A 57,671-nucleotide genomic window follows, 5' to 3' on the forward strand; every position below is an offset into this window, starting at 1 on the left:
CGTTCGCGGCCGCCTGCAGGCGGTGATCGACCGCGTCCAGGAATCCACCGCCGCGCTGAAAGACGCGGTGATCATGCTCGACAGCGACGGCAACCTCGAATGGTGGAACCGCGCCGCAGAAACCCTGCTGGGCCTCAAGACGCCACAGGACAGCGGCCAGCCAGTGACCAACCTGGTGCGCCATCCGCGCTTCAAGGAATATTTCGAGCAAGACAATTACGCCGAACCGCTGGAAATCCCGTCGCCCACCAATGATCGGCTGCGCATCCAGCTGTACATCACCCGCTATGGCAACAACGAACACCTGATGCTGGTGCGCGACGTGACGCGTATTCATCAACTGGAACAGATGCGCAAGGATTTCATTGCCAACGTATCCCATGAACTGCGTACGCCATTGACGGTGATCTGCGGTTACCTGGAGACCCTGCTCGACAATGTCGAAGAGGTGAACCCGCGCTGGACCCGTGCCTTGCAGCAGATGCAGCAGCAGGGCGGACGCATGCAGACCTTGCTCAACGACCTCCTGTTGCTGGCGAAGCTGGAAGCCACCGACTATCCCTCGGACAACCAGCCGGTGCCCATCGAGGACCTGCTGCAAGTCATTGCCGAAGATGCGCAGGAGTTGTCCGGCCCCAAGCAGCAGTCCATCACGCTTGAAGCAGACCCGACCGTGCAACTCAAGGGCAGCGAGGCGGAACTGCGCAGCGCGTTTTCCAACCTGGTGTTCAACGCGGTCAAATACACGCCTGAACAAGGGCGGATCCATGTGCGCTGGTGGGGCGATGAACAAGGCGCACACCTGAGCGTGCGCGATTCCGGCATCGGCATCGACAGCAAGCACCTGCCGCGCCTGACCGAGCGTTTCTACCGGGTCGACTCCAGCCGCAACTCCAACACTGGCGGAACCGGGCTCGGTCTGGCAATCGTCAAGCATGTGCTGCTGCGCCATCGTGGACGCATGGAAATCAGCAGCGTGCCCGGCCATGGCAGTACGTTTACCTGCCATTTCACCCCGGCGCAGGTGGTCCGCGGACGGCACTCCAGCCACGACGAATGACGCCGGCCGGCGCTCCCCACTAGGCAATCGCCCGGTCAGCCGCTACATTGGCTGACTTGTGCCTGCCTTTTCAGGCACCGAATTTCCCATCATACGAACATACGGAACCTGCAAAACTCCATCATGGACCCTTCCCCTGGCTTGTCCCTCGCTACACTCTTCGCCGAATTCGGCATGATTCTTTTTGCTCTGATCCTGGTCTTGCTCAACGGTTTTTTCGTTGCGGCCGAGTTTGCCATGGTCAAGCTGCGCTCGACCCGGGTCGAGGCCATTGCCGAGCAGAACGGCTGGCGCGGGCACATCCTGCGCACCGTCCATAGCCAGCTCGACGCTTATCTGTCGGCCTGCCAGTTGGGTATCACCCTCGCCTCACTGGGGCTGGGATGGGTCGGCGAGCCGGCCTTCGCGCACATTCTCGAGCCGCTGCTGGGCGCGGTTGGCGTCCAGTCGCCGGAAGTGATCAAGGGTGTGTCGTTCTTCACCGCGTTCTTCATCATTTCCTACCTGCACATCGTGGTCGGCGAGCTGGCGCCCAAATCCTGGGCGATCCGCAAACCGGAACTGCTGTCGCTGTGGACGGCCGTACCGCTGTACCTGTTCTACTGGGCCATGTACCCGGCGATCTACCTGCTCAATGCCAGCGCCAACGCGATCCTGCGTATCGCCGGCCAGGGTGAGCCCGGCCCGCATCATGAACACCATTACAGCCGCGAGGAGTTGAAGCTGATCCTGCACTCCAGCCGTGGCCAGGACCCGAGCGACCAAGGCATGCGCGTGCTGGCCTCCGCCGTGGAAATGGGCGAGCTGGAGGTGGTGGACTGGGCCAACTCCCGGGAAGACCTGGTAACGCTGGAATTCAATGCCCCGCTCAAGGAAATCCTGGCGATGTTCCGTCGCCACAAGTTCAGCCGGTATCCGGTGTACGACAGCGAGCGCCAGGAATTCGTCGGCCTGCTGCACATCAAGGACCTGCTGCTGGAACTGGCGGCCCTGGACCACATCCCCGAATCGTTCAACCTGGCGGAACTGACCCGCCCGCTGGAGCGAGTATCGAGGCACATGCCGTTGTCGCAGCTGCTGGAGCAGTTCCGCAAGGGCGGGTCGCACTTCGCCGTGGTCGAAGAAGCCGACGGCAATATCATCGGCTACCTGACCATGGAAGACGTTCTGGAAGTGCTGGTGGGCGATATCCAGGACGAACACCGCAAGGCCGAGCGCGGCATCCTCGCCTATCAGCCGGGCAAGCTACTGGTGCGCGGCGACACCCCGCTGTTCAAGGTGGAGCGCCTGCTGGGCATCGACCTGGACCACATCGAAGCGGAAACCCTGGCAGGGTTGGTCTACGAAACCCTGAAACGGGTGCCGGAAGAGGAAGAAGTGCTGGAAGTCGAAGGCCTGCGGATCATCATCAAGAAGATGAAAGGGCCGAAGATCATTCTGGCGAAGGTGTTGATGCTCGGTTGACCGGCCCGGTGGGCCTCTGTGGCGAGGGGATTTATCCCCGCTGGGTCGCGAAGCGGCCCCAACACTGCCAACTCAATTCAACGGACACACCGATGTAAGGTTTTTAGGGCCGCTGCGCAGCCCAGCGGGGATAAATCCCCTCACCACAAAAGCCCCCTCCACCGCCGCTGCGGCGCTACTGCTTGCCCAACGCAAAGTTGGGCAAGTCACCCACCGGCTGGTTGAACTGATAGGGAATCGACACCAGCCCCAGCCCGGTGTTGCGCTGCACCACGAAGTGCAGGTGCGGGCCGGAGCTGTTGCCGGTATTGCCTGACAGCGCCAGCGGCGTGCCCACCACGACCCGCTGCCCCTCCTGGACGCTCACCGAGCCCTTCTGCAGGTGCAGGTAGACCCCCATGGTCCCGTCATCGTGCAGCACCCGCACAAAGTTGCCGGCAGGGTCGGTGCCGCGCCCGGTCTGCTCGTTCTCGGTCTTGACCACCACGCCGCCACGCGCCGCGATGATAGGCGTGCCTTCGGGCATCGCGATGTCCATGGCGTAGCGGTTCTTCGGGCCGTAATGGCTGTATTGGCCGTTGGCGCCCTGGCTCAACCGGAAAGGCCCGCCACGCCAGGGCAACGGATAGCGATAAGCTTGCGCCGTGCCTGCGGGGTCGCCCAGGGAGTATTCGAACCTTGGGGTATAAGCCAGTGGCCTGCCGGGCCGGGTGGCCGTCAGCAGCGCCAGGCGCAGATTGCTGCGCGCCGGCAGCACGCGGCGGATCGGCCGGCTTGGCGCTCCGCTGACATTGCGCAACCCGGCGAAGCTCAGCTCGATTTCCACCGGGGCATAAAGGTCGTTGCGCACGTACACCGCGTCCGCGCCCTTCTGCTTCCTGATGTCGAGAAACACCTGGCGCTCCAGGCGCTCGACCATGCGATCACGAAATACGAACACCTGGGAGCCTTTGCTGGGGCGGTCACTGTAGGAGACCACGCCATTGGCGTCGGTGGATTTGTAGATGGTCATGGCCAAGGCCGGGGTGGCGGCCAGGACAAGACCACAGGCGAACAGCAACGGCACGAGCATGGGCAAGAATTCTGTCGAAATGAAGGCCTGCAAAGCAGCCTAGCAGCTGGGATGGACCAGCGTAGTCGACGGATGTTTCAAAATTGGATCGGCGGTCGGGTTGAAGCTGATGGCCTTTTCGTCGGATCGCCGCCCGGAGCAGGCTCGCTCCCACACTGATCTGTGTTTGCCACAAAATTCGTGTCAGCAGCAGATCTCCTGTGGGAGCGAGCCTGCTCGCGAAAGCGGACTGAGGGGCGCCGCCAGATCAGGCGCCCGGTACGAAGTGCTTCTGCGCCGTGCCGCGGGCGATCAGGCGGGAGATGTAGTCGAGTTTCTGCGGGTCTTTGTCGACGAAGCGGAAGGTCAGTTGCAGCCATTCGCTGTCAGGGGTTTGCTCATGGGCGACGATGGCGTGCAGGTAGCCGTTCAGACGAGCGGTTTCGGCGTTGTCGCCCTGCTCCATGTCCAGCACCGAGCTCTCCAGCACTTGCGGCAGGATGTCGGTGCGCTTGACCACCAGCAGCGCTTCCTTGAGGCTCAGGGCCTTGATCACGCATTGCTGGGTGCCGCTGGACAGGCGCAACTGGCCTTGGCCGCGATTGGCAGTGGGTGCGGACGCGGCAGGTGCCTTGACGGGCGGGCTGTTGAGCAAGCCGCGTGCCGCCGGAGCGGCAGCCGCAGCGGGTGCAGGCGCGGCAGCGGGCTTGGCAAACGGGTTCGCCGCTGGCGCAGCCGCGGCAACCGGAGCGGCCTTGCCGCCGGTCAGGGCACTGAGCGAATCATTGCCGAACGCCGAATTCATCTTGGTCGGGGCGCTGTTCATCAACGTGTCGAGCTTGCCGACCTTGTTCAAGGCCTGCTTGACCTTGGTCAGCAACTGTTCGTTGGTGAAGGGTTTGCTGACGTAGCCGGAAACGCCGGCCTGGATCGCCTGGACCACGTTCTCCTTGTCGCCACGGCTGGTCACCATCACAAAAGGCATGCCCTTGAGATTGTCCTGCTGGCGGCACCAGGTCAGCAATTCCAGGCCGGACATTTCTGGCATTTCCCAGTCGCACAGCACCAGGTCGAACGCTTCACGGGCCAGCAGGGCCTGGGCTTTCTTGCCGTTCACCGCGTCTTCGATGCGGATGCCTGGGAAGTAGTTGCGCAGGCACTTCTTCACCAAGTCACGAATGAACGAAGCATCGTCCACGACCAACACACTGACCTTACTCATCCAGATACACCTCTAAAAAATCCCGGCAAGCATACCGCCTTACTGATGGCACATCGCCAAAAACCTTCAGTCACGCCGGGACTTTTCGTTCGCGGGTGCTGCTTTCGATTAAAAAAACCGCAAAAAAAAGCCCGACCAGAAGGCCGGGCGCTTTTCTTGGCAATCTTACTTATCGTCAGTTTGACCGGGAACATTAGCGGTTTCGGACGGGGTGCCCTCAACTTCTTCCTTCATCCGCTTGAGCCCCATGTGCCGGACATCGGTGCCACGCACGAGGTAGATCACCAGTTCCGAGATGTTGCGTGCATGATCGCCGATACGCTCCAACGAACGCAGCACCCAGATGATGCTCAACACCCGGGAAATCGAACGCGGGTCCTCCATCATGTAGGTCGCCAGCTCGCGCAGGGCGGTCTTGTACTCGCGGTCGATGATCTTGTCGTACTGGGCCACCGACAGCGCCAGGTCGGCGTCGAAACGGGCGAAGGCGTCCAGCGCATCGCGTACCATGTTGCGCACCTGGTCACCAATGTGGCGAACCTCGACGTAGCCGCGCGGCGCTTCACCTTCTTCGCACAACTGGATGGCGCGACGAGCGATCTTGGTGGCTTCGTCGCCGATCCGCTCAAGGTCGATCACCGACTTGGAGATGCTGATGATCAGGCGCAGGTCGGAAGCCGCAGGCTGACGACGGGCCAGGATGCGCAGGCATTCTTCGTCGATGTTGCGTTCCATCTGGTTGATCTGGTCATCAATCTCGCGCACTTGCTGGGCCAGGCCGGAGTCGGCCTCGATCAGCGCGGTCACCGCGTCGTTGACCTGCTTTTCCACCAGCCCGCCCATGGCCAGCAGGTGGCTGCGCACCTCTTCCAGCTCGGCGTTGAACTGCGCGGAAATGTGGTGGGTGAGGCCTTCCTTCGAAATCATGGTTTTGCTCCGCAAAAGCTGTGAGCTGCAAGCTTCAAGCTGCAAGCTGATATGTGTCGTTACTCAAACCGCCTTTACTTGCCGCTTGTAGCTTGAAGCTTGCGGCTCTACGGCTAGCCGTAGCGACCCGTGATGTAGTCCTCGGTCTGCTTCATGGCCGGATTGGTAAACAGGGTATCGGTGTCGCCGAATTCCACCAGCTTGCCCATGTACATGAACGCGGTGTAGTCGGACACCCGCGCCGCCTGCTGCATGTTGTGGGTCACGATGACGATGGTGAACTTGGACTTGAGTTCGTAGATCAGTTCCTCGACTTTCAGCGTCGAGATCGGGTCGAGTGCCGAGCAAGGTTCGTCGAGCAGCAGCACTTCCGGCTCCACGGCGATGGTGCGGGCGATCACCAGACGCTGCTGCTGCCCACCGGACAGGCCCAGCGCCGATTCGTGCAGGCGGTCCTTGACCTCATCCCACAGCGCCGCGCCCTTGAGTGCCCACTCCACGGCTTCGTCGAGTACGCGCTTCTTGTTGATGCCCTGGATCCGCAGGCCGTAGACGACGTTCTCGTAGATGGTCTTGGGGAACGGGTTGGGCTTCTGGAACACCATGCCCACGCGACGACGCAGTTCGGCAACGTCTTCGCCCTTGCGGTAGATGTTGTTGCCGTAGAGGTTGATTTCGCCTTCGACGCGGCAGCCGTCCACCAGATCGTTCATGCGGTTGAAGGTGCGCAGCAAGGTCGACTTGCCGCAGCCAGACGGACCGATGAACGCGGTGACGCGCTGTTTCGGGATGTTCAGGCTGACATCGTACAGCGCCTGTTTCTGACCGTAGAACAGGTTCAGGCCGGGCACTTCGATGGCGACGGTTTCCTGAGCCAGGTTCAGGCTCTGCTTGTCGCGGCCCAGGGCCGACATGTTGATGCCGTGTGTAGGTGCTTCGTGTTGCATGGGAGGCTCCCTGTGCTAACAAATTCGGTTCGGAACGCCTGTGTGGCGGCCCCATGAAATTCCAATGTGGGAGCGAGCCTGCTCGCGAAGGGGGCCTTGAGGCCGCCAAAAGCTTCGCGAGCAGGCTCGCTCCCACAGACCCTCAACTATCCAGTGCCTTGTATTTTTCACGCAGGTGGTTACGGATCCACACCGCCGACAGGTTCAGGGTCGCGATCACCAGCACCAGCAGCAACGCCGTGGCGTAGACCAATGGCCGGGCTGCTTCGACGTTCGGGCTCTGGAAGCCGACGTCATAGATATGGAAGCCCAAGTGCATGATTTTCTGGTCCAGGTGCAGGTACGGGTAGTTGCCATCCAGCGGCAGCGACGGCGCCAGTTTCACCACGCCCACCAGCATCAGCGGCGCTACCTCGCCGGCGGCACGGGCCACGGCGAGGATCATGCCGGTCATCATCGCCGGGCTCGCCATCGGCAGGACGATTTTCCACAGTGTTTCGGCCTTGGTTGCACCGAGTGCCAGGGAACCTTCACGCACGGTCCGCGGAATCCGCGCCAGGCCTTCCTCGGTGGCCACGATCACCACCGGTACGGCCAGCAGCGCCAGCGTCAAGGAAGCCCAGAGCAGGCCCGGCGTGCCGAAGGTCGGTGCCGGCAAAGCCTCGGGGAAGAATAGCCGGTCAACCGAGCCGCCCAGCACATAGACGAAAAAACCCAGCCCGAACACGCCGTAGACGATGGCCGGAACGCCTGCGAGGTTGTTCACCGCGATGCGGATCAGGCGGGTCATCGGCCCCTGGCGCGCGTATTCACGCAGGTAGACCGCTGCCAGCACGCCGAACGGCGTGACGATCATCGCCATGATCAGGGTCATCATCACGGTGCCGAAAATAGCCGGGAAGATCCCACCTTCAGTGTTGGCTTCACGCGGATCGTCGCTGAGGAACTCCCAGACCTTGCTGAAGTAGAAACCCATCTTGGTGAACGTGCCCATGCCGTTTGGCTGGTAGGCGTGCACCACTTTGCCGATCTCGATTTCCACTTCCTTGCCGTTGGCATCGCGGGCCGTCAGGCTGTCGCGGTTGAACTGCGCATGCAGGTCGGTCAGGCGGGCTTCGATGTCCTTGTAGCGGGCGTTCAGTTCGGCGCGTTCGCTTTCCAGGTCAGCCTGGGCGGCGGCGTCGAGCTTGCCGTCCAGCTCCAGCTTGCGACCGTGCAGGCGGATGCGCTCGAGGCCGGCGTTGATCGCGCCGATGTCGACTTTTTCCAGGGTCTTGAGTTCGTCGGCCAACTGGTTGACCCGCTCGATACGCGCTTGCAGCTGCGGCCAGGCGGCTTCGCCCTCGGCGATGACCTTGCCTTGTTCCTTGACGTTGACCAGGTAACCGTAGAAGTTGCCCCACTCACGTCGCTCCAGAGCCATCAGCTCCGGCGGGGTCGTCTGGTTGCTCAGCCAGTCGCCGACGATCCAGGTGAAATCGGTGCCGTTGAGATCCCGGTTACCGACCTTGACCAGTTCGCGGGTCATGAACTCCGGGCCTTCGTCCGGCACCGGCAGGCCAGCGCTTTTCAGGCGCTCGCGAGGCACTTCTTCTTTCTGTACGACTTCGCCGACCACCAGGTGCGCCGGCATGCCCGGTACGTTATAGGTGGCGTGGATCAGGTCGGCCGGCCAGAAGTGGCCCAGGCCGCGCACGGCAATCACCGCCAACAGGCCAATGGTCATGATGACCGCGATGGACACCGCGCCACCGCTGATCCAGACGCCCGGGGCGCCGCTCTTGAACCATCCTTTCAGGGAGTTCTGTTTCACAGACTTCTACCTTTCTTAAAGCGACGAATATTTCTTGCGCAGACGCTGACGGATCAGCTCGGCGAGGGTGTTCATGACGAAGGTGAACAACAGCAGCACCAAGGCCGACAGGAACAGCACGCGGTAATGGCTGCCGCCGACTTCCGACTCGGGCATCTCCACCGCGACGTTGGCCGCCAGGGTGCGCAGGCCTTCGAACAGGTTCATTTCCATTACCGGGGTGTTGCCGGTTGCCATCAGCACGATCATCGTCTCGCCCACCGCCCGGCCCATACCGATCATCAGCGCCGAGAAGATGCCCGGGCTGGCGGTGAGGATGACCACGCGGGTCATGGTCTGCCATGGGGTAGCGCCCAGGGCCAGCGAGCCGAGGGTCAGGCCGCGAGGCACACTGAACACGGCGTCTTCGGCAATGGAGTAAATGTTCGGGATGACCGCGAAGCCCATCGCCAGGCCGACCACCAGGGCGTTGCGCTGGTCGTAGGTGATGCCCAGGTCATGGGAGATCCACATGCGCATGTCGCCGCCGAAGAACCAGGCTTCCATGTACGGGCTCATGTATAGCGAGAGCCAGCCGACGAATAGGATCACCGGGATCAGCAAGGCGCTTTCCCAGCCGTCCGGCACTCGCAGGCGAATGGATTCCGGCAGGCGGCTGAAAGCGAAACCGGCGACCAGGATACCGATCGGCAGCAACATCAGCAGGCTGAAGATGCCCGGCAGATGCCCTTCGACGTACGGCGCCAGGAACAGACCGGCGAAGAAACCGAGGATCACCGTCGGCATCGCTTCCATCAGCTCGATCACCGGCTTGACCTTGCGGCGCATGCCCGGCGCCATGAAGTAGGCGGTGTAGATCGCTGCGGCAACCGCCAGCGGCGCGGCCAGAAGCATCGCGTAGAACGCCGCTTTCAGGGTGCCGAAGGTCAGCGGCGACAGGCTCAGCTTGGGTTCGAAGTCGGTGTTGGCGGCAGTCGATTGCCAGACGTACTTGGGCTCATCGTAGTTTTCGTACCAGACCTTGCTCCACAAGGCGCTCCACGAGACTTCCGGGTGTGGGTTTTCCAGGACCAGCGGTTGCAGCTTGCCGCCCTGCTCCACGATCAGGCGGTTGGCCCGTGGCGACATGCCGAACAGGCCTTGGCCATCGACTACCTGATCAACCAGCAAGGTGCGGTGGGCAGTACTGTGGAACACGCCGAGCTTGCCGGCGGCGTCGAGCGCAACGAAGCCCTTGCGACGCTCTTCGGCGCTGATCTCGACGATGGGTGCGCTGCCCATCTGGAAGGTACGAATCTGTTTGAAACGCAGCTCGCCGTCCGGATCGCGAGCCATGAACCACTGGGCCAGGCCGCCCTTGGAATCACCGATGATCAGCGATATGCCACCGACCAACTGGGCAACGGCGGTGACCTGGGCGTCAGCGTTCTCGAGCAGCTTGTAGCGACCGTTGAGGCTCTTGTCCCGCAGGCTGAACACATCGGCCTGGGCGCGCCCGTTGACCACATACAGCCACTGCTGGCGCGGGTCGACGAAAATGTTTTTTACCGGCTCGGTCATCTGCGGCAGATCGATACGCGTCTGCTCGCTGGTGATTTCACCGGTCATCATGTTTTCTTCGCTGGTGAGCGACAACACATAGAGCTGCGCGCCGCTGGAGCCAGCCAGCAGCAACGTCGAATCGGTCGCGTTGAGGCTGACATGCTCCAGGGCCGCGCCCTGCTCGTTCAACGCGATCGGCGCTTCACCGTAAGGGTATTCGATGGCCGGAGAGATGGTTTTCTTGCCGTCGGGGTAGCTGACTTTATAAGTGTGGCGGAACACCAGGGCCTGGCCATTGGACAAGCCGATCGCCACCAGCGGGCTGCCGGGCTGATCTTCACCGATGGACGTCACAGTGGCGCCGGCCGGGATCGGCAGGTCGACACGCCGCAGTTCGGCACCGCTGTCGAGGTTGTAGAACAGCGCCACGCCCTTGTCGGAAACCCGCATCGCCACCTGGTTCTGTTCTTCGATGGCGATCATCAGCGGCTTGCCGGCGTCTTGCATCCAGGCAGGGGTAATCGAGTCCTTGGCGGTCAGGTCCGCGCCCTGGAACAGCGGCAGTACCACGTAGGCCAGGAAGAAAAAAATCAAAGTAATGGCGGCGAGGACGGCGAGGCCGCCAACCAGCACGTACCAACGGGTGAGGCGATCCTTGAGCGCGCGGATGCGGCGCTTGCGTTGCAGCTCAGGCGTATTGAAGTCAATGCGCTTGGGAGGGGAAGTCGTAGTCATTGTGGAGTTGGCCAGATCATTCATGCGCACACCCTAGCGATCCTGTATGACAGAAAGATGACAGTGAAGTGACGCAACAAATCCGCCGCCGGTGGGAACCGGCAGCGGATGGAAATTTGGTCTGTGGCAGCGAGCAAGCTCGCTCCCACAGGGGCCTGGGCTCAGGCGTTACTGCTTGGCGACGTTGCCGCCTTCCTGCAGACCCAGGTCAGCCAGTGCCTTGGCGGCGACTTTGGCTGGAACCGGGATGTAGCCGTCCTTGACCACGACTTCCTGGCCTTGCTTGGACAGGATCAGCTTGACGAACTCGGCTTCCAGCGGGGCCAGAGGCTTGTTCGGTGCCTTGTTGACGTAGACGTAGAGGAAACGCGACAGCGGATACTTGCCGTTCAGGGCGTTTTCTTCGGTGTCCTCGACGAACTCGCCGCCTTCCTTCTTGGCCAGGGCAACGGTTTTCACGCTGGCGGTCTTGTAGCCGATACCCGAGTAGCCGATGCCGTTAAGCGAGCTGCTGATCGACTGCACAACCGAAGCCGAACCTGGTTGTTCGTTGACGTTTGGCTTGTAGTCGCCTTTGCACAGGGCTTCTTCCTTGAAGTAGCCGTAGGTGCCGGACACCGAGTTGCGGCCAAACAGCTGGACTGGCTTGTTGGCCAGGTCGCCGGTCACGCCCAGGTCGCCCCAGGTCTTGACGTCAGCCTTGGCGCCGCACAGGCGAGTCGAGGAGAAGATCGCATCGACCTGAGCCATGGTCAGGTGCTTGATCGGGTTGTCCTTGTGCACGAATACCGCCAGGGCATCCACGGCAACCGGAATAGCGGTCGGCTTGTAGCCGTACTTGGTTTCGAAGGCTTGCAGCTCGTTGTCCTTCATCTTGCGGCTCATCGGGCCCAGGTTGGCGGTGCCTTCGGTGAGTGCGGGCGGCGCGGTGGAAGAACCGGCGGCCTGGATCTGGATGTTGACGTTCGGGTATTCCTTCTTGTAGTTCTCGGCCCACAAGGTCATCAGGTTAGCCAGGGTATCGGAGCCGACGCTGGACAGGTTGCCCGACACACCAGTGGTCTTGGTGTAGCTCGGGATCGCAGGGTCAACAGCGGCAACCGCGTTGGCAGTCGCGACGCCAGCAGCGACAAACGTCATTGCCGCCATCAAACGCTTCAGTTTCATGCCTTACTCCTAGCAGATAGGGTGTGTTAAGTCGGCCAAGTATCGATAAGCCGTATGAACACTCTATGGCTGAAATATGACAATTGGATGAAAGGCCAGCATTGGGTTTCGCAGGATGATTCATGGTGCCCTTTTCGCGAGCAGGCTCGCTCCCACCAGGGAATGCGAACCCATGTGGGAGCGAGCCTGCTCGCGAAAGGGCCAATACAGGCGGGAAAAAAAGCGCCGGTTATCGGCCCTTCTTCCAGAGATACCCACCAATCAACATCCCGATCCCGCAGATGATCGCCACGTAGTACGCCGGCCCCATCGGGCTCTCTTTCAACAGCAGGGTCACGATCATCGGGGTCAGCCCGCCGAAGATCGCGTAGGCCAGGTTGTAAGAGAACGACAGTCCGCTGAAGCGCACCACGGCCGGGAAGGCATTGACCATGACGTAGGGCACCGCGCCGATGGTACCCACCAGCAAGCCGCTCAAGGCGTAGAGCGGGAACAACCACTCGGGGTGCTCGAACAGGCTGTGGTAGAAGGTCCAGAAGGTGATCAGCAGCAAGCCACTACCAAAGACGAACACCCGGCCGGCGCCGAAGCGGTCAGCCAGTACACCCGCGCCGATACAGCCGAAACTGAGGAATACGATCGCCAGGCTATTGGCCTGCAACGCGGTGGTCGGGCTGAAGTGGTACACGGTCTGTAGCACGGTTGGGGTCATCAGGATCACCACGATAACGCCCGCCGACAACAGCCAGGTCAGCAGCATCGAAATGGCGATGGCGCCGCGATGATCACGCAGCACCGCGCGCAACGGCACTTCTTCGGCCAGGGCCTTGCGCAATTGCAGCTCGGCGAATACCGGGGTTTCGTGGAGCCAGCGGCGCAGGTACACCGAAAACAGGCCGAACACGCCGCCCAGCAGGAACGGGATCCGCCAGGCGTAATCCGCTACTTCCACCGGCGTATAAATGCTGTTGATGGCCGTGGCGACCAGCGAACCCAGCAAAATCCCCGCCGTCAGGCCGCAGGTCAGCGTGCCGCAGGCATAGCCGATGTGGCGCGCCGGCACGTGTTCGGAAACGAATACCCAGGCGCCTGGCACTTCGCCGCCAATCGCGGCGCCTTGAATTACCCGCATCAGCAGCAACAGAATCGGCGCCCACATGCCGATCTGCGCGTAAGTAGGCAGCAGACCCATGATCAGGGTCGGCACGGCCATCATGAAGATGCTCAGGGTGAACATCTTCTTGCGTCCCAGCAGGTCGCCGAAGTGGGCCATGATGATCCCGCCCAGCGGCCGGGCCAGGTAACCGGCAGCAAAGATGCCGAACGTCTGCATCAGGCGCAGCCACTCGGGCATCTCGGCGGGGAAGAACAATTTGCCGACCACGGTGGCAAAGAACACGAAAATGATGAAATCGTAGAATTCCAGCGCACCGCCCAAGGCAGAAAGCGACAGGGTCTTGTAGTCGTTACGGGTCAGCGGACGGGCGGGTTGTGCGGGTGTCGCCGTGCTCGAAGGCGCAGTGGTCATGGCAAGGGCTTCTCTTATAGTCGATTCTGCGGCCCCGACAACGCTGAATGGGCGCCCGGGCAGGTTCGGCACGATAGCAAATTGTTCGAAAAAGCACATAGAGGCGCGTAATTGACAGTCGAAATCAGAACCGAGTGGTCGTCTCGACGACTATCGCCCGATATACTCGCAACCTTGCAACACTCTGTAAGGGGTTGCTGTGCGAAAACGTCGTTGGTGGCGCAATACGAGATCAGCCGGTTTCGCAGAGTTTCCCTTTGGCACGCCTTGACGAAAAACGTGACGAACGCGGCATGTTCGGGCTGAATCGTTTTTTTAAGGACGGCTACTCACCTGAAGTACAAGACAGCGTTACGGGTCAGAGGCACCCCCGGCATGATAGAGCTCGAACAAGAAGATCCAATCCCGCAGGGCGATCTGGCCCTGCAAATCACCGCGCTTCCCCGAGAGACCAACGGCTTCGGGGATATTTTCGGCGGTTGGCTGGTGTCCCAGATGGACCTGGCCGGCACCGCGATGGCCAGCAAGGTTGCCGGCGGCCGCGTGGCTACCGTGGCGATCGATCGCATGGCGTTCCTGGTGCCGGTGGCAGTGGGTGCGCAATTGTCGTTCTACACCCAGGCCCTGGAAATCGGCCGGAGCTCGATCCAGATGATGGTCGAGGTCTGGAGTGACGACCCATTGTCCAGCGAATGGCGCAAGGTCACCGAAGCGGTGTTCGTGTTCGTCGCCATCGATGGCAGTGGTCGTACCCGCTCGGTTCCACCTCGGGCGCGTTAAACACGGCGGCCGTTTTGCGGTCCATTGCAGTCCATGTTCCTGAACGAGATTTGCAGCATGCCAACGCCTAACGTCGAAGCCGTCAAATTGGATGAACTGAACGGTTGGCGCATCCGCCACGGTCAGGCCGAGTTGCTCGTGGCCCAGCAAGGCGCGCACGTTCTCAGCTATCAGGTGGACGGCCAGCCGCCGCTGATCTGGCTCAACGACCAGGCGACGTTCAAGACCGGCAAGAGCATCCGTGCCGGCGTACCGGTGTGCTGGCCGTGGTTCGGCAACCTGACGCGCAACCCCGACAGCGTCCAGGCCATGCGCGTCAGCAACGAACCGGCCACCGCTCACGGCCTGGTACGGGCAATGGATTGGGAACTCAAGGGCATCGAAGCCGAGGGTGAAAGCCTGAAGATCGAATTCGTGCTGCCCTATCCCGAAAACGGTTTGTCCGGCTGGCCCCATCAGGTCGACCTGACCTTGACCATGGTCATGGACGAGCAACTGCATATCCATCTGACCAGCCATAACCGTGGCAGCGAAACCGTCAGCCTGAGCCAGGCGCTGCACAGCTATTTCGCGGTCAGCGACGTGCGCAACGTGCATGTCGACGGAGTGGATGGCTTGCGCTACGTCGAGACCCTGGATGACTGGAACGTCCATACCCAGGCCGGCGAGCTGCATTTTGCCGGCGAAACCGACCGGATCTATCTCGATACGCCGCCGACGCTGAGCATCGTCGACGCGCATTGGCAGCGACGCATCGAATTGACCGCTACCGGTTCACGTTCGGCGGTGATCTGGAACCCCTGGACCGAACGCGCCAAGGCCTTCAGCGACATGGCCGATGATGGCTGGCAACGCATGCTCTGCATCGAGACGGCCAATGTGATGGATGATGTGGTGACGTTGTTGCCAGATGCCAGCCATACGCTGGGCGTGAGCATTCGCAGCAAACCGCTCTAAACACACTGAACAAATCCCCTGTGGGAGCGAGCCTGCTCGCGAAGGCGGCGTGTCAGTGAATACATATCTTGACTGACACACTGCCTTCGCGAGCAGGCTCGCTCCCACAATGGGTTGATGCCAAACCTACAAATCCGCCTCCTGCACCACCCGCACCTTCTGCGCCTCCATCGCATACGCCGCGCTCGCCAGGTCGTTGTCGACCTTTTCGATCTTCAGCGTGCCGGTGACCCACAGCGGCGTGTAGATATCATCCAGCTTCAGGCCTTTGGGATAACGCACCAGCACCAATTGATTGGGCGGCGGTGGCGGGACATGGATGCAGGCCCCCGGGTAAGGCACCAGGAAAAACAGCGTGCTGCGGCCCTTGGCGTCGGTTTCCAGCGGCACCGGGTATCCGCCGATGCGGATGTGCTTGTCGTTCATTGATGCCACGGTCTTGGTCGAATACATCACCGCCGGCAAGCCTTTGCTCTGCTTCAGGCCACCCTTTTCGGTGAAGGTGCCGTTGGCTTCGGGGGAGTTGTGATCGATCTCGGGCATGGCCTCGAGGGCCTTCTGGTCCGACTTGGGCATCAGTTCGAGCCAGTCGGTTTCGGGCAGCTCGGCGGCGTGGGCCAGGCCAGTGCCCAGCAGAAGGAAGGTCAGCAGTAGACGGCGCATGAAAGGGCTCGGCATAAGGGAAAATACGACGCCGGGCATTCTAGCCCTCCGCGCGCGCCACGCGCAGAGGACTTTCGCGCTTTGATCAGTTCCTTTTGATCAGGCCGTAGATCACCAGCAGCACCACCGCGCCCACCAGGGCACCGAGGAAACCAGCGCCTTCGCCTGCCTGATAGATGCCCAGGGCCTGGCCGCCGTAAGTGGCTGCCAGCGAACCGCCGATACCCAGCAGGATGGTCATGATCCAGCCCATGCTGTCATCGCCAGGCTTCAGGAAACGCGCGAGCAGGCCAACGATCAGGCCGATAAAAATGGTTCCGATGATTCCCATGGTATTCCCCTCTGATTAAGTAGCTATGCCAAAGCCTAGTCAGACTTTGGCACCTTGCCATGAGAGAAGACGGCCGACGAATGGTTCCACCGATGTTTCAGATTATTGCTCGGCGATCAGCGTCTCGACCTTGATGATCTGCTGGGCCAGCGTGGCCCGGTCGGCGCAACGCAGGTTGGCGTGACCAACCTTGCGCCCGACCTTGAACGCCTTGCCGTAGTGATGCAGGTGGCAGTCGGCGATCGCCAGGACCTTCTCGGTGTCCGGCACCTTGCCGATGAAGTTCAGCATCGCGCTTTCGCCGACCTTGGCCGTCGACCCCAGCGGCAGCCCGGCGACCGCCCGCAGGTGGTTTTCGAACTGGCTGCACTCGGCGCCTTCGGTGGTCCAGTGCCCGGAGTTGTGCACGCGCGGGGCGATTTCATTGGCCTTGAGGCCGCCATCCACTTCAAAGAACTCGAACGCCATGACGCCGACATAATCGAGCTGCTTGAGTACCCGGCTGGAGTAGTCTTCAGCCAGGGCTTGCAGCGGGTGGTCGGTGCTGGCGACGGACAGCTTGAGGATGCCGTCCTTATGGGTGTTGTGCACCAGCGGGTAGAAACGGATTTCACCGTCACGGGCACGCACGGCGATCAGCGAGACTTCGCCAGTGAAAGGCACGAAACCTTCCAGCAGGCAGCCGACACTGCCCAGCTCGGCGAATGTGCCGGGGACGTCTTCCGGGTTGCGCAGGACCTTCTGGCCCTTGCCGTCGTAACCCAGGGTGCGGGTCTTGAGCACGGCCGGCAGGCCGATGGACGCAACGGCGGCTTCCAGGTCGGCCTGGGACTGAATGTCGGCGAAGGCCGGGGTCGGAATGCCCAGGTCCTTGAACATGTTCTTTTCGAACCATCGATCGCGGGCGATGCGCAAGGCTTCGGCGCTCGGGAAAACCGGGACGAACTGGGACAGGAAGGCAACGGTCTCGGCCGGGACGCTTTCGAATTCGAAGGTCACCAGGTCGACTTCATCGGCCAGCTGGCGCAGGTGATCCTGATCGCCGTAATCGGCACGCAGGTGTTCACCCAGTGCCGCGGCACAGGCGTCCGGCGCCGGATCCAGGAAAGCGAAGTTCATCCCCAGCGGCGTACCCGCCAGGGCCAACATGCGACCCAACTGGCCGCCACCGATTACACCGATCTTCATTCGTCAACAACCTCAGGCAATGCGTGGGTCTGGATTGTCCAGGACGCTGTCTGTCTGCTCAGCGCGGAATTTTTTCAGCACGGTATGAAACTGCGGATGCTTGGCGCCCAGGATACTCGCCGACAACAGGGCTGCGTTGATCGCGCCGGCCTTGCCGATGGCCAGGGTGGCAACCGGGATGCCGGCGGGCATCTGCACGATCGACAGCAACGAATCGACGCCCGAGAGCATCGATGACTGTACCGGCACGCCCAGTACCGGCAAGTGCGTCTTGGCCGCGCACATGCCTGGCAGGTGAGCCGCGCCGCCAGCGCCGGCGATGATCACTTCGATGCCACGCGCCTCGGCTTCTTCGGCGTACTGGAACAGCAGGTCCGGGGTGCGGTGGGCGGACACCACTTTCACCTCGTAGGGGATGCCGAGCTTTTCCAGCATATCGGCGGTGTGGCTAAGGGTGGACCAATCGGACTTGGAGCCCATGATCACGCCAACCAGTGCACTCATCGTCGTGCCTCTTCTCTCTGGGCGCCCTGGGGCGCGTCAAAAAACAACAAGCCACGCAGGAAACCGGCGTGGCTTGTTGTACGAATTATGGCCGGGTGGACCGACCGAAGGCCGGGCAGTATACCGTAATGAAGCAGATAAACAGCCCCTGTCGCGACCATCTGTCATGCGTTGCGCAAACCGCGGCTTTCCTGACTATCGAGTCAGTGCGCCGGGCTCATTTACGGGGAAATATCTTGAGGTGCAGCAGCGGTTTATCCAGTTCAAAAAGCAGCCTATAAGAATCCGGCACGGTGCGCTCTTGTAACCAAGGGGCACTTTCTGGAGCACTCATTGAACAGGACGTTCAAACATGCCAAAACCTATCGTGATCCTAGTTATCCAACACGACGATCTAAAAGACTACAGTGTGAGCCAATTCTATCCCGATTATTTTTCCTGGTTTAACACCGAGCTGGAAAGAGTTGCACATCGTAAAGTCCAGATCACAATCTGTTCCGTGGGTACTTACCCCTCGCTCTCGGGATTCAATTACAAGCATGCAGACGAAGTAAAAACCATCCGGGAATGGCGGCGACTGGTGGAGGAACTGCACATCAAGACGGTGCAGAACCGCGGCCTTGAGCCGTCCCTCACCAAGATCCTGTTGCTGACTCGGGACAATCTCAACAGCAAAGTTGCCGGTATCGCGGACGTCAAGGGCTACGCGGCCATTGCTTCAATTACTAAATTCCGGACACCGGCCCATGAAATAGGCCATATGCTGGGCGCGACCCATGATGACGGTGCAATCGAATATGATGGCTGGTGGCATAATTCGATCATGTTCGGCGACGACTTCCAGGATTTTCGTGGCAATACTTACCGCTTTACCGAAAAGAACCGGGCAAACATCCGTAGCTACGTAGACTCCTTCGACTGACCCGCCCATCCGGCGTGAAAGCCCAGACGACGGTTTTCACGCTTTTCAAGCCGCAGGGCTGGCCGCCCCACCCTCAAGCTTGCGCCACAACAACCGCACATTGGCCTTGCGCACCAGGGCGCAGCGGTACAGGCGGATTTCCAGCGGCACGTGCCATTGCGCCCCGCCGCAGATCACCAGCTCGCCCCGGGCCAGTTCGTTGCGCACACTCAGGTGCGGCACCCAGGCGATGCCCAGGCCTTCCAAGGCCATGCTTTTCAGGCTGTCGGCCATGGCCGTCTCGTAGACCGTGGTGAAACGCAGGGCGCGCTGACGCAACAACTGGTTCACCGAACGGCCCAGAAAAGCGCCGGCGCTATAGGCCAGCAGGGGCACGCTGGTCTCGCCCTCCAGGTCGAACAACGGCTTGCGGTCGGCATCGGCCGCGCAGACGGGGAGCATTTCGGTCTGGCCCAGGTGCAACGATGGGAAGATCTCCGGGTCCATCTGCATCGCCGAATCCGGGTCGTAGAAGGCCAGCATCAAGTCGCAGCCCCCTTCACGCAGGGCATGCACGGCATCGCCGACATTGGTCGCCACCAGCCGTGTGGCGATGTTCATGCCTTCGTTGCGCAGCTGGGCGATCCAGCGCGGAAAGAAACCCAACGCCAGGGAGTGCGCCGCCGCTACCTGGATAACTTCGCCCTGCCCGCCCTCCAGGTGGTGCAAGTGCCGCAGCACTTCGCCCAACTGCTCGACCACCGTGCGCGCCGTTACCAGGAACAACTGTCCCGCCGCAGTCAGTTCGATCGGCGTGCGGGAGCGGTTGACCAGGGTCAGCCCCAGCGCCGCCTCCAGGCTGCGGATCCGCCGGCTGAACGCTGGTTGCGTCACAAAGCGGCGCTCGGCCGCCTGGGAAAAACTGCGCGTCGCGGCCAAGGCACTGAAGTCCTCTAGCCATTTGCTTTCAAGATTCATCTCCGTCCTCCCGTAGGACGCACCAAAACAGGTCACACGTTCGCCGCATCATCGGCGTCACACGCGCATTATGCCGAATGTGCATAGGCCAGTGCTTAACAGCATTGGCCCTAAATTTTCTGAAAGCCTAGGATTCACAGCGTTCCGGCTCAGACCGGGTCCTTATTGAGATGATTGACATCATGTCCTCCGCTGCATCATTCCGCACAGAAAAAGACCTGCTTGGCGTACTCGAAGTACCGGCGCAAGCGTATTACGGCATCCAGACCCTGCGAGCGATCAACAACTTTCGTCTCTCCGGCGTCCCGATCTCGCATTACCCGAAACTGGTGGTCGGTCTGGCAATGGTCAAGCAAGCCGCCGCTGACGCCAACCGTGAGTTGGGCCAGCTCAGCGAAGCCAAGCACGCCGCCATCAGCGAAGCCTGTGCACGATTGATCCGCGGCGATTTCCACGACGAATTCGTGGTGGACATGATCCAGGGCGGCGCCGGCACGTCGACCAACATGAATGCCAACGAAGTCATCGCCAACATCGCGCTGGAGGCCATGGGTCACCAGAAGGGCGAATACCAGTATCTGCATCCGAACAACGACGTGAACATGGCGCAGTCGACCAACGACGCCTACCCGACTGCGATCCGCCTGGGTCTGCTGCTGGGCCACGACGCGTTGCTGGCCAGCCTCGACAGCCTGATCCAGGCGTTCGCCGCCAAGGGCGAGGAATTCAGCCACGTACTGAAAATGGGCCGTACCCAACTGCAAGACGCCGTGCCGATGACGCTGGGCCAGGAATTCCGCGCTTTCGCCACCACCTTGAGCGAAGACCTGGCGCGCCTGAAAACCCTGGCACCTGAATTGCTCACCGAAGTGAACCTGGGCGGCACCGCCATCGGTACCGGCATCAACGCCGACCCGCGTTACCAGGCCCTGGCCGTACAACGCCTGGCGACCATCAGCGGCCAACCGCTGGTTCCGGCCGCCGACCTGATCGAAGCGACCTCCGACATGGGCGCCTTCGTGCTGTTCTCCGGCATGCTCAAGCGCACCGCGGTCAAGCTGTCGAAGATCTGCAACGACTTGCGCCTGCTGTCCAGCGGCCCACGCACCGGCATCAACGAAATCAACCTGCCGGCCCGCCAGCCAGGCAGTTCGATCATGCCTGGCAAGGTCAACCCGGTGATACCTGAAGCGGTGAACCAGGTCGCGTTCCAGATCATCGGCAACGACCTGGCGCTGACCATGGCGGCCGAAGGCGGCCAACTGCAACTGAACGTGATGGAGCCGCTGATCGCCTTCAAGATCTTCGACTCGATCCGCCTGCTGCAACGGGCCATGGACATGCTGCGCGAGCACTGCATCGTCGGCATCACCGCCAACGAAGCGCGCTGCCGCGAACTGGTCGAGCACTCGATCGGCCTGGTTACCGCCCTGAACCCGTACATCGGCTATGAAAACGCCACCCGCATCGCCCGCATTGCCCTGGAAAGCGGCCGCGGCGTGCTGGAACTGGTGCGCGAGGAAGGCTTGCTCGACGACGCCATGCTCGACGACATCCTGCGCCCGGAAAACATGATTGCCCCGCGTCTGGTCCCACTGAAGGCTTGATCGACGCGACCACTGCTCACCAGGTCGAGGGACTAGACACCTCTCACCTTTTGAGGGCTTGGGGACTCGTTCCCCAGGCCCTTTTTTTTAACCGACAACTGAAAGCGGGAGCAAATTTGTAGGAGCAAGCCTACTCGCGATAAACAGCGACGCGCTGCCGTTGTACCCCGCGTCGCCAGCTATCCAGAGCCGGCTCACTTCCACAAGAACCTGACCGATAGGCCAGGAGATACAAGGGTCCGTTTCGTCGCACGCACCACAACTGTGCAGACGGGCGCCGCACTGATAGGTATAGTGCCGCCCCTCTTCGCATGAGTGGTCGTCGGTAGCGAGACCTCACAACATGCGAAAACCGAACTAATAACAAACCCGCGAAGTGGACCGGGACGAACATCGCCTCAACTGTCGTGCCGCGCGCCGGCCGATGTAACACGATGTTTCCAAATGGCCAGCATTTGCTTAAACAAAAAACAGCGAGGAATACTCATGCTCGAAGTCATCAACGACTTCCTCTCAGGGAAAGTGCTGATCGTGCTCATTGTCGGGCTCGGTGGCTACTTCACGATCCGCTCGCGTTTCGTCCAGTTCCGTCATTTCTTTCATATGTTCTCGGTGTTCCGGGACAGCCTGAAAAGCAGCACTGACCAGCTCAGCTCCTTCCAGGCCCTGATGCTCAGCCTTGCAGGCCGTGTCGGCGCGGGCAACATCGCCGGTGTCGGCATCGCCGTGACCCTCGGCGGGCCTGGTGCAGTGTTCTGGATGTGGGTGACCGCGCTGGTCGGCATGTCCAGCAGCTTCTTCGAGTGCTCCCTCGGCCAGCTCTACAAGCGCTGCGATTCCGAAGGCCAGTTCCGTGGTGGTCCGTCCTACTACATCCAGCACGGCCTGCAGAAACGCTGGCTGGGCATGATCATGGCGTTCCTGCTGCTGATCACCTTCGGCTTCGCCTTCAACGGCCTGCAAGCCCACGCCGTCACTCACTCCCTGAATAACGCCTTCGGCCTCGATACCACCTACACCGGCCTCGGCCTGGCGGTGCTGCTGGGCCTGGTATTCATCGGCGGGATCAAGCGAATCGCCAAGGTTGCTGACCTGCTGGTACCGGTCAAGACCCTGGCCTACATCGCCGTGACGCTCTACGTGATCGTGCTGCAATTCGAACATGTACCAGGCATGCTGGCGACGATCGTCAGGAGCGCCTTCGGTCTGGACCAGGCCTTTGGCGGCCTGATCGGCAGCGCCATCGTCATGGGCGTCAAGCGTGGCGTGTTCGCCAACGAAGCCGGCCTGGGCAGTGCGCCTAACGTGGCCGCCGTGGCGTCGGTGGAGCACCCGGTCGCCCAAGGCGTGGTCCAGGCGTTCAGCGTTTTCCTCGACACGTTCGTGATCTGCACCTGCACCGCGCTGCTGATCCTGCTGTCGGGTTTCTACACCCCAGGCTTCGAAGGCGACGGCATTGCCCTGACCCAGAACTCCCTGGCGGCCGTGGTCGGCGACTGGGGCCGGATATTCATCTCAGTGGCCCTGTCGTTGTTCGTGTTCACCTCGATCCTCTACAACTATTACCTGGGCGAAAACAACCTGCGCTTCATGCTAGGTGAAAACCGCAAGGCGCTGATGGCCTATCGCGCCTTGGTCCTGGGACTGATTTTCTGGGGCGCCATCGAGAACCTCGGCACCGTGTTCGCGTTCGCCGATATCACCATGACGCTGCTGGCGTTCGTGAACCTGATCGCGCTGTTCCTGCTGTTCAAGGTCGGCATGCGCATCCTGCGCGACTATGACGACCAGCGTTCGGCTGGTATCAAGGTTCCGGTCTTCGATTCCAGCAAATTTCCCGACCTGGACCTGGACCGCAAGGCCTGGCCAGCGAACCCGTCGACCCCCGCCGCTGAATCCGGCAACGCCCCCGCGAGCCTGGCCGCAGCGCAACGCTGATCGGCAGGTTGTTTGAAATAAACCGGGCGCATCCCCTGCGCCCGGCGTGACACAACACAAGGTCGGCGTCATGCTCGGCCTTATGTTGCAGCAGCGAGTGAAGCTGCTGTTTTCGTCCTCGGAGAACACCCCATGAATGCCTCGACCTATCCCGCCGCCCAGCACGTCATGGTGCTCTACACCGGCGGCACCATCGGTATGCAGGCCAGCGCCAACGGCCTGGCGCCGGCATCCGGTTTCGAAGCGCGGATGCGCGACTACCTGCACAGCCAGCCCGAACTGGTTATCCCGCAATGGCGTTTCCGGGAGATGTCGCCGCTGATCGACAGCGCCAACATGACCCCGGCCTACTGGCAGCAACTGCGCGAAGCGGTGGTCGACGCCGTCGACGTACAGGGCTGTGACAGTGTGCTGATCCTGCACGGTACCGACACACTGGCCTACAGCGCCGCCGCCATGAGTTTCCAGTTGCTCGGCTTGCACGCGCGGGTTTGCTTCACCGGTTCGATGCTGCCGGCCGGCGTGACCGACAGCGACGCCTGGGAAAACCTCAGCGGCGCCCTGGTCGCCCTCGGCCAGGGCCTGGCGCCGGGCGTCCACCTGTATTTCCACGGTGAACTGCTGGCGCCGACCCGCTGCGCCAAGGTGCGCAGCTTTGGTCGCCATCCGTTCAAGCGCCTGGAGCGCCAGGGCGGCGGCATCAAGGCCACTTCGCTGCCGGCGCAGTTGAATTACAACCAGCCGAAACAGTTGGCAAATGTCGTGGTGCTGCCATTGTTCCCTGGCATTGGCGCCGAGGTTATCGATGGCTTGCTGGGCAGCGGCATCCAGGGCCTGGTGCTGGAGTGCTACGGCAGCGGCACCGGTCCGAGCGACAACCCGGCCTTCCTCGCCAGCCTGGAACGGGCGCGGGACAACGGCGTGGTGGTCGTGGCGGTCACACAATGCCATGAAGGCGGCGTCGAGCTGGACATCTACGAAGCGGGCAGTCGCTTGCGCGGCGTCGGCGTGCTGTCCGGCGGCGGCATGACCCGCGAGGCCGCGTTCGGCAAGTTGCAGGCGTTGATCGGTGCGGGCTTGCCGGTGGATGAGGTTCGGCGGCTGGTTGAGCTGGATCTATGTGGCGAGCTGATCTGACACCCTGAAAAAAAACCCTTTGGGAGCGAGCTCGCTCCCACAGGTTCGCGTCGAACTCCCGATTTCAACCGGCATATAACTTGCTCCCCTTCCAGCCTCCCCCGGCTGGAAACGGACCATGCTGCATTCCCACCTCACCACGCTCAACGCGGTCTCCCTGGTGCTCAACGCGTTCAGGAACGAAGGCTTGCCCAGTGAAGCGCTATTGGCCGGCAGCGGCATCAGCATGGCGCACCTGAGCCGGGCCGACACACGCATCACCACCAACCAGGAGATGCAGGTCTGCGCCAACGCCGTGGCGCTCAAACGTGACATAGGCCTGGAATTGGGCCGCAACATGCACGTTTCGTCCTACGGCATGCTCGGCTATGCCCTGCTCACCAGCGCCACCTTAGGTGACGCTTTACGCCTGGCGCTGCGTTACCCGGCGCTATTGGGAACACTCTTTGAGCTGACACTGGAAGACGACGGCGAGCACATCTGGCTCAGCGCCAGCGACTATCGGGAAAACCCGGCCCTGGCGGTGTTCAATGCCGAGTTCTGCATGGTCTCGCTGAGGGTCATCTGCAACGACCTGCTCGGTCATGCGCTCCCCTTGCGCGCGACGCGTTTCGAACACTCGGCACCGGATTATCAGGCACGTTATGAGGCCCTGTTCGAGTGCCCTGTGCGTTTTGACAGTATCGACAACGCGTTCGCCTTCGATCGTCACTGGCTCGCGCAGCCCTTGCCACTGGCTGACCCCATCACTCATCACGCCATGGCCGAACGCTGCCGCCGCCAGAACACCGAGTTCACTGGCAGGCAGGCCTGGCTGGGACGCATCCGCCACTCGCTCGCCGCACAACTGGATGCCCCGCCAGGCCTGGAAGGCTTGGCCGAACAGATGAACTGCTCGGCGCGCACCCTGCGCCGGCATCTCAAGGACCTGGGCTGCAGCTACCAGGAATTGCTCGATGAACTGCGCTTCGAACGGGCCAAGCAGATGCTCGGTGAAGATCAATTGCCGATCTACCGGATCGCCGAAATGCTCGGTTTCAGCGAAACAGCCAGCTTCCGCCACGCATTCGTACGCTGGAGCGGCGTGGCACCGAGTCAGTTCAGACCATGAACGCTGCCCTGTGGCGAGGGAGCTTGCTCCCGCTCGGCGGCGCAGCCGTCGTAAATCGGATAACGCGGTTTATCTGTAGAAGATGCGTCAAGCGTTTTGGGCCGGCTTCGCCACCCAGCGGGAGCAAGCTCCCTCGCCACGGGACATTAGGGGAGGCCTGAATCTCGGTGTTGCCCCGAACCGGCGCATGCCCGCGCCAACAAGGGGCGATTTACGGTCAACTATTTTGGCCATTTCGATCCCCTTTTGGCCTCTCCTGCCGTTCTCCCAAACGCGGCGCGCCGCAAGACTGTGGATACCGGATCAGCCCCTGCGGAGAACAAGAATGCTGACGATTTATTCCGACGATCACCACCTGCACCATGGACGTTGCGAGTTGATGGACGGGCAGCTGATGCCCTGCTTCGAAATGCCCTCCCGCGCCGATCATGTGCTGGAGCGGGTCAAGGCTAGGGCGTTGGGGCCGGTGGAGGCGCCACGGGATTTCGGTCTGGGGCCGATCCAGCGCATCCACAGTCCGCAATACCTTGAATTCTTCGAGAGTGCCTGGGACCGCTGGAGCGAATTCAACCGCGACGGCGACCTGCTGCCCTATACCTGGCCGGCGCGCACCCTGCGTACCGTTATCCCGACGAGCCTGCACGGTCAACTCGGCTATTACAGTTTCGACGGCGGCGCCCCGATTACCGCCGGCACCTGGCAGGCCGCCTACAGCGCAGCCCAGGTCGCCCTCACCGCCCAGGCCGAAATCCAGCGCGGTGCCCGCAGTGCCTTCGCGTTGTGTCGGCCACCGGGGCACCACGCCGCCAGCGACTTGATGGGCGGTTATTGCTACCTCAACAACGCGGCGATCGCCGCCCAGGCTTTCCTTGACCAGGGCCACCGGAAGGTCGCGATCCTCGATGTCGACTACCACCATGGCAACGGCACCCAATCGATTTTCTACCAACGCAGCGATGTCCTGTTCGCCTCGATTCATGGCCATCCTGAAGCCGAATTTCCGTTCTTCCTGGGCTACGCCGACGAGCGCGGCGAAGGTGCCGGCACGGGATTCAATTTCAACTACCCGCTGCCCGCCGGTTCCGGCTGGGACAGCTGGAGCGCCGCCCTCGAACAGGCCTGCGGCGAGGTCCTGGACTATGACGCCGATGTCATCGTCGTCTCCCTGGGCGTGGACACCTTCAAGGACGACCCGATCTCTCAATTCAAGCTCGACAGCCCGGATTACCTGGCGATGGGCAAACGCATCGGGGCGCTCGGCAAACCGGCGCTGTTCGTGATGGAGGGTGGTTATGCGGTGACCGAAATCGGCATCAACGCGGTGAACGTTCTCGAAGGTTTTCAAAGCGCCCAATGAGGAATATCAGCATGAAAAGACTCAAGCGTCTGATGGCTCCAGCCCTCTGCGCCACGCTGCTGTGCGGCGCGGTCCAGGCCGAGGAGCGCACCCTGCGTGTCTACAACTGGTTCGACTACATCACGCCCAAGGCCCTGGAAGACTTCAAGGCGCAGCACAGCCAGGTCAAACTGGTCTACGACATCTTCGACACCAACGAAGCCCTGGAGGCCAAGCTGCTCACCGGTAACGCCGGCTACGACGTGGTGGTGCCGTCCAATGTGTTCCTGGCCAAGCAGATCGAGGCCGGCGTATTTCAGCCTCTGGACCGCAGCAAATTGCCGAACTGGAACCACCTCGATCCCAAACTGATGAAGCTGATCGAAGCCAACGATCCGGGCAACAAATTTGCGGTGCCCTATATGTACGGCACCATCCTGATCGGTTTCAACCCGGCCAAGATCAAGGCCGCGCTGGGCGACAATGCGCCGGTGGACAGTTGGGACCTGATCTTCAAGGAAGAAAACATCAGCAAGCTCAAGCAGTGCGGCGTGGCCCTGCTCGATTCGCCTTCGGAAATCCTGCCCTTGGCCTTGCAGCACCTGGGCCTGGATCCCAACAGCAAGAAACCGGCGGACTATGCCAAGGCCGAAGCGCTGCTGATGAAGATCCGCCCGCATATCACGTATTTTCACTCATCCAAATACATGGCCGACATCGCCAACGGCGACATCTGCGTAGCGGTCGGCTACTCCGGCAGCTTCTCCCAGGCCGCCAACCGCGCCAAGGAGGCCAAGAACGGCGTGACCGTCGACATGCGCCTGCCCAAGGAAGGCGCGCCGATCTGGTTCGACATGCTGGCCATTCCGAAGGGCGCGAAGAACCCGGACGACGCCTACGCCTTCATCGACTATCTGTTGCAGCCGAAGGTGATCGCGCCCGTCAGTGACTTTGTCGGCTACCCGAACCCGAACAAGGACGCCACCGACATGGTCGATCCGGCAATCCGCAACAATCCCAACCTGTATCCGACCGAGGCGGCAATGGCAACGCTGTACACGTTGCAACCCTTGCCGAGGGATGCCGAGCGGGCGCGGACGAGGGCCTGGACGAGGATAAAGTCAGGCCAGTAACGCGGCTGCAAAAACTCGAGACGTCGTCTCGGATCTGTTGAAAGACCTATACATAGTTACCACCTTTCCTGCCTTGCGCCCTCCTAGGATGAAAATCCCGAAGCATCCGGCTTCGGGGGCTTTATCGGGCACAAGACAGGAATATTCAGATGACACAACCTCCATCCAGCAATCCCGCTTCTGAGATCGATCTCCAAAGAGCCGTATTCAGTCAACTACTCATGGGCCCCTCCTATATAGAGGTAGCCGCCGTCCTTCTACGCGATGCTCTAAAAAAGCAATATCCGACGCTGGACCTTGATCCGAACACAACGGTAATCGGCGAACCGGCGTGGGACATCATTGATGGCGAAATCGTGGAGCTTCCCACACGCTATGAAACACTCAGCGATAGGTTGGCGGAGCAGGTCATCAATAGCGATCCGGTGTTGCTGATCGACGGCTTGCATTTCCTCAGTCGACTACCGCTGAGCAGGCCCGATGTGCATTTACCGGTCCGCATCGAGCAGATCGGGTGTCTTATCAATGAATTGACACCGGCCATCTTTGCGGCGGGCCAGGAACAGCAGTTGAAATTCTGGAACGCGTTATCCGACAGTTCCGGCCCGCGCTGGCACTATTTGTCCGAAACCCTGCAAAACATCTGGAACGTCACAGAAGTCAACGGCTGGACTGAGACTGAATGCGACATGGCCAGAGAACTGTTCCTTCACCCCACCTCGCAGGATCGCGAAAATAACAGCCGTTATGGGGCCCAGGCATACCTGATCGATATCAACGCGATTACCGATTATGGAACCGGACGCCACAGGGCAAACGCACTGGTGGTACTGACCGGCACGATTGACGGCGCAGAAGTCATTCTTGCGCATTCAATGCTCAATGGTTATGAAAAGTTTGACTCCCGCTCCGCACTCGAACAATCGCTTGCGGACCATGCCTACCCCAGGCCCGACTATAAGATGCAGTGGCGCTTCTTTGAGCCCTCCGAGAACATTTTTGCTTATGCAGCCTGCGCAATAATTTCGTCGCAGATCGAAATTATCGGCGACCCGGGTATAGCGAAAATGTCGCCCCCTGACGAAACTGAATCGCCGGGCGGGAGTCGTTCCGTTGATCTGGAGTGGTTCAAAAACAAGTTACCCGACTGGCTGACGACCGCTTCCGCATCCGACCAGAATATGTTTGCCGAACACCTGAAAAAACTCTCGGAACTGAATGGCTCGCAGGCTGGCAAGACCTACCTGGATGATATCCCCCCCATCAAGAGCTTCGTATTGAGTGCTCTGAAAACACAGATGCAATCACAACACGCCGACGCCTCGACACTGGATCTGGAAACCATTGAAATCCAGATAAGCAACGTTGTCGTCTGGGGTAGTTTTGTCGTCCCCGGAAAGATCGAAACCACTCGATTCAGCCTCGTCGAATTGGCACTGCAAAATCTGATCGCCGTTCCCTTGGGCGATAAAATCGTCCGGTCGCTCGATGGCAAAGAATTGCCTGACTGGATGACGGTTGCTTTCATCGAGAATGTGATCACCACAATCGACATCGGTCGCACTTACCCCCAGTGGGTCAAAAGCAAGTTACTTGACGATCCGCTAGAATCCAAACGCCGCGAACATTTGTACACTTCCCAACTCCGGGTACAGCTCCCCATGCTTGCATTGGAAAGCCAACTCCGTGGACAAGGCGGCATTGATGAACGCGGTTATAGTTATGTCGCGGCACTGATGAACCCCGACGAGGCCGATCGCAAAGTGGACGGACAGCCCATCGTCCTGCGACAACTGGCTTTCGTACCCGAGCTGCAGCTGGGCAATACCCAGGACATCGTGGCCAACATGTTTGTAATCGGTCCGCAAGATTCAAATGCCGGGCCTTGCCTGCTCTACCGTCCCCTGCTTGAGCCACAGCTGTGCCAGTACCCGTCATTCAGCAACTTGCTATATGACATCAGGCAAACCGCCTCCCTGCGTCAATCCGTACTCGCCTGGCTGCCCAAGGAAGTGCATAACAGCTACAGCCGGTACATTTTCCCAGGGCCGCTGCCTTCACCCTGGAGCATCGTGGAGTTCGTGACGAACCCTTTGGCGGCGATCTCCAACAGCGGCCCCATCAGCTTGAGCAACGAGACCTTGGGGTCGGATTTCCTGCCCTTGTTATACAAAGCCAACGCCACGGCCCTGGTGGAGCTTGCCGATCGCCAATCGGTCTCCAACAGCGAAAGCCGCTGGGAAAGCTTCAGGCAGGCAGGCTGGGTGATTTTCAACTTGGCACTGCCCTACTTGGGCACTACCGTAGGCAATGCGTTCTGGCTGTGGCAAATCCTTGATGACCTGGAGACATTGTCGCAGAGCGACGAAACGGTTGGCGCCCAAGCCAGATGGCAAGTCATTACCGACTTGCTGTGCAATATCGCACTGGCGACTACTACTTTCAGCCTCGACCGCGCCAGGACAGCCGGGCGCGAACATCCGACAGAAGCTTCTGAACTGGTTCGTGAACTCGAGAGCCTGGCCAAACCAAAACCCGAACTCATTATTCAAAAGCTCGCACCGGTGAAGCAAAAACTCGCGGCCATCGAGCACTATGACACTTTGCGAACCAGCGGCGCCCTGATCAGCCAATCGCGAGAAAGCGCCAGGCTTCTGGAACCCCTGAGTGTCGGAAAACCGCAAAACCCAGGGCAACCCAAGAGCGGGGGCCCGCTCAAAGGGCTTTACGAGCAAGGCGGGAAGCTTTATGTGGAATTGGCAGGTAAATGGTTCCAGGTACTCGCGGATGAAGAACAAGTCGCCATCGTCGATGGGAATGACCACACCCGAGCGGGACCTCTCCTGATGAGTGACACGCAAGGCCAGTGGAACGTTGATACCCGCTTGCGTCTACGCGGAGCAGGATCGGCAAGCATCGTACGAAAGATAAACGCCGAGGCGAGCCGTCGCAACGTTAAAGCGTACGAAGAGCTGAACCGGCTCGAAGTCCGCAGGCTGGAAAACCAGAAATTGCTGGCAATGCATTCGAAGCGGTTGAAGGAAGCCTCGGGCCCGTCCAGGGATGCCAGCCGCGAGGTGTATTTGAGCGCATTGAAGACGCAGCGTGAGAGTTATGACGAAGCGTTGCAGTTGCTGCTTGACTGGCCCATTTCTCAGTCCAGGCCGGACTCTACCCGAACCAGGCTCGGTTACCTCAACGCGCAAATCAATTTCACGTTCGCAGAGATAGACACGCTGGGAGAACGATTTACCCCAGTGATGCAAGCCGCCACGGAAATGATTACCTCCGGAGTCAAGATCCTGGAGCAACAACATGCGAATACAGCCTATAGCTTGCTCCAGCTCGGCAACGAGATGATCGAACGCCTGGACTACATGGAAACTCGCTTTTCCAGGCTCAAGGAGCTGGGCAGAGAGGGATTCGAGTTTGTCCGACAACACCGAAAAATGATGCCTGTCTATAAGAGCGACGATCTTCGGCTGTACCAGTTGGACATGTATCGCCACCTCTGCCTGTCGCTCGACAGTGTCAACACCGTACCTGAAGCCTGGGCGGATATTAACCAGATGGTTGATAACTCCACGGTTGCGTTCCAAAGCCTGCGCGACGCAATTGACGAGCGCAGCGTGATCCGCCTGGATGAGCAAATCAATGCACTCGGCAGCCTGACCGAACAATTCACGGCCATTGAAGACCACGTCAAGTATGTGGCTGATGAATACCGGGAACATGCCCGGTTGGCCCAACTCAACCGACTCAAAAACCAGGTCAGCGCCATGAAGAAAAGGGCCTTGCGCCATTTGGCGCTTGCCCTCGACGAAAGAAGCACCCGGCGCAGTACACCTGCTCCCTATCAGGAACGTCCGCGGCCCAGGAGGAAGTTCATCAGGGCACGCTTCTGGGGTCTTGTGAGCGTCGAACCCCGCCTATCGGAGCTGTATGAAGAAACCGATTGGGCCGACGTGAAAAAACCGTTCTCGGATGAAATCATTGTCACGTTCCACCATAAAAAAACCGGAGAATGGGTACAACACATCAATCCCGACGCGCCGCCACAACCCACCCCAACGCTGACCAGCTGCATTACCAAGGGCCAAGCCCTTATTGATGGATTGCCTGCGTTCAAGGCGCAAGTGGAAGAAAGCAAAAAACAGTCAGATCGTACTCCGGCGGGTGTCGGGATGGTGATCAATGCACACGCTCGCAGGATGGATACAATCAGCGTCGCAATCAAAACGGTGCTCGACCAAGTGCAAAGCGCCGGTACAAACGAAACGACTGAAATTTCTCCAGCGGAAAAAACCCAACGGCGAACAGCTGAGTCCCTGCGGGTAGAACTTGAAAAAGAAACCCTGGCCCTTTATGCGCTGGGATTTGATACCGAGCAGCAAGCCATCAAGCAAAGCCCACCGACCATGAGTAATGTCCTCTGGCTCAAAGAGCGAAACCAGATTGTCATTACAGGAAAGAAGAAACGTCAGAGAATCAAGAGTGCCCACTATCTGGACAGGTACGAAATCAGGGACCGAACCGACAGGAAAACCCTATGGTTCGCAGATTTCCATTACTCCAGAAACTGGACACCTGAACATGCGTTTCTCAGCGGCCATTTGAAGACCCCTGAACAAGTTGCGTCGGGAAAACCCGTCGTCCCTCCTCAACGGCTTAGCCAAAGCCAATTGATCGATCTTTACCGCAGTGAGATCGACGTGGAACAGGCCAAGGCGGTGTTCTTTCCAGCGGTACGGTCTTAAAAGCCAGAACCGGGAAGCCCTCCATTCCGGCTCCGTATCAGCGGATTCCCCAGGCTTTTGCCAGACTTGCCAGCGCAGTGTCTATCGCCGCAGACGGCACGGCGGCGAACCCCAGCACCATGCCTGCACGGATTTGCGACGGCGCCGTGGCGGGCAACCAATAACTGCTCAATCCGTTGATTTCGATGCCCACGCCAGCGGCCTGGGCAATCAGTTCAAGCTCGCGCTCGATGCCCTGCACTGGAACCGTGACATGCAGCCCGGCGACCACGGTGGGCATCGCGCCAACGCCTGCAGCAGCCTCCGGCCAGCCCGCCAGAAGCGCATCGCGGCGGGCCAGAGCGGCCCGACGCATGCGCCTGATGTGCCGCTGGAAATGTCCAGCGGCCATGAACTCGGCCATCACCGCTTGAGTGCTGACTTCAGAATGGCGCACATCCACTGCCCGACGGCGGGCGAAGGCATCGACCAGGCCGGGCGGAAGCACCAGGTAACCCAGGCGCAACGCCGGGAACGCAACCTTGCCAAACGTCCCGACATACAGGACGCGGCCTCCGCAATCCAGCGCAGCCAAGGGCGCCAGCGGCGCGCCGCTGTAGCGGTACTCGCCGTCATAGTCGTCTTCGACGATCCAGCCATCGTTGCGCCCGGCCCAGGCCAGCAGTTCCAGCCGCCGCGCCAGGCTCATGACTACTCCGGTCGGATATTGATGGGATGGCGTCACGTAAGCCAGCCGACAGTGGTCCAGTGCAGCCAGCGCTGCACAATCGAGCCCGTCGCTGTCCACCGGCACGCCCCGCACATCGCCACCGGCCACGGCAAACGCATGCCCCGCGGCGCGATAGCCGGGATTTTCCACCGCGACGATGTCGCCAGGGTCCACCAGCAACTGTGCACAAAGGCTGATCGCCTGTTGCGCGCCACTGGTGATCACAATTTGCTCAGCCGAGCAGTGCAACCCCCGTGAACTACGCAGGTAGGCCGCGACCAGGCCGCGCAGGCGCGCATCGCCTTGGGCATCGCCGTAGCACAACTGCTGCAGGTCCGGTTTTCGCCAGAACGCCGCGTTCAGCTTGGCCCACACGTCGAAAGGAAACAGATCGAACGCCGGAACGCCGACCCGAAATGCTCTTGGCGGTCCGCTCGGGGGCTGGGCCAAATGGTGCTTTTCGACCCGTTCGAGCGCGTTGCTGTGGATAACTTTGCTGGATGAAAACACAGGGGAATCAAGCTGAACTGTGGATAAGTCTGTGGGTAAGCCTGTTGAAAACCCTGTGGATGGTTTTGTGGATAATTTTCCCGACGGCATTGCCAGCGGTGAAAGTTTCGCCACGTAGGTGCCGTCACCCACTCGCCCTTCTATGAAGCCTTCGGCATACAGCTGGTCGTAGGCGCGTACCACGCTGTTGCGGGAAATCGACAACGCCGCCGCCAGGTCGCGGCTAGCCGGCAACCGTGTGCCGCTGGCCAGGCGTCCGTCCAGTACTCGCCCACGCAGGGCCTGATAGAGCTGGCGACTGAGCCCATGGCGGCGGTCCAGCTCGATGCCGGCGGGATTGAAAGACAATGGCGGTACGGCATCGGGCATGACTGCACCTGCAAATGGACCTGTCGAATTGGCCGAAAGTGGCTCTTACAACAGACCAATAGCCTGCCTACGATGAAGCCAATCGCCAAGGAAAGATTTCCATGTACAACCCAAAAGCCTTTGCTGTGGAAGACCTGCCTCACTTGCATCGCATGATGGATGACTGTCGCCTCGCCGTATTGGTTACCCACGGCGAACACGGCTTGCAGGCCAGCCATCTGCCGCTGTTGCTGGACACTCGACAGGGACCGTACGGAACCCTCCATGGGCACATGGCGCGCGCCAATCCGCAGTGGCGTGACCTGGAAGCCGGTGCCGAAACGCTGGTGGTATTTGCAGGCGTCGACGCTTACGTCAGCCCGGGTTTCTATCCGGGCAAGGCCGAGCACGGCAAGGTCGTGCCCACCTGGAATTACCTCGCCGTCCACGCCTATGGCAACGCCGAGGTGTTCAGCGATCCTCAACGGCTGTGCAACCTGGTCGGCGAGCTCACCCACCGCCATGAAAGCGGTCGGGCCCAGCCATGGAAAATCGACGACGCCCCGGCGGAATATATCGACAGCATGCTCAAGGCCATCGTCGGCTTCGCGCTGCCCATCCAGCGTCTGGAAGGCAAGCGCAAGCTCAGCCAGAACCGCAGCCCCGCGGATGCCGCCGGGGTTCGCAACGGGCTCGCCATGAGCCCCGACCTGCAGGACCAGGCACTCGCACGCCTGATGCCTGAACAATCGCCTCAGGAGTGAACATGAGCCAGCTCGAGATCCGCCTTGTCACCGCCGCCGACCATGCTGCCTGGCTACCGCTATGGCAGGCCTACCTGCGGTTCTACAACACCGAACTGCCAGACGCGGTGAGCCAGAGCACCTGGCAACGCTTGCTCGACGACCGTGAGCCCACCCATGGCGCGCTCGCCTGGGATGGCGACACGGCGATGGGCCTGGTGCATTTCATCTACCACCGTTCCAACTGGAGCATCGAGAACTCCTGCTATCTTCAGGATCTGCTGGTGGCAGAACACTGCCGAGGCAAGGGCGCAGGTCGCCAACTCATCGAATTCGTCTACACCACCGCCAAGGCCGACGGATGTTGCAAAGTGCACTGGCTGACCCACGAGACCAACGCGACCGCGATCCAGCTCTACGAGCGCATCGCCGAACGCCCTGGCTACATTCAATTTCGCAAAGCCCTTTAAGGAACGCCGCATGCCCACTTCGCTCGCTGATTGGAAAGGTGTCCCGGCGCCGTTTACGCGCTTGCTCGAAGGACGCTTCATCCGCCTGGAAAAACTCGACCCGGCGCGTCACGCCGACGGATTGTGGCAAGCCCTCGAAGGTCCCGGCGCCGATCCGAAACTCTGGGATTATCTGCCCTACGGCCCGTTCAAGGAGCGCAGCGGGTTCGATGCCTGGCTGAACAACCATGCGGTCAACGTCGATCCATATTTTTTCAGCGTGATCGACCGCGCCAGTGGCGACGTGCAAGGCATCCTCAGCCTGATGTCCATCGTGCCGGCCCAGGGCCGTATCGAGATTGGCCATGTCACCTTCGGCGCGCCGATGCAGCGCTCGCCGAAAAGTACCGAGGCGGTGTACCTTCTGGCGAAAGAGTGTTTCGCCCTGGGCTATCGACGCCTGGAATGGAAATGCAATAACGCCAACGCCCGTTCCCGGTATGCCGCCGAGCGGCTTGGGTTCACGTTTGAAGGCGTATTCCGCCAACATATGGTGGTCAAGGGGCAGAACCGCGACACCGCGTGGTATTCGATGCTGGACTCGGAATGGCCGGTGATCGGCGCAGCCTTCGAGCGCTGGTTGAGTGAGGAAAACCAGAGCGCGGATGGCCAGGTGCGCAGTCTCGCACAGTGCCGAGCCTGACCCTCAGGGCGAACCGCCCGGCGTCTGCGTGGCGAGGGCGCTTGCTTCCTCGCCACGGGGCTTGCAACCAGGTCAGCGCAGTTGCTGTGCCAACACCGCAATGTGCTCCGGCCCGATGCCGCAACAGCCGCCCAAGTGACTGGCCCCCCGCTTGCGCCAGTCCGCCGCCCACCGCAGATAGCCCGGCGGATCGAGGTCTTCGCGCAGCGGGTCCAACCCGTCATTGGCTGTCGCTTCCTTGGGCTGCGGTGGGAAGGCGTTGGCGTAGGCACCGATGTGGATTTTCACGCCCAGGCGCTCGAAGGTTTCGCGCGCCGCGTCGATCGCAGCGCCGATCACCTCGGGCTGGCTGCAATTGAACAGCAGCGTCTCGACCCCCAGCTCCGCCGCCACTGCCGCGGCGTCCGCCACCGGCTCGCCGGAGCGCAGGCGCGGCACTTCATCGGTGTCTTCGTCTTTCAAGGTAAACGACAGCCAGAACGGCTTGCCGTCCTTCGGCAGTCCGGCGTGAATGGCTCGCGCCTCGACGATCGAACTCTGGGTCTCGGCCAGCCACAGGTCGACATGGGGTGTCAGGCCCGCAACCAATGGCGCCAGCAGCTCGCTGGCGCGGGAGGCGTCGAACAGATCGGGACGGTAGGAACCGAACAGCGGAGGGAGCGATCCGGCCACCCGCACCGCTTTGCCTGAAGCCTGCACCGCCCGCCTGGCCAATTCCCCCGCCAATGTCGCCAACGCCTGGCCTTCCTCGGCAAAGCGCGCTTCGCCGATATGAAAGGGCACCACGGCGTAGCTGTTGCTGGTAATCACATCGGCGCCGCTGGCGATATAAGCCGCATGCACCGCCTCCACAGCCTGGGGCGCTTCGCTCAGGGCCAGGGCCGACCACTCGGGCTGTCGAAACGGCGCACCACGGCGTTGTAGCTCACGGCCCATGCCGCCGTCGAGAATAGTTGTCCTTGCTGCGGCCATATGCGATTCACTCATAAGCTTATGAAAAATACTCACTATCGGAGTCGTTCTTATAACTATTTAATGCGCACTCCTCCGCCAATCACAACCTATTTTTCAGCCTGGGATCTATCGTGAAATTACCTTTACCGCTTGCCCTGGGCTTGACGCTGCTGGCCGCTTCCTCATCGATCTTTGCCGGCACCACGCTGGATCGTATCGAGGAGAAAAAAGAACTGGTCGGCGTGTTGATGGAAAGCTACCCGCCCTTCTCTTTTCTCAATGACCAGAACCAGCTCGACGGTTTCGACGTGGACGTCGCCAAGGCCGTCGCGCAAAAGCTTGGGGTCAAGCTGCGCTTGGAAACGCCCTCGTGGGATGTGATCGCGGCCGGCCACTGGAGTGGCCGCTACGACATCTGCATCTGCTCGATGACACCGAGCAAGGCCCGCGCCGAAGTGTTCGACTTTCCGGTGCGGTACTACGCCTCGCCAGCGGTGATCGTGGTCAACGCCAAGGACGACAGCATCCATGGCGCCAAGGACCTGAGCGGCAAGAAAGTCGGCCTCACCAGCGCCTCCAGCTACGAAAGCTACCTGAACAAGAACCTGGTGATCGAAGGCGCCGAGGATACCCAGCTGAGCTACCCGTTCGAGGACGTGCAAATCGCGCCATACGATACCGACAACGTGGCGTTCCAGGACCTGGGCCTCGGCGCCGGGGTTCGGCTGGATGCGGTGCTGACCAACCTGGTGACCGCGCAGCCACGCCTGACCGAAGACAAGCGCTTCAAACTGGCGGGCGAGCCACTGTATTCAGAGCCCAATTCGGTTGCCATCGAGAAAGGCGACGCCGAGTGGAACAGCAAGGTGCGTGAAGTCTTTGCCCAACTGAAGCAGGACGGCACCCTGAGCAAGCTCTCGCAAAAATGGATCGGTGCCGACATCAGCCAATGAGTTCTTTTCCGCCCCCTATCCAGCCACCTCCACCGGTGGCTGAGTCGCGCCTGCAAAAAATCTTCGGTTTTCGCACACGGCTGTATCTGACCTGGGCCGCGATGCTGGTGCTGTTCGCCAGTTTCTTCCTGAGTTTCGACCTGAAGTTCTCGATCATCCTCGACAAACTGCCGAACCTGCTGGGCGTGCACCTGGCGCCCAACGGCTTTCTGCAGGGCGCGGTGCTGACACTGTTCCTGTGCCTGTGCTCCATCGTCGCCTCGTCACTGCTGGGTTTCATCACCGCGCTGGCGCGCTTGTCCAGCAGCGCGGTGGCGTTCGGCATCGCCAGCTTCTACGCGTCGTTCTTTCGTGGCACGCCGCTGTTGATCCAGATCCTGCTGATCTATCTGGGCCTGCCGCAACTGGGCGTGGTCCCGGGCGCCATCGCTGCGGGAATCATCGCCCTGTCACTCAACTACGGCGCCTACTTGAGCGAAATCTTCCGTGCCGGGATTCTCGGCGTGCCTCACGGCCAACGGGAAGCCTCCCTCGCCCTGGGCATGGGCGAAACCGTGATCTTCTGGCGCGTTACCCTGCCCCAGGCGATGCGTACCATCATCCCGCCGACCACCAACCAGTTCATCTCGATGCTCAAGGATTCTTCGCTGATCTCGGTGATGGGGGTCTGGGAGGTGATGTTTCTGGCGCAGTCCTATGGTCGTTCCAGCTATCGGTATATCGAGATGCTGACTACGGCGGCGGTTATTTACTGGCTGATGTCCATTGCGTTGGAGCTGATTCAGGCGCGGATGGAGCGGCATTATGGGAAGGCTTATCTGCATAATCGCTGAGGTGTTGTCGGCGGTTTGCAGGAGTGGTGCGTACTCTTAGGGGGTGGTGTACATATCCGTTGCTACGGTCACGGCTGCTTGGGGTTCCGCCCTTACGGCGGCTCACTTTTGGAAGAGCCGGGAGCCGGACCAGCCAAAAGTAAGCAAAAGCGCTTTGCCCCACCACTCGGCACCTCGCCTGGGCTCGGTGTGCCCTCACTCCGGCATTGCTCCGTGGGCCGCCGCGAAGGGCCATCCATGGCCCAGCGCGGCTAACCCGGCATCCATGCCGGGTTGCCCACTGCGCAATGCCTGCGTTCGGCCAGCGTGGTTAACGGGGCGCTGAGATCAAAATCAAAAGCAGAGCAAGAGCAAGAGCAAGAGCAAGAGCGGGGCGCATGCCAGCACTGCGTAACTGACCCACCACCTTCGCGAGCAGGCTCGCTCCCACACTGAACCTTCGACAGACCCAGACCTCACGGCATACAGGGATGCCTGTGGGAGCGAGCCTGCTCGCGAAGGGGCCCGCACATTCAACATCTTCACTGACTGACCCTGCGCCATCGCGAGCAGGCTCGCTCCCACAGGGGAACGCGAGCTTACCGAAGGCCCATAAGCGCTGTAGGGCAAAGCTGCGAACCCTGAAATCCAACCGGACGACGCGCTGATCGCAGCACGAACAGCCTACAGATTCCATCCGCCAAATCCTGTCTGCGGCGAGAACATGGCTGGCATCGCCATCCAGAGGGAATTTCTAAAGTGCGACCTCATTCATGAGAGATCGCATTCGATGCCTACCAAACATCTATTCCTGCCCCAACATCTCGCACTGGCGATTGCCTTGGCACTGGGTTGTGTCGAGTCTTCGATAGCTCAGTCAGTTGCCGGGGAAACCCGCCCCTTAGAAACAACAACCGAGATGCAGGCTCGTCTCAAGGCGTTCATGGCACCAACAGCGGATACGAAACGCGACAACGTGACGACCGTTCGCGAAGACGCCTTATTGAAGGACGACAGCAACGATCTGGTGATGGTCAGCAAGCAAGGCAGACTCTTCGGGCTCACCGACGGCGGCGGCGGAGCCAACGTCTTGCAGCTGGATACCCAGGGAAGCGAATTAGGCGAGATACGCAGTTTCCAGGACCTGTATTTGAAGCAAGGCGAGTGGTCGAACGGCGGTCGTATCGACGCAAACAGCCTGGTCGACTCGAAGGCCAAACTGCTGAACAGCGGCCACATCAACGGCGCGGTGCACGTTCTTGGCGAACTCACCAACCAAGGCACGGTCACCGGGCCTGTCTTCGTGGGAAAAAAGGCCCGCTTCAGCGGCAGCGGGACGGTCGATGCGCTGGACGTGGCGGGCACCCTGGAAGTCGGCCCCGCAGCGGGCGCCCCTTCGGTGACGAATGACCTGAAGCTTTCCAAGAGCGCGACGCTGGTTTACGCAATCGACGCCGAGAAAGGCAGCAGCACAATCAAGGTTGGCGGCACCGCTACGTTGGGCAATGCGACTCTGAAGATCCCCTCCGTACCGGGTGAGTTCGTCGACACAAACAGACGCATCGTGATCGAGGCGCAGAAGATTGAAGGGACATTCGGCAAGGTCGTCGATGAACTCGCCTTTTTGACGGCTACACCTGACTACACGCTGGAAAACCAGGTAGGGCTTACCTTCAAGCGCAACGGTGTCCCACTGGGAGAGGCAGCTTCCTCCGCCAACGCGCTCGAATTCGTGGACGCCATTCAACAGCAGCCGGTCAGCCCTGCGCAGCCCGAACCCGGCATCGCGGCACCGGTTGCGCACTCGCCTGCCGTCGAGCCGCAACCCAGTCATCCAACGTCAGAGCCCGCCGCACCACCCGCGGTTGTAAGCGCCGAGGCCAAGCCCGCAGCCAAGCCAGAACTGGTCAAACCTGCCCCCAAACCCAACACTGCCATCAACGCCCTGCTTGGCACCAACATGGCCACCGCCGCTGTCGCCATCGACCAACTGAGCGGCCATGACACGGCAAACCTTGGCAACGCCACCCTGAGCAGCGTCGCGCCAATCAGCAGCGGTATGCTCGCGGCCATGGGCCGGCGAAACCCGGCGAGTGGGCACGGCAACGGCCAGGTCTGGGTCCAGGCCATCGGCAACAGTGGCAGCCTCGCCAAGCAACCGGGCGGCGTTGCCATGAAGCATTCGACACAGGGGGTGATGCTGGGAACCGACTGGGCTGTCAGCCCCGATTGGCGGCTGGGCCTTATCGGCAGCACAACCCGGACGCGGCTCGACGGCGATCAGTTCGACGGAGCTCTCGACAGTTGGCTGGTGGGCGCGTATGCCTTGCGCCAGGACGGGCCGCTGGCGCTGCGCCTGGGCGTTGTCCATGGCAATCATGACGGCAGTACCAAGCGCCACGTTGCCTTCAATAGGTTCAGGGATCGTCTGAAAGGTCGCTACGATGCGACGACGCAGCAGGTCTTCGGGCAACTTGGCTACCAGCTGGATATCGGCCATTTCGAACTCGAGCCCTATGCCCAAGTGGGCTACCAACGTTATCAACGTGACGGCTTCACGGAGAAAGGCGGCGATGCGGCATTGCAGTACAACGGCCAGGCCCAGGAACACTTCAGCAGCGACCTGGGCCTGCGCCTCGCCCGTCCCCTCCTGCTTGATCGCGGCATGCGCGTGACGCCGCGTCTGGACATCGGCTGGAAGCACTTGTATGGGGACGTCCAGGGTAGCTCCCATCAGCGCCTGGTCAGGGGAAGCAGCACTTATCACATCAAAGGTGGCGAACTGGACCGCGACAGCCTGCTTCTGCAGGCAGGGCTGGACCTGGCGATTTCGCCACGTCATACGCTGGGGTTGAGCTACAGCGGCGAAACAGGGCAGGACAACCGCAACGGTGCGCTGGCGGGACAGTGGCGGATGACGTTCTGACGGGCAAAAAAAGGGGAGCACCTGCTCCCCCGAGGTAAAACGTTGCATCGAGGCTGTTTGGATCAGCCTTCGATTTCGACCAGGATCTCGCCCGGATTGACCCGGTCGCCCTTGGCGACATGAATGGCCGTGACCTTGCCCGGGATGGCCGCCTGGACTTCGGTCTCCATTTTCATGGCTTCGGTAATCAACACGGCTTGGCCGGCTTTCACCACATCGCCCTCCTTGACCAGCACATCGACGATGTTGCCCGGCATGGTGGTGCTGACGTGGCCTGGCGCAGTGGCTTGCTTGCGCTTGCTGCTGCCGCCGCCGACAAATTCGTTGAGCGGTTCGAACACGACCTCTTCCGGCATGCCGTCGATGGACAGATAGAAATGACGCTTGCCCTCGGCCTTGACGCCCACGCCGGTAATGTCGACGCGGTAGGTTTCGCCGTGGACATCAATGACGAACTCGGTCGGCACACCCTCGCCGCCCGCAGAGCTCACACTGCCCGCTTCGGGGATAGGCAACAGCACTTCCGGGGTCAAGGTGCCGGCTTCGCGCTCCTCGAGAAACTTGCGACCGATGTCCGGGAACATCGCATAGGTCAGCACGTCTTCCTCGGATTTGGCCAAGGCGCCGATTTCGCCACGCAGCCGGGTCATCTCCGGCTTGAGCAGGTCGGCGGGACGGACGTCAATCACGTCTTCACTGCCGATGGCCTGGCGGCGCAGCTTCTCGTTCACCGCACCTGGCGCCTTGCCGTAGCCGCCCTGCAGATAGAGCTTCACCTCGTTGGTGATGGTCTTGTAGCGCTCACCGGCCAACACGTTGAAGAATGCCTGGGTGCCGACGATCTGCGAGGTCGGGGTTACCAGCGGCGGGAAGCCGAGGTCTTCGCGCACCCGCGGGATTTCCGCCAGTACTTCGTTCATGCGGTTCAGTGCGCCCTGCTCTTTCAACTGGTTGGCCAGGTTGGAAATCATTCCGCCTGGTACCTGGTTGACCTGGACGCGGGTATCCACCGCGGTGAATTCGCTTTCGAACTGGTGGTACTTCTTGCGCACGGCGTAGAAATACAGACCGATTTCCTGCAGCAGTTCCAGGTCCAGGCCGGTGTCGAACTCGCTGCCCTTGAGGGCGGCTACCATCGATTCGGTACCCGGATGGCTGGTACCCCAGGCGAAGCTGGAGATCGCCGTGTCGATATGGTCGGCGCCGTTCTCGACAGCCTTGAGCTGGCACATCGCGGCGAGGCCGGCGGTGTCATGGGAGTGGATGAATACCGGCAAGGATTGCTCGGCCTTCAGCGCCTTGACCAGTTCGCCAGTGGCATAAGGAGTCAGCAGGCCGGCCATGTCCTTGATCGCCACCGAGTCGCACCCCATTGCCTCCATCTGCTTGGCCTGCGCCACGAAGGCTTCGATGGTGTGCACCGGGCTGGTGGTGTAGGCGATAGTGCCTTGGGCATGCTTGCCGGCAGCCTTCACTGCTTCGATGGCGACGCGCAGGTTACGCACGTCGTTCATCGCATCGAAAATACGGAACACATCAATACCGTTGACCGCGGCCTTGGCGACAAACGCCTTGACCACATCATCGCTGTAATGGCGATAGCCGAGCAGGTTCTGGCCGCGCAGCAGCATCTGCAAGCGCGTGTTGGGCAGCGCTGCGCGCAGTTGGCGCAGACGCTCCCACGGATCTTCTTTCAGGAAGCGCACGCAGGCGTCGAAGGTGGCGCCGCCCCAGACTTCCAGCGACCAGTAGCCGACTTTGTCGAGCTTGTCGCAGATCGGCAGCATGTCTTCGGTACGCATGCGGGTGGCGAGCAGCGATTGGTGGGCGTCGCGCAGGATTGTGTCGGTAACGTGGATCTTCTTGGACATTGTCATGATTCCTTACAGGCCTGCGTGGGCGGCGATGGCGGCGGCGATGGCCAGGGCCAGCTCTTCGGGTTTGCGCTTGATCGAGTAATTGGTCAGTTCGGGATGGCTTTCAACAAAGCTGGTGTTGAACTGGCCGCTGCGGAATTCCGGATTGCGCAGGATCTCCTGGTAATACGCGGCGGTGGTCTTGACCCCCTGCAGGCGCATGTCATCCAGGGCTCGCAGGCCACGGTCCATCGCTTCTTCCCAGGTCAGCGCCCAGACCACCAGTTTCAGGCACATCGAATCGTAGAACGGCGGAATGGTGTAGCCGGTATAGATTGCTGTGTCGGTGCGCACCCCCGGGCCACCCGGTGCGTAATAGCGGGTGATCTTGCCGAAGCTGGGCAGGAAGTTGTTTTTCGGGTCTTCGGCGTTGATGCGGAACTGCAACGCAAAGCCCCGGTGCTGGATGTCTTCCTGCTTGACCGACAATGGCAGCCCGGAGGCGATGCGGATCTGCTCGCGAACGATGTCGATACCGGTGATTTCTTCGGTGATGGTGTGTTCCACCTGCACCCGGGTGTTCATCTCCATGAAGTACACCTCGCCCTCGGCGAGCAGGAACTCCACGGTGCCGGCATTTTCGTAGCCCACGGCCTTGGCGGCGCGCACCGAGAGGTCGCCGATGTAGGCGCGCTGTTCAGGCGTCAGTTGCGGACTCGGGGCGATTTCGATCAGCTTCTGGTTACGGCGCTGGATCGAGCAATCCCGTTCGAACAGATGCACCACGTTGCCGAAACTGTCACCGAGAATCTGCGCTTCAATGTGCTTGGGATTGACGATGCATTTTTCCAGGAACACTTCCGCCGAACCGAACGCCTTGGTGGCTTCGGAGATGACTCGCGGGAAGGCCTGCTCGAGCTCTTCGCGACTGTTGCAGCGACGGATACCACGGCCACCACCGCCGGACGTGGCCTTGAGCATCACCGGGTAACCGATCCGATCACCTTCGGTCAGAGCCTCTTCGATACCCGCCACGTTGCCTTCGGTACCTGGGGTCACTGGCACACCGGCCTTGATCATGCTGCGGCGCGCTTCGGTCTTGTCGCCCATGCGGCGAATGACTTCCGCCGACGGGCCAATGAATTTGATCCCGCGCTCGGCGCAGATGTCCGCCAGTTCGGCGTTTTCCGAGAGGAAGCCGTAGCCGGGGTGCAACGCGTCGCAGCCGGTTTCCACCGCCAGGTTCACCAGTTTGCGCGGATTGAGGTAGCCGGCCAGCGGATCGGCGCCGATGCTGTGGGCCTCGTCCGCACGCTTGACATGCAAGGCATGGCGGTCGGCGTCGGAATAGACCGCGACCGAGCGAATGCCCATTTCGGCGCAGGCGCGCACGATTCGGACGGCAATCTCACCGCGGTTGGCGATCAGGATCTTTGTTATCAATTGGAGGTTCCCTTGAGCCGGTGATACCCACGGCCTGAGGTCCAGGCCGATGCGTGACCAGATGTAACAATTGGTCGCCGCTCCACACTAGTCCCGGTCGTTGATTAACAAAAATGAATATTTGTTGGGTCGTGCATAAGCAAAGACTTATAGTCGTCCTGCCCGCCCCCGCCCCGAGAGCCAGATATATGCGTAAGTCATTGATGCGTATGACGTTGCGTCAGTTGCAGATTTTCAATGAGGTGTGCGACCTAAGGTCATACAGCCGCGCGGCTGATGAAATGTCTCTCACACAACCGGCCGTTAGCCTACAGATTCGATCCCTTGAAGAGCTGATTGGCCAGCCGCTGTTTGAGTACGTCGGAAAAAAACTCTACATGACCGAAGCGGCCGAAGCCCTGCAACGCGCCAGTCGGGATATCTTCGGGCGGCTGGAGAACCTCGACATGCAGCTTTCGGACATGCAGGGTTCGCTGCAGGGGCAATTGAAGCTGGCGGTAGAGTCCAGTGCCAAATATTTCGTCCCGCATCTGTTCGCCGCGTTCAAGCGCCAACATCCCGAGGTCAATCTGAACCTCACCGTGGTCAATCGCGGCCAGGTGATCCGGCGCCTCTCGGACAACCGTGACGATCTGGTGATCATGTCGATGGTGCCCCAGGACATGGGCCTGGAATTCCTGCCATTTCTCAACAACCCGATCGTTGCCGTGGCGCCACCCGACCATCCGCTTTGCCACATCGGCCCGCTGCGCCTGCAGGACCTGGAACCTTATACGCTGCTGTTGCGCGAGCCCGGTTCGGGCACGCGGCTGGCGTGCGAGGAGTATTTCAAGGAGAAGCGGGTGCATTTCACCCAGACGCTGGAAGTGGCGTCGGCGGAGGCCCAGCGCGAGTGCGTGGTGGCCGGGCTGGGCGTGGCACTGTTGACGCGCCACGCCGTAAGCCGCGAGCTAAGCTCCGGCGCACTCATCGAGTTGCCGGTTGAGGAGTTGCCGCTGTACCGCAGCTGGTGCCTGGTGCAGGCCAGGGCAAAGCGTCTGTCACCGGTGGCTCATGCCTTCCTGGCATTCGTGCGCGGCGAGCGCGCCCAGATTATCGGCCTGGTTGAGCGTTTCGACGGGAAGCCGCCGGCGCTGCCTGCCAGTAATTGAACTCTACGGCGTCAGGAAATTCGCTGATTTCTGCCAGAAGCTGCCGTTGCTCATAGCGATCTTCGATTGCACGGCGGAACGCCATGCGGCGTTGGTCTTCCTGTTGGCGACGGGTTTTGGCGGCGCTGCGGTCTTCGTAGGACTGGGTCATGTCGAGACTCCCAAGACGTATACGGGAGTTTCAAGATGACGGCGCGGGATGACGATTTGGCGGCGCGAGCGTTACAGAACGATGAATTCGCAGGGGTGCTCCCCTGCCACAGAAACCCCTCAACCCCAGGAACAGCGCTCAGTCATCCAGCGCCTTCACCGACTTGGGCGACAACCGCAAGCTGCGAAGGCTGCGCTTCACACTCTTGAGGTGATTGACCAGGCTCGGGCCGCGCGCCATGGCAACGCCCATGGCCAACACATCAATGACCACCAGATGCGCGATGCGCGAGGTCAATGGCGTGTAGATTTCCGTGTCTTCATGCACGTCGATCGCCAGGTTCACCGTCGACAATTCAGCCAATGGCGTCTGGCTCGGGCACAAGGTGATCAGCGAGGCACCGCTTTCACGTACCAGGTTCGCAGTGATCAACAAGTCCTTGGAGCGACCCGACTGGGAAATACAGATCGCCACGTCGGTAGGCTTCAACGTCACCGCCGACATTGCCTGCATATGTGGATCGGAATAGGCCGCCGCCGTGAGCAACAGACGGAAGAACTTGTGCTGGGCATCGGCGGCGACCGCGCCAGAAGCACCAAAACCATAGAACTCGACACGTTGGGCCTGGGACATCGCCGTAACCGCTTTCTGCAACGCCACCGGATCGAGCTTCTCGCGAACTTCCATCAGGGTGTGCAGGGTCGTGTCGAAGATTTTCAAGCTGTAATCGGCGACCGAATCGTCTTCATGAATCGCGAATTGGCCAAAACTCGCACCCGCCGCCAGGCTTTGCGCCAATTTGAGTTTCAGGTCCTGGAAACCCGAACAACCAATCGCGCGGCAAAAGCGCACGATGGTCGGCTCGCTGATGCCGACGCTATGGGCCAGATCGGCCATGGAACTGTGCATCACAGCCGCAGGATCAAGCAGTACATGATCGGCGACCTTCAGTTCCGACTTGCGTAGCAGATGGCGCGACTGGGCGATGTGTTGCAACAGGTTCAAAGGACTGGACTCTTGTTATGGGGCGGGTGCCGGGATGTAGCAAGCTTGTAGTTATACTACAGGAATTGGCTTTCTGCCCGCCCAATACGTAACTGAATTGGCCTTGTTCCCCCTTGTTTTGGCGGGGGACGCTTCGTGTAGCCGTTACGAAGGCTAGCCATCGCAGGACCTCGGGCCCTTTGCTACAAAGCAGGCTTATTCTGCTCGAGCATCAGACGGGCCAGGCCTTCGGCTCCCACCGGTCGGCTGATGAGATAGCCTTGAACCTCGTCGCATTGCTCGTTTTTCAGGAAATCCAGCTGCTCCTGCCGCTCGACACCTTCGGCCACTACCTTGAGCGACAGCCCATGAGCCATGGCGATGATTGCCCGGGTAATGGCTGCGTCCTCCCCGCCCTCCGCCAGGCCACGAACAAATGCCTGGTCGATCTTCACGTAATCCACCGGAATACGCTTGAGATAGCTCAGCGAAGAATAGCCGGTGCCAAAGTCATCGATCGCCAGCTTGACCCCAAGATCACGCAGTTGCTGGAACGTAGCGATGATGTGTTCGACGCTGTCGAGCAACTGGCTCTCGGTCAGCTCCAGCTCCAAGTATTGTGGGGCCAGGCCGGTCTCCTCCAGCACCTGACGCACGAGACTGACCAGTTTGCCCTGGCGCAACTGATGCACCGAGAGATTGACTGACACCCTGATAGGCGCAAGCCCCTGGCGCTGCCATTCGCACGCCTGCCAGCAGGCCTGGCGGAGCACGAATTCGCCAATGGGTCCGATCAGCCCGGTCTCCTCGGCCAAGCCGATGAAGTCAGCGGGTGGAATCTGGCCCATGGTCGGATGGTCCCAGCGCACCAGCGCCTCGGCTGCGTTCAGGCGGCCGGTCGCCAGGCACAGTTTGGGCTGGTAGAAAACGCTCAGTTGCTGTTCCTCAAGCGCCTTGCGCAATTGGTTCTCCAATTGCAGACGTTCCAGCGTGCTGGCCTGAAGGCTGTCGGTATAAAACTGGAAGCTATTGCCGCCCAGGTGCTTGGCGTGTTGCATCGCCATGTTCGCCTGGCTGACCAACGTGGAGATTTCCCGAGCGTTGTCGGGCAACAGGCTGATGCCGATCGAAGCGCTGACCACCAGCTCATGTCCCTCGATCGTCAGCGGCAGCCGCAGCTTGGCTGATAGCCGGGTCGCTACCCTCGCCAGGCTGGAAAGGTTGCCATAGGCGTCGAACAACACGGCGAACTCATCTCCGGACAGCCTGGCAATGGTGTCGGCTTCCGGCAACGCATTGATCAGGCGGCGAGCCATTTTCTGCAGCAACTGATCGGCGATGTCGTGGCCGAGGCTGTCGTTGAGCAACTTGAAGCGATCGAGGTTGATGTGCAGCAGTGCCAGGCTGCGGTGCCCGCCCTGGCGAACCCGTTGATGGGCCTCGTGCAGGCGCTCGCGGAACAGCGAACGGTTGGCCAATCCGGTCAGTTCGTCGTAATGAGTGAGGTAGCGCATCCGCTCCTCGGATTCGCGGCGGGCCGAGAGATCGGCGAAGAAGCCCACTACATGGCTGACTTTCCCTCGCAGATCACGCACCACATTCAACTGCAACCACTGCGGGTAGAGTTCACCGTTGGCCCGCGCTTCCACCAGCTCGCCTTGCCAGGTGCCATGCTGCTTGAGGGCCTGGCGAATGATCGGATAGTGCCGGCGTGCATCGCGACTGCAGGGCAGGTCGACCACGCTGCGCCCCAGCATGTCGGCGATATCGAAGCCGGTAACCCGCGCGAACGCCTGGTTGGCGGCCAGCAACGCGTAGTTGGGGTCGAAAATCACAATGCCTTCGCTGGCCGCTTCAAAGACCGTGGCCGCCAGTTGTCGCTGTTGTTCAAGCTCTTTGCTGGCACTGATGTCTCGCCGGGTGCCGACCATGCGCAACACCCGACCCGTGGCGCTGCGTTCCACTGCCCGGCCACGGTCTTCGATCCAGACCCAATGGCCATCGCCATGACGGACGCGGTATTCGATCTGGTAATCCTCGCTGCGGCCTTTCAGGTGCTCGACCAGGGCACGCTTGAGCGCCGGAAGATCCTGTGGATGCAGGCGCGGGGTGAGATGACTGAGCATGGCCGTTATGTACTCGGGTTCCAGGCCAAACAGCTCCTTGAGTTGGGTGTGATGGACTTCATCAGTCTGCAGGTTCCAGTCCCACAACCCCAGCTCACTGGCCTTGAGCGCCAGTGCCAGGCGTGCTTCGCTTTTACTCAGCGCCTGGCTGGCCGCCTCCAGTTCAAGGCTGCGCTGTGCGACCCGCGCCTCCAGGCCAACCTGCGCCGTACGCAGCTGGGCTTCGGCAGAACGGCGTTGTTCGACCTCCCGGGCCAATGCCTCGTTAAGCTGGGCGCCACGGGCTTGTGCTTGCTGCAGATGCTCGATCAGTGCCTGGTTCTGGAACCGACGCAGCATGCCGTTCTGTATCAGCCGATTGACCTGCCAGGCCACCACACTCAGCGAAACCAGCACCACCAGCCCAAGCCAGCCCCAGCCACGCTGCTGCTCGTCGCCGCCCCAGAAAAGATAACCGATGGCCGGCAACAGGCAGGGCAAGGTAAAGGACAGGAACGCCGCAAGGCTCACGGCATAGGCGACACTCGCCGACAGCGTGGCCGCGCCGATCAGGCCGAATACCCAGGCCTGTTGCTGGAAGCTGTCCGCCGGGACCAGGGCGATACCGGCACCGGCCAACGTCAGGCCGGTCATGGCCGAGCCCAGCAGGAACATGCGCAACCAGATCGGGTGGGCCTGGCGGCTTGGTATCGCCGAATCGAACGCGGCCACCTGAATCACCCGCAACGCCACCAGCGACAGCAGCCAGACCAACCAGACGCTGACCAGGAAGTAGCGCGACGGCGTCCATAAGAGCGCCGCGCACACCAGCCCGTTGAGCAGCATGAACAGCGTGGGCAGCAGCGAACCCTGATATAACAGCCTGGTGCGTTCGACGGCCATTTCCGTGGCGTACTGCTTGCAGATGAGGCGCGGCTCCACGCAGGGCCCCGCCAGATCGGAACTGGAGGTCATAGGCGATGTTCTTGTTCTTATTCAGGGGCGCGTGCTGCACCCGAAACGAGCACCGAGCATACACAAGCCAAAGGCCATCCCACACTGCTCCTGCTCATAAAAACAGCGAAAAAGTCGCGATTCCATTGGGTAATAACCTTGGAAAGCGAGCCCCGCCCGTGCTTGTAGCCGCTGACCAACCGGTCATCACCCAGGAGGCTTTTTATCGGCTGATGCAAAGCTCGGTTTGCCCGGGGTGACGCCGCACCCTAGAATGCCTCGATGCGCGATGATCTCTCCCTTCTGCTGAATTCCCTGAACGACGCCCAACGCCAGGCAGTTGCTGCCTCCGTCGGTCGTCAATTGGTCCTGGCCGGTGCCGGCTCCGGCAAGACCCGAGTGCTGGTGCACCGTATCGCCTGGTTGATCCAGGTCGAGAACGCCTCGCCCCATTCGATCCTGTCGGTGACCTTCACCAACAAGGCCGCTGCCGAGATGCGCCATCGCATCGAGCAGTTGATGGGCCTCAACCCGGCCGGCATGTGGGTCGGCACGTTCCACGGCCTGGCGCACCGCCTGTTGCGGGCCCATTGGCAGGAGGCCGGCCTGAGCCAGACCTTCCAGATCCTCGACAGCGATGACCAGCAGCGTCTGGTCAAGCGGGTCATCCGTGAACTGGGCCTGGACGAACAGCGCTGGCCCGCCCGTCAGGCCCAATGGTTCATCAACGGCCAGAAAGACGAAGGCTTGCGCCCGCAGCACATCCAGGCCAGTGGTGACCTGTTCCTGGCGACCATGCGCAGCATCTACGAAGCCTATGAAGCGGCATGCCAACGCGCCGGAGTCATCGACTTTTCCGAGCTACTGCTGCGAGCCTTGGACCTGTGGCGCGACCACCCGGGCCTGCTGGCGCATTATCAGAAACGCTTCCGGCATGTGCTGGTGGACGAATTCCAGGACACCAACGCTGTTCAGTACGCCTGGTTGCGCCTGCTGGCCAAGGGTGGCGACAGCCTGATGGTGGTAGGTGACGACGACCAGTCGATCTACGGCTGGCGCGGCGCCAAGATCGAAAACATTCATCAGTACTCGGCGGATTTCCCCGACGCCGAGGTCATCCGCCTGGAGCAGAACTACCGCTCCACCGCCGGTATCCTCAAGGCCGCCAACGCGTTGATCGCAAATAATACCGGGCGCCTGGGCAAGGAATTGTGGACCGACGGCGGCGAAGGCGAGGCGATCAATCTGTACGCCGCTTTCAATGAACACGATGAGGCCCGCTATGTAGTGGAGACCATCGAGAGCGCGTTGAAAACCGGCCTGGCTCGCAGCGATATCGCCATTCTCTATCGCTCCAACGCCCAATCGCGGGTGTTGGAAGAAGCCCTGCTGCGCGAACGGATCCCTTACCGAATCTATGGCGGCCAACGCTTCTTCGAGCGCGCGGAAATCAAGAACGCCATGGCCTACCTTCGCCTGATCGAAGGACGCGGCAACGACGCGGCCCTGGAGCGGGTGATCAACGTGCCGACCCGGGGCATCGGCGAGAAAACCGTCGAGGCGATTCGCGACCATGCGCGCCATAGCCACGTGTCAATGTGGGAGGCCATGCGCCAACTGGTCGACAACAAAGGCGTTACCGGCCGCGCCGCCGGTGCGCTGAAAGCGTTCATGGACCTGATCGAAGACCTCGCCGCCAAATGCGCCGAGATGCCGCTGCACCTGATGACCCAGACCGTCATCGAGCAGTCCGGCCTGATCGCCTACCACGAGGCGGAAAAAGGCGAGAAAGGCCAGGCGCGAGTAGAAAACCTCGAGGAACTGGTCAGCGCCGCGCGCAACTTCGAAAACACCGAAGAAGACCAAGACCTGTCCCCGTTGTCGGCTTTCCTCGGTCATGCCTCCCTGGAAGCCGGCGATACCCAGGCCGACGAGCATGAAGACAGCATTCAACTGATGACGCTGCACAGCGCCAAGGGTCTGGAGTTTCCGTATGTGTTTCTGGTGGGTATGGAGGAAGGCCTGTTCCCCCACAAGATGAGCCTGGAGGAGCCGGGACGCCTCGAAGAGGAACGTCGCCTGGCCTACGTCGGCATCACCCGCGCGATGCAGAACCTGGTGCTGACCTACGCTGAAACCCGTCGCCTGTATGGCAGCGAGACCTACAACAAAGTGTCACGCTTCGTACGCGAAGTGCCGAAAGGTCTTATCCAGGAAGTACGCCTGTCCAACAGCGTCAGCCGACCGTTTGGCGGCAACCAGCAAGGCAGCAGCAGCCTGTTTGGCGGTAGCGACATTCCAGAAACCGGCTTCAGCCTCGGCCAGGCTGTGCGGCATTCGGTGTTTGGCGACGGCGTGATCCTCAATTTCGAAGGCGCCGGTGCCCAGGCCCGGGTCCAGGTGAACTTCAGCGAAGGCAGCAAATGGCTGATGCTGGGGTATGCCAAGCTGGAAGCTATCTAAAGATTTGCATAGAAACCTGTGGGAGCGAGCTTGCTCGCGATGGCAATCGATCAGTCACTATTGATGCTGACTGACAAACCGCTATCGCGAGCAAGCTCGCTCCCACATTTATTTTGGTAACCCCAAACATTTCCGATAGAACTTGTCCCCCTTTCCTACAGCCCAAAGCGAACAAGCCTTCTTGCGCATCTGAAGCTGAACCTCAGCTGTCACGCAAAAGCCCGAAACACTCTGCCGCTAGCCAGCAACAGTTCACCTGTGCAACATGGCGCGCGTGCTATCCACAAATGGGAATGCCTTAATATGAAACGTTTTCTTAGCATCGCCATGGCGTTGTGCATCGGCCTGACGATGGCCATCGACGCCAATGCCGCCAAGCGTTTTGGCGGTGGTAAAAGTTCGGGCGCCGCCCCGACTCACCAGACCAGCCAGATGGCGCCGTCCTCTGCCGCCGGTTCAACCGCTGCCACCGCAGGCGCTGCCGGTGCGGCTGGCGCTGCCACCAAGGCCAGCGGTGCTTCGCGCTGGCTCGGCCCACTGGCCGGCATCGCCGCCGGTGGCCTGCTCGCCTCCATGTTCATGGGCGACGGCTTCCAGGGCATGCAGATCTTCGACATCCTGATCATGGCGGTCATCGCCTTCCTGGTCTTCCGCTTTATTGCCGCCCGTCGTCGCAAGCAGCAGGAGCAACTCGCTCCGGCCGGTCACGCGCCAATGCAACGTGAAGTGTTCAACCAGCAGCCTGCCAGCGGCTCGATCTTCGGTGGCTCAGCCGCTCCAGTGGCCGCCCGCCCGGTGATCAACGCACCCGCCTGGTTCAACGAACAGCGCTTCATCGAAGCCGCTCGCAGCCACTTCATGTCCTTGCAGCAGCATTGGGACTCGAACGAAATGGACAAGATCGCCGAGTTCGTAACCCCGCAATTGCTGGAGTTCCTCAAGCGTGAACGTGCCGAACTGGGCGACGGCTACCAGTCCACCTACATCGACAACCTGCAGGTGCAGCTGGACGGCGTCGACGATCGGGCAGACAAGACCATCGCCACCCTGACCTTTGTCGGCGTGTCGAAGGACTCTCGCTTCGACCAGGGCGAAGCGTTCAGCGAAAGCTGGAACATGGAACGTGCCCAAGGCGAGAACCAGCCTTGGCTGGTTGCAGGTATCCGCCAGAACGGTTGAACCTTTGCGCGTTTCGCATGTTGAAATAAAAACCCCGGCCTTGGCCGGGGTTTTCTATTTCACGGTTGCATCTATAGCGAGCTACTGTATAAACCGCCCCATATGAAACCGCGCCATTGAGAAAGAGGATCCCCGGACGTGGAAGAAATCATCGAACAACTGCGTGAAGCCAACGAACCTGTACCGGTTCCACTGGAGTTGCCTGACGAAGACTTGCTGGTAGAGATCGAGGAGCAACTGTTCATCGATATCCCGTTCGTCTTCAGGGAGTTTTTGCTGACTGTCAGCGACGTAGTCTATGGCAGCCTGGAGCCGGTGACCGTTACCGATCCGCAATCCCATACCTACTTGCCCGACGTGGCAGCCAATGCCTGGGATGCGGGTGTCGATCGCAGCCTGATCCCGATCTGCCAGGACGGCGACGATTATTATTGCGTCGAAGAAGACGGCACGGTGGTGCTGTGGCAGGCCGAGGAAGAGCTGATTGCCGAGGAAACCTGGGAATCGGTCTGGCACTGGGCACGGGATGTCTGGCTGGAAAGCTGACGCGCCCATGCCTGGCGTCGGTCAATGCCCGGACGACTCCTTGTGATTGTCCAGCGTATCGAGCAAGGCCACCTGCATCCGCGTATGCAGGCGGACGAACCAGCGCCAGAGCAGCGCCGCCACCGCAGTCGCCACCACGGCAATCAATACCAGCAACTTGTTGGTCGGCAAGATACTGGCCGACAAGGCTGCCAGCAGCAGGAAAATCACCAGCAGCGACAGGATCGGGATCACTTCGGCGATGACCCGACGCACGCGCTGCGTGTGGCGGCCAGCCATCTCCGGCGTGACACCCAACTCCGCCAGCAGCATCGAAAGCGCCTTGAGCTTGCGGTACGCAGCGATCAGGAACGGTAGCGACAACAGCAGCGCCCCACCCCAGATCAATGCTTTTTGCCAGCTCGGATCGCTGATCCAGGCTTGCAGGTAAACCGACATCCGCTCGGCGAAATAGCCGCCCGAAACAAAAATCGCGATGACCAATGCCAGGTTGATGCCGACCTGCAGCAGGATTCGCCTGATCATGGCGGCCACCAGGGCGCTCTCGCCCTGTGGCTGAATACTGCGCAACCATTCGCCATACATGCCCAGCACGCGCGTCAGCCGTTGCGGCATTGCCGAAGCCAGCCTGACTGACAGCGGATCCGCGGCCCGGATCAAGTAAGGCGTCAGCAGCGTGGTCAGTACCGACACAGCCACCGCCACCGGATAAAGAAAATCGCTGGTGACCTGCAAGGTCATGCCCAGCGAAGCGATGATGAACGAAAATTCGCCGATCTGTGAAAGTCCCATCCCGACTCGCAGGGAGGTGCGTCCGTCATTGCCAGCGATAAAGGCGCCAAGACCACAGGAGAGTATCTTGCCCAGCACGACTGCGCAGGTGATCACGGCAATCGGCCAGGCGTATTGAAGCAAGATCGCCGGATCGAGCATGAGCCCGATCGCCACGAAAAATATCGCGCTGAACAAGTCGCGCACCGGCTCTACCAAACGTTCGATTTTCAGCAACTGCCGGGACTCGGCCATGATCGCACCGATCAGGAATGCCCCCAGCACCATGCTGTATTCAAGCTTCACCACCAGCAGGCAGAAGCCGAAGCAAAGTCCCAACACCGTGATCAGCAGCATCTCGTTACTGTCGAATTTCGCCACGTACGCCAGCAATCTGGGCACCAACAGGATACCGATGACCAACGCCACGATCATGAACAACGATAACTTGCCGACCGTGGAGAACACCTCGCCGGAACTCACCGTGCCGCTGACGGCGATGCTCGAGAGCAAGGCGATGATGCCGATGCCGAGGATATCTTCGACGATGAGTACCCCGAAAATCAGCTGCGCAAAGCGCTCGTTTTTCATTTTCAGGTCATTGAGCGCCTTGACGATGATCGTGGTCGAGGAGATGGCCAGGATCGCGCCGAGAAACAGCGAGTCCATGGTATTCCAGTCGAACCAGCGGCCGATTTCATAGCCGATCCAGATCATCAGGACAATTTCGAGGAATGCTGCGATGAACGCCGTGGCGCCAACCTTGAACAGTTTGCGCAGGCTGAATTCCAGCCCAAGGCAGAACATGAGGAAGATCACCCCGAGCTCGGCCAGGGTCTTGATGGTTTCTTCGTCGTGGATGAAGCCGAACGGTGGCGTATGCGGGCCAATGATGAAGCCAGCGACGATATAGCCCAGCACTACCGGCTGCTTGAAACGATGAAAGAGTACCGTTACCAGCCCCGCCACCAGCATGATGATCGCCAGGTCCTGAATGAAGCTGATGGCATGCATAGTGAGGGCTCCTTGTGTGAATTACCTCGACGCGGAGTCGGGCGGTTCCGGTCCTTTTGTAGGAAATGCCTAAGTTGACGGGCTTTGCAGGTTAACACCGCGACTTCCTGCAAAAAGACGGTGCAATATATGGAAACAGATCCACCCAAGCGTGACGGCAAGCAACGGCGCAGCGTCCCGATATGGGTGGCTGGAAAACGAGTGGCCACAACCCAACGCCCGCAGAGGCGCCTCCCCGAAATTGCTGCCTTGAACCGTGAGAACGTTATGGAACCCGGAAACGCCCAGCTGTCGATGACGGTGTTGATGACCCCCGATATGGCCAACTTCTCTGGCAATGTCCATGGCGGCACCTTGCTCAAATACCTCGATGAAGTTGCCTATGCCTGCGCCAGCCGTTACGCCGGGCGCTACGTGGTGACGCTCTCGGTCGACCAGGTCATCTTTCGTGAGCCGATCCACGTCGGCGAGCTGGTGACGTTCCTGGCGTCGGTGAACTACACCGGCAACACGTCGATGGAAGTGGGCATCAAGGTCGTGACCGAGAATATTCGTGAACGCTCGGTGCGCCATACCAACAGCTGCTTTTTCACCATGGTGGCCGTGGATGACCAACGCAAACCTGCGCCCGTCCCGCCATTGCACCCGCAGAACAGCGAGGAAAAGCGCCGCTACGAACAAGCCCAGCAGCGTCGGCAGATCCGCCAGGAGCTGGAACGGCGTTATCAGGAAATCAAGGCGGACGGGCCGTAAAGCCACCGAAAACCAACTGTGGGAGCGAGCCTGCTCGCGATAGCGTCAGCCCAGGCAACCGAAATTCCGTGGCGAGTGAGCTTGCTCCCGCTGGCCTGCGTAGCAGGCCCTGGCATTCCTGCAGGCAGACCGCATCAGCCGGTTTCGCGACTGCTGCGCCCGAGACGTCGGACCGGCCGAGCGGGAGCAAGCTCCCTCGCCACAGGGGCACCAGACATCAGTCTGGCTCGCTCCCCTCAGTTTGCATGCGTCAAAGGCTGATCGGCGTGGCCTCGAAGCGCACGCGCGGGTGGGCGATCCGATCCTGGGCACGGATCAGTTGCAGCTCGTAGCTGGCACACGCCTGGGTTTCCAGCAGCACTTCGTGTACCGCCGAAGCGGTGAATTCGAATGCTGCCACCAGGCTGTCGCCCAACA

Annotated in this window: 45 protein-coding genes (2 of these 45 cut by a window edge); 23 read left to right on the forward strand and 22 right to left on the reverse strand. The window is 60.8% G+C overall.

Annotation, left to right across the window (positions count from 1 at the left end; genetic code table 11):
* Both phoR and J3P84_RS27030 read left to right on the forward strand, forming a co-directional pair.
* Positions 1–1,060, forward strand: the 3' portion of a protein-coding gene (gene phoR / locus J3P84_RS27025) for a phosphate regulon sensor histidine kinase PhoR (protein ID WP_434631561.1). 227 nt of this gene lie to the left of the window's left edge; only the last 1,060 of its 1,287 coding nucleotides appear in the window; its start codon lies beyond the left edge, outside the window; the stop codon is at positions 1,058–1,060.
* Between the two features lie 123 nt (positions 1,061–1,183).
* The gene (locus tag J3P84_RS27030; RefSeq protein WP_434626770.1) at positions 1,184–2,524 is read left to right on the forward strand and encodes a hemolysin family protein; all 1,341 of its coding nucleotides are present in this window, start codon (positions 1,184–1,186) and stop codon (positions 2,522–2,524) included.
* 175 nt (positions 2,525–2,699) lie between these two features.
* Here J3P84_RS27030 and J3P84_RS27035 read toward each other — a convergent pair whose 3' ends face one another.
* The 8 genes from J3P84_RS27035 to J3P84_RS27070 form a co-directional block, all read right to left on the reverse strand.
* Entirely contained in the window at positions 2,700–3,596 is an 897-nt protein-coding gene (locus J3P84_RS27035; RefSeq protein WP_434626772.1) for a peptidoglycan DD-metalloendopeptidase family protein, read from the reverse strand.
* 247 nt (positions 3,597–3,843) lie between these two features.
* The gene (locus J3P84_RS27040) at positions 3,844–4,797 is read right to left on the reverse strand and encodes a response regulator (protein ID WP_305497677.1); all 954 of its coding nucleotides are present in this window, start codon (positions 4,795–4,797) and stop codon (positions 3,844–3,846) included.
* A 165-nt stretch (positions 4,798–4,962) separates the two neighbouring features.
* A complete protein-coding gene (gene phoU / locus J3P84_RS27045) occupies positions 4,963–5,724 on the reverse strand; it encodes a phosphate signaling complex protein PhoU (protein ID WP_072397242.1) in 762 nt (253 codons plus the stop codon).
* 113 nt (positions 5,725–5,837) lie between these two features.
* Positions 5,838–6,671 carry a phosphate ABC transporter ATP-binding protein PstB gene (gene pstB / locus J3P84_RS27050; protein ID WP_305497678.1) on the reverse strand — a complete coding sequence of 278 codons (834 nt, stop codon included), beginning with the start codon at positions 6,669–6,671 and terminating at the stop codon, positions 5,838–5,840.
* A 142-nt stretch (positions 6,672–6,813) separates the two neighbouring features.
* A complete protein-coding gene (pstA, locus tag J3P84_RS27055) occupies positions 6,814–8,484 on the reverse strand; it encodes a phosphate ABC transporter permease PstA (protein WP_434626775.1) in 1,671 nt (556 codons plus the stop codon).
* 15 nt (positions 8,485–8,499) lie between these two features.
* The gene (locus J3P84_RS27060) at positions 8,500–10,533 is read right to left on the reverse strand and encodes an ABC transporter permease subunit (protein ID WP_434631563.1); all 2,034 of its coding nucleotides are present in this window, start codon (positions 10,531–10,533) and stop codon (positions 8,500–8,502) included.
* 396 nt (positions 10,534–10,929) lie between these two features.
* On the reverse strand, positions 10,930–11,928 hold the full coding sequence (locus J3P84_RS27065; protein WP_250963871.1) for a phosphate ABC transporter substrate-binding protein PstS: 999 nt from the start codon (positions 11,926–11,928) through the stop codon (positions 10,930–10,932).
* A 229-nt stretch (positions 11,929–12,157) separates the two neighbouring features.
* Positions 12,158–13,456 (reverse strand): MFS transporter, encoded by a 1,299-nt coding sequence (locus J3P84_RS27070; RefSeq protein WP_434626777.1) that lies wholly within the window; start codon positions 13,454–13,456, stop codon positions 12,158–12,160.
* Positions 13,457–13,831: 375 nt separating this feature from the next.
* Here J3P84_RS27070 and J3P84_RS27075 point away from each other — a divergent pair, with 375 nt between their 5' ends.
* The gene (locus J3P84_RS27075; protein WP_003177184.1) at positions 13,832–14,236 is read left to right on the forward strand and encodes an acyl-CoA thioesterase; all 405 of its coding nucleotides are present in this window, start codon (positions 13,832–13,834) and stop codon (positions 14,234–14,236) included.
* A 57-nt stretch (positions 14,237–14,293) separates the two neighbouring features.
* Positions 14,294–15,193 (forward strand): D-hexose-6-phosphate mutarotase, encoded by a 900-nt coding sequence (locus J3P84_RS27080; protein ID WP_434626779.1) that lies wholly within the window; start codon positions 14,294–14,296, stop codon positions 15,191–15,193.
* Positions 15,194–15,319: 126 nt separating this feature from the next.
* Here the strand turns inward: J3P84_RS27080 and J3P84_RS27085 are convergent, their stop codons facing one another.
* From J3P84_RS27085 to purE, 4 genes are all read right to left on the reverse strand, one after another.
* Positions 15,320–15,856 (reverse strand): DUF3299 domain-containing protein, encoded by a 537-nt coding sequence (locus J3P84_RS27085; RefSeq protein WP_305497682.1) that lies wholly within the window; start codon positions 15,854–15,856, stop codon positions 15,320–15,322.
* An 85-nt stretch (positions 15,857–15,941) separates the two neighbouring features.
* Positions 15,942–16,187 (reverse strand): GlsB/YeaQ/YmgE family stress response membrane protein, encoded by a 246-nt coding sequence (locus tag J3P84_RS27090; RefSeq protein ID WP_256229514.1) that lies wholly within the window; start codon positions 16,185–16,187, stop codon positions 15,942–15,944.
* 102 nt (positions 16,188–16,289) lie between these two features.
* Complete coding sequence (locus tag J3P84_RS27095) at positions 16,290–17,375, reverse strand: 5-(carboxyamino)imidazole ribonucleotide synthase (protein ID WP_434626781.1); 1,086 nt, start codon at positions 17,373–17,375, stop codon at positions 16,290–16,292.
* Positions 17,376–17,387: 12 nt separating this feature from the next.
* Entirely contained in the window at positions 17,388–17,879 is a 492-nt protein-coding gene (purE, locus tag J3P84_RS27100) for a 5-(carboxyamino)imidazole ribonucleotide mutase (RefSeq protein WP_003196369.1), read from the reverse strand.
* 352 nt (positions 17,880–18,231) lie between these two features.
* Between purE and J3P84_RS27105 the strand changes: the two genes are divergently transcribed.
* A complete protein-coding gene (locus tag J3P84_RS27105; RefSeq protein ID WP_434626783.1) occupies positions 18,232–18,801 on the forward strand; it encodes a reprolysin-like metallopeptidase in 570 nt (189 codons plus the stop codon).
* Between the two features lie 45 nt (positions 18,802–18,846).
* On the opposite strand, the gene J3P84_RS27110 is transcribed toward J3P84_RS27105, so the two are convergent.
* Complete coding sequence (locus J3P84_RS27110) at positions 18,847–19,758, reverse strand: LysR substrate-binding domain-containing protein (protein WP_434602400.1); 912 nt, start codon at positions 19,756–19,758, stop codon at positions 18,847–18,849.
* A gap of 182 nt (positions 19,759–19,940) precedes the next feature.
* Between J3P84_RS27110 and aspA the strand changes: the two genes are divergently transcribed.
* The 7 genes from aspA to J3P84_RS27145 all read left to right on the forward strand — a co-directional run bounded on the left by aspA (position 19,941) and on the right by J3P84_RS27145 (position 32,777).
* Positions 19,941–21,365 carry an aspartate ammonia-lyase gene (gene aspA, locus J3P84_RS27115; RefSeq protein WP_434626785.1) on the forward strand — a complete coding sequence of 475 codons (1,425 nt, stop codon included), beginning with the start codon at positions 19,941–19,943 and terminating at the stop codon, positions 21,363–21,365.
* 486 nt (positions 21,366–21,851) lie between these two features.
* Positions 21,852–23,303, forward strand: coding sequence for an alanine/glycine:cation symporter family protein (locus tag J3P84_RS27120; protein ID WP_434626787.1), 1,452 nt, complete (start codon positions 21,852–21,854; stop codon positions 23,301–23,303).
* A gap of 132 nt (positions 23,304–23,435) precedes the next feature.
* A complete protein-coding gene (locus J3P84_RS27125; RefSeq protein WP_434626789.1) occupies positions 23,436–24,440 on the forward strand; it encodes an asparaginase in 1,005 nt (334 codons plus the stop codon).
* 118 nt (positions 24,441–24,558) lie between these two features.
* Positions 24,559–25,551 carry an AraC family transcriptional regulator gene (locus J3P84_RS27130; protein WP_434626791.1) on the forward strand — a complete coding sequence of 331 codons (993 nt, stop codon included), beginning with the start codon at positions 24,559–24,561 and terminating at the stop codon, positions 25,549–25,551.
* Positions 25,552–25,876: 325 nt separating this feature from the next.
* Positions 25,877–26,908, forward strand: a complete 1,032-nt coding sequence (locus tag J3P84_RS27135; protein WP_434626793.1) for a histone deacetylase family protein — start codon at positions 25,877–25,879, stop codon at positions 26,906–26,908.
* Between the two features lie 11 nt (positions 26,909–26,919).
* Positions 26,920–28,020 carry a polyamine ABC transporter substrate-binding protein gene (locus J3P84_RS27140; protein WP_434626795.1) on the forward strand — a complete coding sequence of 367 codons (1,101 nt, stop codon included), beginning with the start codon at positions 26,920–26,922 and terminating at the stop codon, positions 28,018–28,020.
* A 149-nt stretch (positions 28,021–28,169) separates the two neighbouring features.
* On the forward strand, positions 28,170–32,777 hold the full coding sequence (locus tag J3P84_RS27145) for a dermonecrotic toxin domain-containing protein (RefSeq protein ID WP_434626797.1): 4,608 nt from the start codon (positions 28,170–28,172) through the stop codon (positions 32,775–32,777).
* 37 nt (positions 32,778–32,814) lie between these two features.
* On the opposite strand, the gene J3P84_RS27150 is transcribed toward J3P84_RS27145, so the two are convergent.
* The gene (locus J3P84_RS27150; protein ID WP_434626799.1) at positions 32,815–34,365 is read right to left on the reverse strand and encodes a PLP-dependent aminotransferase family protein; all 1,551 of its coding nucleotides are present in this window, start codon (positions 34,363–34,365) and stop codon (positions 32,815–32,817) included.
* A 101-nt stretch (positions 34,366–34,466) separates the two neighbouring features.
* Between J3P84_RS27150 and J3P84_RS27155 the strand changes: the two genes are divergently transcribed.
* The 3 genes from J3P84_RS27155 to J3P84_RS27165 are packed head-to-tail and all read left to right on the forward strand — an operon-like array spanning position 34,467 to position 36,239.
* Positions 34,467–35,108, forward strand: coding sequence for an FMN-binding negative transcriptional regulator (locus J3P84_RS27155; protein ID WP_434626801.1), 642 nt, complete (start codon positions 34,467–34,469; stop codon positions 35,106–35,108).
* 2 nt (positions 35,109–35,110) lie between these two features.
* Positions 35,111–35,557, forward strand: a complete 447-nt coding sequence (locus tag J3P84_RS27160; RefSeq protein WP_434626803.1) for a GNAT family N-acetyltransferase — start codon at positions 35,111–35,113, stop codon at positions 35,555–35,557.
* Positions 35,558–35,567: 10 nt separating this feature from the next.
* A complete protein-coding gene (locus J3P84_RS27165) occupies positions 35,568–36,239 on the forward strand; it encodes a GNAT family N-acetyltransferase (RefSeq protein ID WP_434626805.1) in 672 nt (223 codons plus the stop codon).
* A gap of 72 nt (positions 36,240–36,311) precedes the next feature.
* On the opposite strand, the gene J3P84_RS27170 is transcribed toward J3P84_RS27165, so the two are convergent.
* Positions 36,312–37,211: a homocysteine S-methyltransferase family protein gene (locus tag J3P84_RS27170; protein WP_434626807.1), complete on the reverse strand. Its 900-nt coding sequence runs from the start codon at positions 37,209–37,211 to the stop codon at positions 36,312–36,314.
* Between the two features lie 113 nt (positions 37,212–37,324).
* Here J3P84_RS27170 and J3P84_RS27175 point away from each other — a divergent pair, with 113 nt between their 5' ends.
* From J3P84_RS27175 to J3P84_RS27185, 3 genes are all read left to right on the forward strand, one after another.
* Positions 37,325–38,146 (forward strand): ABC transporter substrate-binding protein, encoded by an 822-nt coding sequence (locus J3P84_RS27175; protein ID WP_434626809.1) that lies wholly within the window; start codon positions 37,325–37,327, stop codon positions 38,144–38,146.
* A complete protein-coding gene (locus J3P84_RS27180; RefSeq protein WP_434626811.1) occupies positions 38,143–38,979 on the forward strand; it encodes an amino acid ABC transporter permease in 837 nt (278 codons plus the stop codon). Before J3P84_RS27175 ends, J3P84_RS27180 begins: the two co-directional genes overlap by 4 nt.
* A 703-nt stretch (positions 38,980–39,682) precedes the next feature.
* Positions 39,683–41,884, forward strand: coding sequence for an autotransporter domain-containing protein (locus J3P84_RS27185; RefSeq protein WP_434626813.1), 2,202 nt, complete (start codon positions 39,683–39,685; stop codon positions 41,882–41,884).
* Positions 41,885–41,946: 62 nt separating this feature from the next.
* Here J3P84_RS27185 and oadA read toward each other — a convergent pair whose 3' ends face one another.
* Positions 41,947–43,755: a sodium-extruding oxaloacetate decarboxylase subunit alpha gene (oadA, locus tag J3P84_RS27190; protein ID WP_434570619.1), complete on the reverse strand. Its 1,809-nt coding sequence runs from the start codon at positions 43,753–43,755 to the stop codon at positions 41,947–41,949.
* 12 nt (positions 43,756–43,767) lie between these two features.
* Positions 43,768–45,183 (reverse strand): acetyl-CoA carboxylase biotin carboxylase subunit, encoded by a 1,416-nt coding sequence (locus J3P84_RS27195; RefSeq protein WP_003187105.1) that lies wholly within the window; start codon positions 45,181–45,183, stop codon positions 43,768–43,770.
* A gap of 188 nt (positions 45,184–45,371) precedes the next feature.
* Between J3P84_RS27195 and J3P84_RS27200 the strand changes: the two genes are divergently transcribed.
* Complete coding sequence (locus J3P84_RS27200; protein WP_336072855.1) at positions 45,372–46,334, forward strand: LysR family transcriptional regulator; 963 nt, start codon at positions 45,372–45,374, stop codon at positions 46,332–46,334.
* On the opposite strand, the gene J3P84_RS27205 is transcribed toward J3P84_RS27200, so the two are convergent.
* The 3 genes from J3P84_RS27205 to J3P84_RS27215 form a co-directional block, all read right to left on the reverse strand.
* Entirely contained in the window at positions 46,276–46,485 is a 210-nt protein-coding gene (locus tag J3P84_RS27205; protein ID WP_305497700.1) for a PA3496 family putative envelope integrity protein, read from the reverse strand. The genes J3P84_RS27200 and J3P84_RS27205 overlap by 59 nt on opposite strands.
* 138 nt (positions 46,486–46,623) lie before the next feature.
* Positions 46,624–47,490, reverse strand: a complete 867-nt coding sequence (gene hexR, locus J3P84_RS27210; protein WP_003187110.1) for a transcriptional regulator HexR — start codon at positions 47,488–47,490, stop codon at positions 46,624–46,626.
* Between the two features lie 182 nt (positions 47,491–47,672).
* The gene (locus J3P84_RS27215; RefSeq protein ID WP_434626816.1) at positions 47,673–50,549 is read right to left on the reverse strand and encodes an EAL domain-containing protein; all 2,877 of its coding nucleotides are present in this window, start codon (positions 50,547–50,549) and stop codon (positions 47,673–47,675) included.
* A 261-nt stretch (positions 50,550–50,810) separates the two neighbouring features.
* Between J3P84_RS27215 and uvrD the strand changes: the two genes are divergently transcribed.
* From uvrD to J3P84_RS27230, 3 genes are all read left to right on the forward strand, one after another.
* Positions 50,811–52,991, forward strand: coding sequence for a DNA helicase II (gene uvrD / locus J3P84_RS27220; protein ID WP_434626818.1), 2,181 nt, complete (start codon positions 50,811–50,813; stop codon positions 52,989–52,991).
* Between the two features lie 303 nt (positions 52,992–53,294).
* Positions 53,295–54,170: a Tim44 domain-containing protein gene (locus J3P84_RS27225; protein ID WP_434570624.1), complete on the forward strand. Its 876-nt coding sequence runs from the start codon at positions 53,295–53,297 to the stop codon at positions 54,168–54,170.
* A 138-nt stretch (positions 54,171–54,308) separates the two neighbouring features.
* Positions 54,309–54,716 (forward strand): SMI1/KNR4 family protein, encoded by a 408-nt coding sequence (locus J3P84_RS27230; RefSeq protein WP_003187120.1) that lies wholly within the window; start codon positions 54,309–54,311, stop codon positions 54,714–54,716.
* 21 nt (positions 54,717–54,737) lie between these two features.
* Here J3P84_RS27230 and J3P84_RS27235 read toward each other — a convergent pair whose 3' ends face one another.
* A complete protein-coding gene (locus J3P84_RS27235; RefSeq protein ID WP_434626820.1) occupies positions 54,738–56,501 on the reverse strand; it encodes a cation:proton antiporter in 1,764 nt (587 codons plus the stop codon).
* A 267-nt stretch (positions 56,502–56,768) separates the two neighbouring features.
* Between J3P84_RS27235 and J3P84_RS27240 the strand changes: the two genes are divergently transcribed.
* Complete coding sequence (locus J3P84_RS27240) at positions 56,769–57,254, forward strand: acyl-CoA thioesterase (protein ID WP_305497705.1); 486 nt, start codon at positions 56,769–56,771, stop codon at positions 57,252–57,254.
* A gap of 250 nt (positions 57,255–57,504) precedes the next feature.
* On the opposite strand, the gene pdxY is transcribed toward J3P84_RS27240, so the two are convergent.
* A protein-coding gene (pdxY, locus tag J3P84_RS27245; RefSeq protein ID WP_434570629.1) for a pyridoxal kinase PdxY crosses the window boundary here: on the reverse strand, positions 57,505–57,671 show its end. It continues 706 nt past the right edge of the window; only the last 167 of its 873 coding nucleotides appear in the window; its start codon lies beyond the right edge, outside the window; its stop codon occupies positions 57,505–57,507.

Source organism: Pseudomonas sp. Z1-29 (assembly GCF_051131995.1).
Classification (GTDB): Bacteria; Pseudomonadota; Gammaproteobacteria; order Pseudomonadales; family Pseudomonadaceae; genus Aquipseudomonas.

Coding starts and splice junctions, on each gene's coding strand:
- J3P84_RS27030 (WP_434626770.1), top strand. CDS start 1,184: ATGGACCCTTCCCCTGGCTTGTCCCTCGCTACACTCTTCGCCGAATTC.
- J3P84_RS27035 (WP_434626772.1), bottom strand. CDS start 3,596: ATGCTCGTGCCGTTGCTGTTCGCCTGTGGTCTTGTCCTGGCCGCCACC.
- J3P84_RS27040 (WP_305497677.1), bottom strand. CDS start 4,797: ATGAGTAAGGTCAGTGTGTTGGTCGTGGACGATGCTTCGTTCATTCGT.
- phoU (WP_072397242.1), bottom strand. CDS start 5,724: ATGATTTCGAAGGAAGGCCTCACCCACCACATTTCCGCGCAGTTCAAC.
- pstB (WP_305497678.1), bottom strand. CDS start 6,671: ATGCAACACGAAGCACCTACACACGGCATCAACATGTCGGCCCTGGGC.
- J3P84_RS27060 (WP_434631563.1), bottom strand. CDS start 10,533: ATGCAAGACGCCGGCAAGCCGCTGATGATCGCCATCGAAGAACAGAAC.
- J3P84_RS27065 (WP_250963871.1), bottom strand. CDS start 11,928: ATGAAACTGAAGCGTTTGATGGCGGCAATGACGTTTGTCGCTGCTGGC.
- J3P84_RS27070 (WP_434626777.1), bottom strand. CDS start 13,456: ATGACCACTGCGCCTTCGAGCACGGCGACACCCGCACAACCCGCCCGT.
- J3P84_RS27075 (WP_003177184.1), top strand. CDS start 13,832: ATGATAGAGCTCGAACAAGAAGATCCAATCCCGCAGGGCGATCTGGCC.
- J3P84_RS27080 (WP_434626779.1), top strand. CDS start 14,294: ATGCCAACGCCTAACGTCGAAGCCGTCAAATTGGATGAACTGAACGGT.
- J3P84_RS27085 (WP_305497682.1), bottom strand. CDS start 15,856: ATGCGCCGTCTACTGCTGACCTTCCTTCTGCTGGGCACTGGCCTGGCC.
- J3P84_RS27090 (WP_256229514.1), bottom strand. CDS start 16,187: ATGGGAATCATCGGAACCATTTTTATCGGCCTGATCGTTGGCCTGCTC.
- J3P84_RS27095 (WP_434626781.1), bottom strand. CDS start 17,375: ATGAAGATCGGTGTAATCGGTGGCGGCCAGTTGGGTCGCATGTTGGCC.
- purE (WP_003196369.1), bottom strand. CDS start 17,879: ATGAGTGCACTGGTTGGCGTGATCATGGGCTCCAAGTCCGATTGGTCC.
- J3P84_RS27105 (WP_434626783.1), top strand. CDS start 18,232: ATGCCAAAACCTATCGTGATCCTAGTTATCCAACACGACGATCTAAAA.
- J3P84_RS27110 (WP_434602400.1), bottom strand. CDS start 19,758: ATGAATCTTGAAAGCAAATGGCTAGAGGACTTCAGTGCCTTGGCCGCG.
- aspA (WP_434626785.1), top strand. CDS start 19,941: ATGTCCTCCGCTGCATCATTCCGCACAGAAAAAGACCTGCTTGGCGTA.
- J3P84_RS27120 (WP_434626787.1), top strand. CDS start 21,852: ATGCTCGAAGTCATCAACGACTTCCTCTCAGGGAAAGTGCTGATCGTG.
- J3P84_RS27125 (WP_434626789.1), top strand. CDS start 23,436: ATGAATGCCTCGACCTATCCCGCCGCCCAGCACGTCATGGTGCTCTAC.
- J3P84_RS27130 (WP_434626791.1), top strand. CDS start 24,559: ATGCTGCATTCCCACCTCACCACGCTCAACGCGGTCTCCCTGGTGCTC.
- J3P84_RS27135 (WP_434626793.1), top strand. CDS start 25,877: ATGCTGACGATTTATTCCGACGATCACCACCTGCACCATGGACGTTGC.
- J3P84_RS27140 (WP_434626795.1), top strand. CDS start 26,920: ATGAAAAGACTCAAGCGTCTGATGGCTCCAGCCCTCTGCGCCACGCTG.
- J3P84_RS27145 (WP_434626797.1), top strand. CDS start 28,170: ATGACACAACCTCCATCCAGCAATCCCGCTTCTGAGATCGATCTCCAA.
- J3P84_RS27150 (WP_434626799.1), bottom strand. CDS start 34,365: ATGCCCGATGCCGTACCGCCATTGTCTTTCAATCCCGCCGGCATCGAG.
- J3P84_RS27155 (WP_434626801.1), top strand. CDS start 34,467: ATGTACAACCCAAAAGCCTTTGCTGTGGAAGACCTGCCTCACTTGCAT.
- J3P84_RS27160 (WP_434626803.1), top strand. CDS start 35,111: ATGAGCCAGCTCGAGATCCGCCTTGTCACCGCCGCCGACCATGCTGCC.
- J3P84_RS27165 (WP_434626805.1), top strand. CDS start 35,568: ATGCCCACTTCGCTCGCTGATTGGAAAGGTGTCCCGGCGCCGTTTACG.
- J3P84_RS27170 (WP_434626807.1), bottom strand. CDS start 37,211: ATGGCCGCAGCAAGGACAACTATTCTCGACGGCGGCATGGGCCGTGAG.
- J3P84_RS27180 (WP_434626811.1), top strand. CDS start 38,143: ATGAGTTCTTTTCCGCCCCCTATCCAGCCACCTCCACCGGTGGCTGAG.
- J3P84_RS27185 (WP_434626813.1), top strand. CDS start 39,683: ATGGCTGGCATCGCCATCCAGAGGGAATTTCTAAAGTGCGACCTCATT.
- oadA (WP_434570619.1), bottom strand. CDS start 43,755: ATGTCCAAGAAGATCCACGTTACCGACACAATCCTGCGCGACGCCCAC.
- J3P84_RS27200 (WP_336072855.1), top strand. CDS start 45,372: ATGCGTAAGTCATTGATGCGTATGACGTTGCGTCAGTTGCAGATTTTC.
- J3P84_RS27205 (WP_305497700.1), bottom strand. CDS start 46,485: ATGACCCAGTCCTACGAAGACCGCAGCGCCGCCAAAACCCGTCGCCAA.
- J3P84_RS27215 (WP_434626816.1), bottom strand. CDS start 50,549: ATGACCTCCAGTTCCGATCTGGCGGGGCCCTGCGTGGAGCCGCGCCTC.
- uvrD (WP_434626818.1), top strand. CDS start 50,811: ATGCGCGATGATCTCTCCCTTCTGCTGAATTCCCTGAACGACGCCCAA.
- J3P84_RS27225 (WP_434570624.1), top strand. CDS start 53,295: ATGAAACGTTTTCTTAGCATCGCCATGGCGTTGTGCATCGGCCTGACG.
- J3P84_RS27235 (WP_434626820.1), bottom strand. CDS start 56,501: ATGCATGCCATCAGCTTCATTCAGGACCTGGCGATCATCATGCTGGTG.
- J3P84_RS27240 (WP_305497705.1), top strand. CDS start 56,769: ATGGAACCCGGAAACGCCCAGCTGTCGATGACGGTGTTGATGACCCCC.